At 72.6% G+C, this 56551-nt stretch carries 49 protein-coding genes and 5 tRNA genes (1 of these 54 cut by a window edge); 32 read left to right on the plus strand and 22 right to left on the minus strand.

The genetic code is table 11. The annotated features are described in order from the left end of the window. Together BF93_RS09420 and BF93_RS09425 are read right to left on the minus strand one after the other, a co-directional pair. Positions 1–251: hypothetical protein (locus BF93_RS09420; RefSeq protein WP_038372277.1), on the minus strand; the 251-nt coding region annotated here is incomplete at its 3' end. Continuing rightward, positions 248–1237 carry an L-lactate dehydrogenase gene (locus BF93_RS09425; RefSeq protein WP_038372278.1) on the minus strand — a complete coding sequence of 330 codons (990 nt, stop codon included), beginning with the start codon at positions 1235–1237 and terminating at the stop codon, positions 248–250. The genes BF93_RS09420 and BF93_RS09425, both read right to left, overlap by 4 nt. Positions 1238–1411: 174 nt before the next feature. Between BF93_RS09425 and BF93_RS09430 the strand changes: the two genes are divergently transcribed. The 6 genes from BF93_RS09430 to BF93_RS09455 all read left to right on the plus strand — a co-directional run bounded on the left by BF93_RS09430 (position 1412) and on the right by BF93_RS09455 (position 10465). After that, complete coding sequence (locus BF93_RS09430; RefSeq protein ID WP_038372279.1) at positions 1412–3025, plus strand: ABC-F family ATP-binding cassette domain-containing protein; 1614 nt, start codon at positions 1412–1414, stop codon at positions 3023–3025. 139 nt (positions 3026–3164) lie between these two features. Continuing rightward, positions 3165–4451, plus strand: coding sequence for an O-acetylhomoserine aminocarboxypropyltransferase/cysteine synthase family protein (locus tag BF93_RS09435; protein WP_038372280.1), 1287 nt, complete (start codon positions 3165–3167; stop codon positions 4449–4451). 43 nt (positions 4452–4494) lie between these two features. Further along, positions 4495–5196 carry an HAD family hydrolase gene (locus BF93_RS09440; RefSeq protein ID WP_038372281.1) on the plus strand — a complete coding sequence of 234 codons (702 nt, stop codon included), beginning with the start codon at positions 4495–4497 and terminating at the stop codon, positions 5194–5196. Beyond that, a complete protein-coding gene (locus BF93_RS09445; RefSeq protein WP_038372282.1) occupies positions 5193–5885 on the plus strand; it encodes an HAD family hydrolase in 693 nt (230 codons plus the stop codon). Before BF93_RS09440 ends, BF93_RS09445 begins: the two co-directional genes overlap by 4 nt. Before the next feature lie 97 nt (positions 5886–5982). Beyond that, positions 5983–7905 carry a thioredoxin-like domain-containing protein gene (locus tag BF93_RS09450; protein WP_038372521.1) on the plus strand — a complete coding sequence of 641 codons (1923 nt, stop codon included), beginning with the start codon at positions 5983–5985 and terminating at the stop codon, positions 7903–7905. A 10-nt stretch (positions 7906–7915) separates the two neighbouring features. After that, on the plus strand, positions 7916–10465 hold the full coding sequence (locus BF93_RS09455; RefSeq protein WP_051486795.1) for a hypothetical protein: 2550 nt from the start codon (positions 7916–7918) through the stop codon (positions 10463–10465). 112 nt (positions 10466–10577) lie between these two features. Here BF93_RS09455 and BF93_RS09460 read toward each other — a convergent pair whose 3' ends face one another. Then, positions 10578–11195 carry a TetR/AcrR family transcriptional regulator gene (locus BF93_RS09460; protein ID WP_038372525.1) on the minus strand — a complete coding sequence of 206 codons (618 nt, stop codon included), beginning with the start codon at positions 11193–11195 and terminating at the stop codon, positions 10578–10580. Between the two features lie 153 nt (positions 11196–11348). Between BF93_RS09460 and BF93_RS09465 the strand changes: the two genes are divergently transcribed. Continuing rightward, positions 11349–13715, plus strand: a complete 2367-nt coding sequence (locus BF93_RS09465) for a hypothetical protein (RefSeq protein WP_038372283.1) — start codon at positions 11349–11351, stop codon at positions 13713–13715. Positions 13716–13868: 153 nt separating this feature from the next. On the opposite strand, the gene BF93_RS09470 is transcribed toward BF93_RS09465, so the two are convergent. Then, the gene (locus BF93_RS09470) at positions 13869–14507 is read right to left on the minus strand and encodes a 2'-5' RNA ligase family protein (RefSeq protein WP_038372284.1); all 639 of its coding nucleotides are present in this window, start codon (positions 14505–14507) and stop codon (positions 13869–13871) included. Between the two features lie 99 nt (positions 14508–14606). Then, positions 14607–14680: transfer RNA gene (locus BF93_RS09475), tRNA-Gly, on the minus strand. 101 nt (positions 14681–14781) lie between these two features. On the opposite strand from BF93_RS09475, the gene dcd reads away from it, so the two are divergent. Together dcd and BF93_RS09485 are read left to right on the plus strand one after the other, a co-directional pair. After that, the gene (gene dcd / locus BF93_RS09480) at positions 14782–15375 is read left to right on the plus strand and encodes a dCTP deaminase (RefSeq protein ID WP_038372285.1); all 594 of its coding nucleotides are present in this window, start codon (positions 14782–14784) and stop codon (positions 15373–15375) included. 1 nt (position 15376) lies between these two features. Further along, the gene (locus tag BF93_RS09485) at positions 15377–16213 is read left to right on the plus strand and encodes a hypothetical protein (RefSeq protein ID WP_232226302.1); all 837 of its coding nucleotides are present in this window, start codon (positions 15377–15379) and stop codon (positions 16211–16213) included. Positions 16214–16218: 5 nt separating this feature from the next. Here the strand turns inward: BF93_RS09485 and BF93_RS09490 are convergent, their stop codons facing one another. Further along, the gene (locus tag BF93_RS09490; protein WP_051486796.1) at positions 16219–17577 is read right to left on the minus strand and encodes an MFS transporter; all 1359 of its coding nucleotides are present in this window, start codon (positions 17575–17577) and stop codon (positions 16219–16221) included. 590 nt (positions 17578–18167) lie between these two features. Here BF93_RS09490 and BF93_RS09495 point away from each other — a divergent pair. From BF93_RS09495 to mnhG, 6 genes are read left to right on the plus strand one after another with little or no spacing between them, the layout of a single operon-like run. Further along, complete coding sequence (locus BF93_RS09495) at positions 18168–21098, plus strand: Na+/H+ antiporter subunit A (RefSeq protein ID WP_038372287.1); 2931 nt, start codon at positions 18168–18170, stop codon at positions 21096–21098. Beyond that, entirely contained in the window at positions 21088–21666 is a 579-nt protein-coding gene (locus BF93_RS09500; RefSeq protein ID WP_051486798.1) for a Na(+)/H(+) antiporter subunit C, read from the plus strand. The genes BF93_RS09495 and BF93_RS09500 overlap by 11 nt, the downstream gene beginning before the upstream one ends. Continuing rightward, on the plus strand, positions 21663–23243 hold the full coding sequence (locus BF93_RS09505) for a Na+/H+ antiporter subunit D (RefSeq protein WP_038372289.1): 1581 nt from the start codon (positions 21663–21665) through the stop codon (positions 23241–23243). The genes BF93_RS09500 and BF93_RS09505 overlap by 4 nt, the downstream gene beginning before the upstream one ends. Continuing rightward, complete coding sequence (locus tag BF93_RS09510; RefSeq protein ID WP_051486799.1) at positions 23240–23776, plus strand: Na+/H+ antiporter subunit E; 537 nt, start codon at positions 23240–23242, stop codon at positions 23774–23776. The genes BF93_RS09505 and BF93_RS09510 overlap by 4 nt, the downstream gene beginning before the upstream one ends. Continuing rightward, complete coding sequence (locus tag BF93_RS18995) at positions 23773–24408, plus strand: MrpF/PhaF family protein (RefSeq protein ID WP_051486800.1); 636 nt, start codon at positions 23773–23775, stop codon at positions 24406–24408. The genes BF93_RS09510 and BF93_RS18995 overlap by 4 nt, the downstream gene beginning before the upstream one ends. Continuing rightward, on the plus strand, positions 24405–24995 hold the full coding sequence (mnhG, locus tag BF93_RS09520; RefSeq protein WP_038372290.1) for a monovalent cation/H(+) antiporter subunit G: 591 nt from the start codon (positions 24405–24407) through the stop codon (positions 24993–24995). Before BF93_RS18995 ends, mnhG begins: the two co-directional genes overlap by 4 nt. A gap of 72 nt (positions 24996–25067) precedes the next feature. Here the strand turns inward: mnhG and BF93_RS09525 are convergent, their stop codons facing one another. The 4 genes from BF93_RS09525 to BF93_RS09540 all read right to left on the minus strand — a co-directional run bounded on the left by BF93_RS09525 (position 25068) and on the right by BF93_RS09540 (position 29436). Then, positions 25068–26744, minus strand: coding sequence for a formate--tetrahydrofolate ligase (locus BF93_RS09525; protein ID WP_038372291.1), 1677 nt, complete (start codon positions 26742–26744; stop codon positions 25068–25070). Positions 26745–26887: 143 nt separating this feature from the next. Then, complete coding sequence (locus BF93_RS09530; RefSeq protein WP_038372292.1) at positions 26888–27532, minus strand: hypothetical protein; 645 nt, start codon at positions 27530–27532, stop codon at positions 26888–26890. Between the two features lie 19 nt (positions 27533–27551). After that, positions 27552–28247 (minus strand): FadR/GntR family transcriptional regulator, encoded by a 696-nt coding sequence (locus tag BF93_RS09535; protein WP_038372293.1) that lies wholly within the window; start codon positions 28245–28247, stop codon positions 27552–27554. A gap of 58 nt (positions 28248–28305) precedes the next feature. Further along, positions 28306–29436: an L-talarate/galactarate dehydratase gene (locus BF93_RS09540; RefSeq protein WP_038372294.1), complete on the minus strand. Its 1131-nt coding sequence runs from the start codon at positions 29434–29436 to the stop codon at positions 28306–28308. A gap of 209 nt (positions 29437–29645) precedes the next feature. Here BF93_RS09540 and BF93_RS09545 point away from each other — a divergent pair, with 209 nt between their 5' ends. The 5 genes from BF93_RS09545 to BF93_RS09565 all read left to right on the plus strand — a co-directional run bounded on the left by BF93_RS09545 (position 29646) and on the right by BF93_RS09565 (position 34325). Next, complete coding sequence (locus BF93_RS09545; RefSeq protein WP_051486801.1) at positions 29646–30641, plus strand: 5-dehydro-4-deoxyglucarate dehydratase; 996 nt, start codon at positions 29646–29648, stop codon at positions 30639–30641. Further along, complete coding sequence (locus BF93_RS09550) at positions 30638–31972, plus strand: enolase C-terminal domain-like protein (protein ID WP_038372295.1); 1335 nt, start codon at positions 30638–30640, stop codon at positions 31970–31972. Before BF93_RS09545 ends, BF93_RS09550 begins: the two co-directional genes overlap by 4 nt. 106 nt (positions 31973–32078) lie before the next feature. After that, positions 32079–32954: a LysR family transcriptional regulator gene (locus BF93_RS09555; RefSeq protein ID WP_038372296.1), complete on the plus strand. Its 876-nt coding sequence runs from the start codon at positions 32079–32081 to the stop codon at positions 32952–32954. Positions 32955–33673: 719 nt separating this feature from the next. Beyond that, complete coding sequence (locus BF93_RS09560; protein WP_156954114.1) at positions 33674–33937, plus strand: hypothetical protein; 264 nt, start codon at positions 33674–33676, stop codon at positions 33935–33937. 76 nt (positions 33938–34013) lie between these two features. Continuing rightward, positions 34014–34325 carry a hypothetical protein gene (locus tag BF93_RS09565; RefSeq protein ID WP_156954115.1) on the plus strand — a complete coding sequence of 104 codons (312 nt, stop codon included), beginning with the start codon at positions 34014–34016 and terminating at the stop codon, positions 34323–34325. Positions 34326–34983: 658 nt separating this feature from the next. On the opposite strand, the gene BF93_RS09570 is transcribed toward BF93_RS09565, so the two are convergent. The 3 genes from BF93_RS09570 to BF93_RS09580 all read right to left on the minus strand — a co-directional run bounded on the left by BF93_RS09570 (position 34984) and on the right by BF93_RS09580 (position 35865). Beyond that, positions 34984–35059: transfer RNA gene (locus BF93_RS09570), tRNA-Phe, on the minus strand. A 120-nt stretch (positions 35060–35179) separates the two neighbouring features. Next, positions 35180–35542 carry a metallopeptidase family protein gene (locus BF93_RS09575; protein WP_038372299.1) on the minus strand — a complete coding sequence of 121 codons (363 nt, stop codon included), beginning with the start codon at positions 35540–35542 and terminating at the stop codon, positions 35180–35182. Positions 35543–35792: 250 nt separating this feature from the next. Further along, positions 35793–35865: transfer RNA gene (locus BF93_RS09580), tRNA-Glu, on the minus strand. A 532-nt stretch (positions 35866–36397) separates the two neighbouring features. On the opposite strand from BF93_RS09580, the gene BF93_RS09585 reads away from it, so the two are divergent. Continuing rightward, positions 36398–36471, plus strand: a tRNA-Asp gene (locus BF93_RS09585). A 166-nt stretch (positions 36472–36637) separates the two neighbouring features. Here BF93_RS09585 and BF93_RS09590 read toward each other — a convergent pair. Both BF93_RS09590 and BF93_RS09595 read right to left on the minus strand, forming a co-directional pair. Further along, the gene (locus BF93_RS09590; protein WP_084148432.1) at positions 36638–37324 is read right to left on the minus strand and encodes a response regulator; all 687 of its coding nucleotides are present in this window, start codon (positions 37322–37324) and stop codon (positions 36638–36640) included. Beyond that, entirely contained in the window at positions 37303–38514 is a 1212-nt protein-coding gene (locus tag BF93_RS09595; protein WP_232226304.1) for a sensor histidine kinase, read from the minus strand. The genes BF93_RS09590 and BF93_RS09595 overlap by 22 nt, the downstream gene beginning before the upstream one ends. Positions 38515–38637: 123 nt before the next feature. Here BF93_RS09595 and BF93_RS09600 point away from each other — a divergent pair, with 123 nt between their 5' ends. Both BF93_RS09600 and BF93_RS09605 read left to right on the plus strand, forming a co-directional pair. Next, entirely contained in the window at positions 38638–40305 is a 1668-nt protein-coding gene (locus BF93_RS09600; RefSeq protein WP_038372300.1) for an alpha/beta hydrolase, read from the plus strand. Between the two features lie 134 nt (positions 40306–40439). After that, positions 40440–40515, plus strand: a tRNA-Thr gene (locus BF93_RS09605). A gap of 1215 nt (positions 40516–41730) precedes the next feature. Here BF93_RS09605 and BF93_RS09615 read toward each other — a convergent pair. Beyond that, on the minus strand, positions 41731–42549 hold the full coding sequence (locus tag BF93_RS09615) for a response regulator transcription factor (RefSeq protein WP_038372303.1): 819 nt from the start codon (positions 42547–42549) through the stop codon (positions 41731–41733). Next, the gene (locus BF93_RS09620) at positions 42531–43712 is read right to left on the minus strand and encodes a sensor histidine kinase (RefSeq protein WP_038372304.1); all 1182 of its coding nucleotides are present in this window, start codon (positions 43710–43712) and stop codon (positions 42531–42533) included. Before BF93_RS09620 ends, BF93_RS09615 begins: the two co-directional genes overlap by 19 nt. Before the next feature lie 73 nt (positions 43713–43785). On the opposite strand from BF93_RS09620, the gene BF93_RS09625 reads away from it, so the two are divergent. From BF93_RS09625 to BF93_RS09635, 3 genes are all read left to right on the plus strand, one after another. Continuing rightward, positions 43786–44004, plus strand: coding sequence for a hypothetical protein (locus BF93_RS09625; protein ID WP_038372305.1), 219 nt, complete (start codon positions 43786–43788; stop codon positions 44002–44004). 115 nt (positions 44005–44119) lie between these two features. Continuing rightward, a complete protein-coding gene (locus BF93_RS09630) occupies positions 44120–44578 on the plus strand; it encodes a Fur family transcriptional regulator (protein WP_038372307.1) in 459 nt (152 codons plus the stop codon). A gap of 121 nt (positions 44579–44699) precedes the next feature. Next, positions 44700–46157 carry a catalase gene (locus BF93_RS09635; protein ID WP_038372308.1) on the plus strand — a complete coding sequence of 486 codons (1458 nt, stop codon included), beginning with the start codon at positions 44700–44702 and terminating at the stop codon, positions 46155–46157. Between the two features lie 72 nt (positions 46158–46229). Here BF93_RS09635 and BF93_RS09640 read toward each other — a convergent pair whose 3' ends face one another. Together BF93_RS09640 and BF93_RS09645 are read right to left on the minus strand one after the other, a co-directional pair. Then, on the minus strand, positions 46230–46613 hold the full coding sequence (locus BF93_RS09640) for a universal stress protein (protein ID WP_038372309.1): 384 nt from the start codon (positions 46611–46613) through the stop codon (positions 46230–46232). A gap of 97 nt (positions 46614–46710) precedes the next feature. Continuing rightward, complete coding sequence (locus BF93_RS09645) at positions 46711–47391, minus strand: lysophospholipid acyltransferase family protein (RefSeq protein WP_038372311.1); 681 nt, start codon at positions 47389–47391, stop codon at positions 46711–46713. A 166-nt stretch (positions 47392–47557) separates the two neighbouring features. On the opposite strand from BF93_RS09645, the gene BF93_RS09650 reads away from it, so the two are divergent. The 4 genes from BF93_RS09650 to nrdE all read left to right on the plus strand — a co-directional run bounded on the left by BF93_RS09650 (position 47558) and on the right by nrdE (position 53003). Beyond that, entirely contained in the window at positions 47558–49474 is a 1917-nt protein-coding gene (locus BF93_RS09650; protein ID WP_198025400.1) for a Gfo/Idh/MocA family oxidoreductase, read from the plus strand. A gap of 611 nt (positions 49475–50085) precedes the next feature. After that, positions 50086–50349 carry a glutaredoxin-like protein NrdH gene (gene nrdH / locus BF93_RS09655; protein WP_038372312.1) on the plus strand — a complete coding sequence of 88 codons (264 nt, stop codon included), beginning with the start codon at positions 50086–50088 and terminating at the stop codon, positions 50347–50349. Positions 50350–50466: 117 nt separating this feature from the next. Continuing rightward, complete coding sequence (nrdI, locus tag BF93_RS09660; RefSeq protein ID WP_038372313.1) at positions 50467–50865, plus strand: class Ib ribonucleoside-diphosphate reductase assembly flavoprotein NrdI; 399 nt, start codon at positions 50467–50469, stop codon at positions 50863–50865. Positions 50866–50870: 5 nt separating this feature from the next. After that, positions 50871–53003, plus strand: coding sequence for a class 1b ribonucleoside-diphosphate reductase subunit alpha (nrdE, locus tag BF93_RS09665; RefSeq protein WP_038372314.1), 2133 nt, complete (start codon positions 50871–50873; stop codon positions 53001–53003). A 99-nt stretch (positions 53004–53102) separates the two neighbouring features. On the opposite strand, the gene BF93_RS09670 is transcribed toward nrdE, so the two are convergent. The 3 genes from BF93_RS09670 to BF93_RS09680 form a co-directional block, all read right to left on the minus strand. Next, complete coding sequence (locus BF93_RS09670) at positions 53103–54260, minus strand: DUF418 domain-containing protein (RefSeq protein WP_038372315.1); 1158 nt, start codon at positions 54258–54260, stop codon at positions 53103–53105. Between the two features lie 352 nt (positions 54261–54612). Then, positions 54613–55611, minus strand: coding sequence for a permease prefix domain 1-containing protein (locus BF93_RS09675; RefSeq protein WP_038372316.1), 999 nt, complete (start codon positions 55609–55611; stop codon positions 54613–54615). Next, positions 55608–55973 (minus strand): PadR family transcriptional regulator, encoded by a 366-nt coding sequence (locus tag BF93_RS09680; protein WP_051486802.1) that lies wholly within the window; start codon positions 55971–55973, stop codon positions 55608–55610. Before BF93_RS09680 ends, BF93_RS09675 begins: the two co-directional genes overlap by 4 nt. Before the next feature lie 170 nt (positions 55974–56143). Here BF93_RS09680 and BF93_RS09685 point away from each other — a divergent pair, with 170 nt between their 5' ends. Then, positions 56144–56500: a DUF485 domain-containing protein gene (locus BF93_RS09685; RefSeq protein ID WP_084148435.1), complete on the plus strand. Its 357-nt coding sequence runs from the start codon at positions 56144–56146 to the stop codon at positions 56498–56500. Next, a protein-coding gene (locus BF93_RS09690) for a solute symporter family protein (protein ID WP_038372320.1) crosses the window boundary here: on the plus strand, positions 56497–56551 show its beginning. The gene runs 1532 nt beyond the window's last position; the window shows 55 of its 1587 coding nt (coding positions 1–55); the start codon lies at positions 56497–56499; the stop codon falls past the right edge of the window. The genes BF93_RS09685 and BF93_RS09690 overlap by 4 nt, the downstream gene beginning before the upstream one ends.

Here is a 56551-nt window from a genome sequence, read left to right on the forward strand (position 1 = left end):
GCCGCCCGGCGGCGGGCGTCCTCGCGCCGGGCCGCGCGGCGGGCGGCCTCCTGGCGCCGGGCCTCGCGCTGCTCCTGGTCCCGCCGCTCCTCCTCCCGGCGCCGGAGCTCGCGCTCTTCCTGCGCCCGCTGGTCCTGCGCCCGCTGCTCCTGCTCGTGCGGCTCCTGCTCGGGCCGGCGCTCCTGCGCCGCGGCCCCGCGGGCGTCCGGCTCCGGCTCGGACCGCGGGGCGTGCGGCGGCGGCGCTGTCACAGGCCCAGGCTCCGCTGGGCGCTGCGCAGCGCTGCGGCCGATGCCTCCAGGCGCGCCTGCTCCGCATCGTCCATCGGCACCTCGAGGCGGCGCAGGACCCCGCCGCGCCCCACCACGCTCGGCACGCTCATCGCGACCCCGGAGATGCCGCGGTAGTCCGACAGCGGCGTGGACACCGGCAGCACCGCCTGCTCGTCGGACAGGATCGCCTCGACGATCCGCGCCCCGGCCACGCCGATCGCCAGGTTCGTGGCGCCCTTGCCGGCGATGACCGTGTACGCGGCGCCGGCGACCTCCCGCTCGAGATCGCCGAGCTCGGCGTCGGTCAGGGCGCGGGCGCCGTCCGGGTCCGTCCACTGCCGCAGCGGGACCTCGCCGATCGACGCGGAGGACCACAGCGCGAACTCGCTGTCCCCGTGCTCGCCGATGATCGTCGCGTGCACCGAGCGGGAGGAGACCCCCAGCCGCTCCGCCAGGCGCCAGCGCAGCCGGGAGGTGTCCAGCACCGTCCCCGAGGACATCACCCGGCCGTCGGGGAGGCCGGCGATGCGCGCCGCCGCCAGGGCGAGGACATCGGCCGGGTTGGTGACCAGCACGTACACCGCGTCCGGTGCCTGCTCGAGCAGGCGGGGCAGCAGGTCCCGGAGGATGTCGACGTTCGTCCCGGCCAGCTCCAGGCGGGTCTGCCCGGGCTTCTGGCGGGCGCCAGCGGTGATGACCACGACGTCCGCCCCGGCCACGCAGGCCACGTCGTCGCCGCCGATGATCCGGGCGGGGGAGGTGGACGGCGCGGCGAGGGAGGAGCCGTGGGCGAGGTCCAGCACCTCGGCCTCGACCTTGGCGGTCGCCACGTCGTACAGGGCGATGGTGCGGGCGCTGCCGCGCAGCATGGCGGCATAGGCGACGGAGGCGCCCACGCTCCCGGCGCCCACGACGGCGAGCGTGGAGGTCCGGGCGGGGGCGGCGGCGGGCTGGTCGATGCTCATGGCCCCAGTCTCGCGGATCCCGGCGCGCGGAGCACGCGACGCGTCCGCGGGCCCGCGTCGCGGGGAGGCCGGAAAATCGCGTGACGTCCCCGCGCGGGGCGCCCTACAGTGCGTCCATGACGATCTGATCAGCCTCCCGCTGCCCGCATCCCGCGAACCTCCAGGAGCTGATCCATGCCCCAGACCCCTCTGCATCTGCGCGCCGACGGCGTGTCCGTGTCCTTCGGCGACCGCCGCGTCCTCACCGACATCACGCTGTCGGTCCCCGCGCAGAGACCCACCGGTCTGCTCGGCGAGAACGGCAGCGGCAAGTCGACGCTGCTGCGGGTCCTCGCCGGACGGCTGCGGCCCGATGCCGGGTCCGTCGCGGTTCCCGGGCCCATCGGCCTGCTGGACCAGGAGATCCCCTTCCCGCCGGAGACCACCGTCGCGCAGGTCATCGCCGATGCCCTCGAGAGCGCCCGACGGCTCGAGCGGGAGCTGCAGGCCGCCGGCGACGCCCTCGTCGACGGGGACGCCGCCGCGGCGGCCGTCTACGACGACGTCCTGGCCCGGGCCGTCCTGGCCGACGTCTGGGGAGCGCCCGCCCGCGCCGAGCAGGTGATGACGGGCCTGGCCCTGCAGGACGTGGACCGCTCCCGCCGCCTGGACGAGGTCTCCGGCGGCCAGCGCGGACGCCTGGCCCTGGCCCGCCTGCTCATCGCCCGGCCCACCACCCTGCTGCTGGACGAGCCGACCAACCACCTCGACGACGACGGCGCCGCCTTCCTCACCGGCATGCTCGCCGAGCATCCCGGCCCCGTCCTCGTCGCCAGCCACGACCGCGCCTTCCTCGACGACGCGACCCGGGTCCAGCTGGACCTCGACCCGGCGCCCAGCCCCCTGGACGCCGAGCCCGGCGGCGTCACCGCGTACGAAGGCGGCTTCAGCGACTACCTGCTGGCCCGCTACGACGCCCGCGACCGCTGGGCCCGCCAGCACCGGGACGAGCAGGAGGAGCTGGACCGACTGCGGGTGCAGGTGCGGGAGTCCCACAGCGTCGGCCACGAGGGCCGCGGGCCCCGGACCGAGGCCCGCGCCTCCAAGAAGTTCTACGCGGACCGCAACGCCGCCGTCGTCTCCCGGCGGGTGCGCGATGCGCAGCGACGCCTCGAGGAGCTCGAGCGCACCCAGATCCGCAGGCCTCCGGCGCCGCTGGCGCTGTCCCACCTGCCCACGGCCGAGGGCCGTCGCGGCGGCGTGCTGCTGGCGGCGTCCGAGGTCGCGGTGCGAGGGCGCCTGGCTCCCACCTCGGTGGCGCTCTCCTCCGGGGAGAAGCTCCTGGTCACCGGTCCGAACGGGGGAGGGAAGTCGACCTTCCTGCACACCCTGGCCGGGCGGCTGGAGCCCACCGGCGGCAGCGTGTCCCGGCCGCGCGGCGCCCGGGTCGCGCTGCTCGAGCAGGACACCCCGGTGCCCGAGGGGACCGTCCGCCAGGTGCTCGCCCGGGCCGCCGGGGTGCCGGAGGCCGATCACGAGCCCGAGCTGTTCGGCCTGGTCCACCCGCGGGACCTGGTGCGCCCGGTCGCCGAGCTGTCCCGCGGGCAGCAGCGTCGCGTCGAGCTCGCCGCCCTGCTCGCCGACCCGCCCGAGCTGCTGATCCTCGACGAGCCCACCAACCATCTGGCCCTGGAGATCGCCACCCAGCTCGAGGACGCCATCGGCCGCTGGGACGGGACGGTGGTCATCGCCTCCCACGACCGCTGGCTGCGCCGGCGCTGGGAGGGACGCGTCCTCGAGCTGGGCTGAGCGCGGGCCGGGCGCGACGACGCCCGGCGCCGCCCCCGGAGGGGCCCGCGGTCACAGCCGTTCACAGTCGTGGACGGCCGTCACGAACCCCGCAAGACTGCACGGACGAGCACATGCCGTCCTCACCTCAGGAGCCCCGATGTCGCAGAGCACGCAGAAGTTCGAGACGCTGACGATCCACGCCGGCCAGGAGCCCGACCCCGGGACGGGCGCTCGCGCGCTGCCCATCCAGCAGACCACGAGCTTCGTCTTCCCCAGCGCGGAATCCGCCGCCGACCGCTTCGCCCTCGCCGAGGCCGGGAACATCTACACCCGCATCACCAACCCGACGCAGGGAGCCATCGAGGACCGGATCGCCGCGCTCGAGGGCGGCGCGGCCGGGCTGCTGCTGGCCTCCGGGCAGAGCGCCATCACCCTGTCGATCCTCAACGTGGCCCGCAGCGGGGACAGCGTCGTGGTCTCGCCCAGCCTCTACGGCGGCACCTTCAACCTGTTCAAGCACACCCTGTCCCGGCTCGGGATCGAGCCGCTGTGGGTGCAGGACCCGACCGATCCCGAGTCCTGGCGCGCGGCCGCGACCGAGAGCACCGTCGCCTTCTTCGCCGAGACGATCCCCAACCCCCGCCAGGACGTCCTGGACATCCGGGCGGTCGCGGACGTCGCCCACGAGGTCGGCGTGCCGCTGATCGTCGACAACACGATCGCCACCCCGTACCTGCTGCGCCCCTTCGAGCACGGCGCGGACGTCGTCGTCCACTCGGCGACGAAGTTCCTGGGCGGGCACGGCACCTCGATCGCGGGCGTGATCGTCGACGGGGCCAGCTTCGACTTCTCCGCCCACGGGGACCGCTTCGCGAACTTCGTCGAGCCCGACGAGTCCTACGGCGGCGTGGTCTACGCGGATCTGCCCGCCCCCTTCGCGATCCGCGCCCGGGTCCAGCTGCTGCGCGACATCGGCCCGGCGATCTCCCCGTTCAACGCCTTCCTCATCGGCCAGGGCCTGGAGACCCTCCCGCTGCGGATCGACCGGCACCTGGAGAACACCCACGCCGTCGCCGCCTTCCTGCGCGAGCAGCCGGCCGTGACCTCCGTGCGCTGGGCCTCCGATCCCGACTCGCCGTACAAGGAGGTCGCGGACCGCTACCTCCCGCGCGGCGCCGGGTCGGTGCTCGGCTTCGTCCTCGAGGGCGGGGCGGAGGCAGGCCGCCGCTTCGTCGACGCGCTCGAGCTGCACTCCCACGTCGCCAACATCGGGGACGTGCGCAGCCTGGTCATCCACCCGGCGACCACCACCCACGCCCAGCTCGGCGAGGAGGAGCAGCGCGCCGCCGGCGTCGAGCCCGGCTTCGTGCGCCTGAGCGTGGGCATCGAGCACATCGACGACATCCTCGAGGACCTCCGCCGGGGCTTCGCCGCCATCGCCTGATCACCGGACTCCGGGCTCCGGGCGGCGCGGATACCCTGGGGGCATGAGCGATCTCCTCGAATCCGTGCCCCTGTCCGCGTGGCCGACCGCCTGGACCCCGCAGGCCGTGGTCTTCGACCTGGACGGGACGCTCGTGAACACCGAGGCGGAGTGGGTCGCGGTGCAGGACCGGTACCTGGCCGGGCACGGCGCGCGGATCACCGAGCAGGAGCGGCGCGACATCACCGGGCGGGCCGCGGAGGTCGTGGTGCTCGCGATCGCCGCGGCCGTGGGGAAGGACCCGCACGTGGTCGGGCGCGAGCTCGTGGACGCGCACCGGGAGGGCATGCGCGGCAAGGACGGCTTCGCGACGCTGCCCGGGGCGCTGGAGACGGTGCGCGCCATCGCCGCGAAGGTGCCGGTCGCGATCGCCTCGAACTCGCCGCGGGACATGCTGGACCACAAGCTCGCGGCGACCGGGCTGGACGCCGTGGTCGACGCGCACCTGGCGATCGAGGACGTCGCCCTGCCCAAGCCGGCCCCGGACATGTACCTCCGCGCCGCGCAGCTGCTGGGCGCCGCCCCCCGGGACTGCCTGGCGGTGGAGGACTCCGAGGCCGGGGCGCAAGCCGCCATGGCCGCAGGGCTGAACCTCATCGCCGTGCCGTCGCTGCCCGGGCAGGATCCCCAGGCCCACCTCCGCCTGGACAGCCTGGAGGATCCGCAGCTGCAGACGTGGATCGCCGGCTGGGAGAGCGTGCGATGACGGACCGGTTCCGCGACGCGTTCGGGGACTGGACCCCGGAGGCCGTGGTCTTCGACTGCGACGGCCTGCTGCTGGACACCGAGTCGGTGTGGGAGCGCACGCAGTCCGTGATGCTCGCGCGCTACGGCGTCGCCGAGGAGGACACCGACCTCGACGCGCTGGTCGGCTCGACCCTCGAGGAGGCCGCGGCGGCCATCGCCCGCGCCGCCGGGAGGGAGGAGGCGGCGGTCCTCGTCGAGACCCGGGACCTGTTCCTCGAGCATCTCGGCGGGGAGATCCGGGTGATGCCGGGGGCGCGGGCGGTGCTCGAGGCGACCGCGGCGCGGGTGCCGATCGCCTGCGCCTCGAACTCGTGGCTCGAGGCGCTCGAGGACAAGCTCGAGCGCAGCGGCCTGCGCCCGCTGTTCCGCGCCGTCGAGGCGGCCGACACGGTGGCCCGCCCCAAGCCCGCCCCCGACATGTACGTGGCCGCCGCCCGGGCCCTCGGCGCCGACCCGGGACGGACCCTCGCCTTCGAGGACTCGGCGACCGGCGGCCGGGCGGCCGTGGCCGGCGGGCTGCGCCTGATCGGCGTGCCGCCGGCGGGCGTCGCCCTGCCCGGGGCCGCGCTGCACCTCGAGGACCTCGAGGATCCGCAGCTGCTGGACTGGATCGCGAGCTGGCCCGCGCGGCCCGCGCGCGAGGCCTGATGCCGTCGCCGACCGGACTCCCGCCGGGCCCCGCCGGACGTCGCACATGTCGCGACGAGTTGGCGCGTCGGCATCCCGGCGGTGTTCACTGGTGCGCATGACCTCGAACTCGGACCCCAGCGACGGCACTCTGGATGCGCGCGTGCGCGGGAGCGCCCTGCGCGGCCGCGGCTGGCTGAACACCGGCGGCGCGGAGCTCGGCCTGGAGGACCTGCGCGGCAAGATCGTGCTGCTGGACTTCTGGACCTTCTGCTGCGTCAACTGCCTGCACGTGCTGGACGAGCTGCGCCCCCTGGAGCAGAAGTGGTCCGAGGAGCTCGTCGTGATCGGCGTGCACTCGCCGAAGTTCGAGTTCGAGAAGGACCGCGACGCGCTGGTGGCGAACATCGAGCGCTACGAGGTCGAGCATCCCGTGATCGACGACCCGGAGCTGCTGACCTGGTCGGAGTACGGGGCGAAGGCCTGGCCGACCCTCATGGTCCTGGACACGCACGGGCGGATCGCCGGGAACCTCTCCGGCGAGGGGCACGCCCAGAACCTCGACCAGCTGATCGGGCGGCTCGTCGCCGAGGGCGAGGCCGACGGCTCCCTGCGCCGCGGCCCCGCACCGACGGTGCTGGCCGAGCGGACCCCGCAGACCCTGCGCTACCCCTCCAAGCTCGCCGCCCTGCCCGACGGCCGCCTCGTGGTCAGCGACGCCGGCCAGCACCGCCTGGTCGTCTTCGGGCCCGACGGCGCCACCGTCGACGAGATCATCGGCTCCGGCCTGCGCGGCCTGGTCGACGGCGAGAACGAGCATGCCCGGTTCGCCGAGCCCAACGGGGTCCTCGCGCTGCCGCCGGAGATCGCCGAGCAGGTCGGCTACGACCTCCTGGTCGCCGACAGCGCCAACCACGCCCTGCGCGGCGTCCAGCTGGGCGCGGACCGCCTGCTGCGCGGCCGCACCGCGAGCGTGGTCACCACCGTCGCCGGCACCGGGGAGCAGTGGATGCAGGGCTGGGACCTGCCGCGCGGCGAGGGGGAGGCCCGCGGCTACGCCCTGTCCACGCCGTGGGACATCACCTGGTCCCATGCGCTGCACCGCGCGGTGATCGCCATGGCCGGCATCCACCAGATCTGGACCTTCGATCCCGTCACCGGGGCGCTCGCCGTCCTCGCCGGCACCACGAACGAGGGCCTGGTCGACGGCCCCGTCGTCACCTCCTGGTGGGCGCAGCCCTCCGGCGTGACCGAGGCCGCCGACGGCGTGATCCTCGTCGCGGACTCGGAGAGCTCCGCGATCCGGGCGATCGACCCGTTCAGCATGACGGTGTCCACCATCGTCGGCGAGGGCCTGTTCGACTTCGGCCACGTCGACGGTCCGGCCGCCTCGGCCCGCCTCCAGCATCCGCTGGCCGCGACCGTGCTGCCGGACGGCCGCATCGCCGTGGCGGACACGTACAACGGCGCGATCCGCCTCATCGACCGCGAGGGCGCGACCGACGGCACGGCCACCGTCGTCACCGTCGCGACGGACCTGTCCGAGCCCTCGGGCCTCATCGTCGGCCCGCCGGTCGACGGCATCGGCCAGCTGCTGGTCGTGGAGTCCGGTGCGCACCGCGTGACCTGGGTCCCCGTCGCGAAGGCCGCCGAACGGGTGATCGACTCCGGGGCGCAGCGCTCCGAGCGTCCCGCGACGGAGGTCGGCCCCGGCCCCCTCACCGTCCGGGTGCTGTTCACCCCGCCCGAGGGCCACAAGCTCGACAACTCCCTCGGCCCCTCGACGCAGCTCAGCGTCAGCACCACCCCCAGCGCGATGATCACCGACGGCGCGGGCACCGGCACCGACCTGGAGCGCCGCATCGAGCTGGACCCCGCCTACACCGAGGGGGTGCTGCACGTGAGCGCGCGCGCCGCCTCCTGCGACGCCGATCCGGCCGTCGAGTTCCCCGCCTGCCACATGCATCAGCAGGACTGGGGCGTCCCCCTCCGCGTCGTCGACGGCGCACCGACCACCCTGGACCTGGCCCTCCTGGGCTGAAGGAGCCGCAGTGGAACTCATCACCGCGTTCGCCCTCGGCGACGACGTCGCCATCCTCCTGCTCGCCGTCGTGGCGATCGCCGTGGGGGCCCTCGTGGCCTCCGTGGTGCTGATGCGGAGGTGGTCGGCCCTCGAGGACGCCGTCGCGCCCTCGCCCTGGCTCGGCTCCCTGCTGACCTCCGGGGTGAGCCTCGCGCTGTGGGCGGGCGTGCCCGCGCTGGCGCTGTCGCTGCTGGTCGTCGACGCCATGCCGGGCCGTCTGCTGCGCGCCGCCATGATCCTGCTGGGCCTGGCGCTGGGCGGCGTCTCCGCGTGGCTCGGACAGCGCCTGCTGCTCGCGGCGCGCAGCACGATCGATCCGGCCGATGCGCCCGCCGCCTCGGTCCGCACCGGCGGCCTGCTCGCCTCCTCCGCGGTGGCCGTGGTGGCGCTGCCCGCCGCCGTGACGGTGTGGCTGCTGCGCCAGGGCGCGGGGGAGATGCTCCTGGCCCTGGCCCTCGGCGCCGCGCTCACGGCCCTCGGACTGCGCGTGGTGGCGGCCCTCGCGGAGCCCGCGGCCTCGGCCGCGACGCTGCTCGCCGGCGGCCATGAGCTCGAGCTGGCCCGCGAGGACGAGGCCAACCGCTCCGCGACCGTCCTCTCCGACGCGGAGATGCTGCGCCACGGCGCCGGCCGCAGCGCCCAGATCAGCGCGGTCACCGCGATCGCGGTCGGCGCGGGCCTGACCGTGGGCGTCCCGGTGATCGCGACCGAGGGCATCGTCGTGGCGATGCTGGGCCTGGGCGTCGCGATGGCGGCCCCGCTGCTGGCCATGGTGATCCCGCAGGTCGGGGCGCCCGGCCGGGAGGTCGCCGCCTACCGGATGGCCGGGCTGATCCCCGCCCTGATCGCGGCGGCCGGCACCGTCGCCGCGGCGGCGCTGTGGCTGCCGGGGCAGTACCGGAACCTCCGCTTCGACGGCGTGGGCATGGGCAGCTTCACCGATCCTGCGGTGACCAGCACCCCGCAGCCGCGCGCCGACATCGCCGATCAGCTCGTGACCGCCGGCGCGGATCTGGGCACCTACGTCTCCCAGACCGACGAGTCCCGCGGCGCGAGCGCCTTCCTCGACGTCCTCGCCGCCTACACCACGCACCCCAACACGCTGGTGGCGGTGTCCATCGCGCTGGGCGCGGTGGCCGCCGTGTGCGGCCAGCTGCTGATCGCCGCGCACGCCGCGCCGGGCGGTCCCGCCGCCCGCCGTGCCGCCCGCACCGCCCGGACGGGCGCGAGCATCGGCATCCTCGCCGCCCTGGGCGGCGCGGCCCTGTGGGCCGGCCTGGTGCTGAGCATCCTCGCCCTCGTGATCGCCGCCCTCGGCGTGCTCGCCGCAGGGATCCCGCTGCTGGCCCTGGCCCTGTCCGCCTTCGCCGCGCTCGGCGGGCTGCTCGCGGTGACGGCGCAGGCCGCCTCCCACGCCGCTCCCGTGCTCGTGGACCGCCCCGGGGTCGAGGAGGACTGGCGCACCCTGGTGCGCGGCCGCTCCGACGAGGGGGCGACGGGCCTCGGCATCGTCGCCGCGCTCGGGGCGATCGCCCTGATCGCCCCGATCGTCGCCGCCGTCCAGGCCGCGCCGCGCGCCGCCACCCTGTGGGAGGACCGCCTGCTGCACGCGATGACCCCCACCTCCCTCAGCGTCGTCGCCGGCGCCGGGCTGGGCGTGGTCACCGTGCTGATGATCGCGTCCTTCGTGCTGGACGGCCAGCGCCGGCTCTCGGCGGCCGCCGTCCTCGAGGCCCGCACCGCCCACCTCGAGGAGCGTCCCGACGTCTCCTTCGACGGGCTCGGCCTGGACGCCCGCCGCGCCGGCCTGGTGGTCCTCGCGGCCGCCGTGCTGATGCCGATCGTCGCAGGGTTCGCCCTCGGTCCGGCCGCGGTGCCCGCCTACCTCGCCGCGCTGATCATGGTGGGCCTGGGCCTGTCGCTGTGGGCCCACGCGGCCGCCGGTCCGCTCGCGGGCGCCGTCGACCTCATCGAGGCGGGCCGCTACGGCGGCCGCGGCTCCTGGGCGCACGGAGGGGCGCTCAACGGCGCGGTGCTCGGCGTGAGCCTGCGCGCCGCGCTCGGCGAGCTGCTCGTCCCGGCGCTGCTCGCCGCGAGCCTGACCTCCTACATCGTCATCACAATGATGGTGGGGACCGTCGCCGAGGGCGTCTCGGTGTACCTGCGGGTCGGGATCGCCCTGGTCGCGGCCCTGGTGGGCCTGTGCTGCTGGCTGTTCGCCCGCACCGCGCCCGAGCCCGATCTCGAGGACGGCGAGGCCACCCTGGCCCGCCCCCTGTTCGCCACCCAGGTGGACGAGGATCCCGAGGGCGGCCTGCTCGAGATGAGCTGGGACGACGAGGACGAGGACGACACCGCGAAGGCCCGCACGCCCCGGCGCGCCGCCGTCGCGCTGGCCGAGCCGGACGAGGACGCCGACGACGAGGACGCCACGGAGGATCCGGAGGACGCCGAGGACGTCGAGGACGGGCCGCCGCCGGCGAAGCCGAAGCGCGCGCGCCTCCGCCGGCGCCGCTGATCGGGCGGCGCCCCGACCGGACCGAGGACCCGTCCGCACGGCATCGTGCAGGCGGGTCCTCGTCCGTGCAGGGTGCGGCGGGGCGCGACCGGGGGATCGGGCCGGGCGCCGATCAGGCGCTGCGGTCCTGGGGCTCCGCGAGGCCCGCGGCCCCGGGGACGGCGCCGAGGCCCGAGAGGATGAAGTCCTCGAGCGCGCTGTCGTCGAGGCGTCGGGCGCCGGCCTGGCTCACCAGCAGGGAGTTGAGGATCCGCACGGTCGCGTCGATGTCGAGATCGCCGCGGAAGTCACCGCGGTCCATGCCGTCGCGCAGGATGGTGCGCAGCACGTTCTCGATCACCACCACGTGCTCCCGCAGCCGCTTGGCGGTGTCCGGATCCAGCGTCGCGCCCTTGCCCTGGCGGGGCATGTGGAAGGTGATGTGCAGCTCCAGCTGCCGGCGCACGTAGACGCGGATCGCCTCCGGCGGCGAGTCGATCCGGGAGAGATCGTCGCGCAGGGCGTCCACGAAACCGGCAGTCTGGTGCATGGCGTACTCCACCAGCAGCGCTTCCTTGTCGGGGAAGTGGTTGTACATGGCGGTGCGACCGACCTGCGCCGCCGTGGCGATGCGGGAGAACGTGATGCGCTCGAACGCGTCGCGCTCGAGCAGCTCCTCGAGAGCGCTGAAGATCTTCTCGCGCGTGCGCTCGCGATGCTCCTCCAGGGAGCCGCCGATGATCTTGGGCATGTCGCACATTGTTGCACCGTGTCAGCATCCGTCCAGCGGCACTCGCGGGATCGTGCCGTCCCCGCGCCCCTGAATCCCGCCCGAAAGCCGCTGTGACCTGCAGGATGTGGATGAGTCGGGGGCAGTCGTCCCCCGAGATGCTTCGATGACGTCATGCCTGCCTCGACGGTCCCGACGCCGCCTCCGCTCCTGCCCCGCCGCTCCCTCCTCGCCGCAGGGATGCTCCTGGGGCCTCTCGCGCTGACGGCGTGCGAGGAGGGAGCGGAGGAGGAGCCGCCCCCGTCCGCCGCGCCGGCCCCGCCGCCGGCCCGGCTCACGCTCGCTCCGCTGACCACCGCCGCGGAGCTGATGCCCGAGCATCCCGTCCGGGTGCGCGAGTGGCCCCTCTCCCGCACCGCCGACCGCCCGCTGGGCCTGCTGCAGCGGCGGGCGCGATCGTACGAGGCCACGCTGCGCGTCCTCACCGACCAGGACCCCGAGGGCCGGGACGTCCCGATCGACCCGGCCGCCTCCACCGTGGCCGTGGACGGCGAGGGAGCGCTCGTCCGCGTGCTCGTCGGCACGGTCCGGGACGGGGAGATGGTCCATACGATGCACCTCTCCCGTGACCTGGTGGAGTGGAGCACGGTCGAGCTCTCGGCCCCGATCGGCCGATGGGCCCTCGTCGCCGGCGGCGGCCTCGTGATGGGCGACCCTCGCGGCACCCAGGCCCACGGGTGGCGGATCGATGACGACGGCACCGTGGCGGCGCTCGCACCGGTCCCCGTCCCGGACGGCGCGACGGCGAGCATCCGGTCCGTCGCGCGGAGCGCGGAGACGATCGTCGCCGTGCTGGACATGACGACCCAGGGATCCTCGTCCCCGGCAACGGTCACCTCGCACGACGCCGGGCGGTCCTGGGGCGACCCGGTGCCGCTGCCCGTCACCGGGGAGCGCACCGGGGCACGGCACGTCCGTGCGCTGACCGGAGGGTTCGTCGTCACGGGCGTGCACCGGGTGACCCCGTCGTGGAGCACGGAGGGATTCTCCCGCCCCACGGCATGGTCCTCGCAGGACGGCACGGACTTCCGACAGGAGGAGGTGCCCCTGCCCCTGTGGCAGCGGGACGGGTGGACGCACGACGACATCGGCGAGCTGGAGCGCGGCCGTCCCATCGACTTCCGACGCATCGGCGCGGACCTCCCTGCCGTCGATGCCGACGGGGGCCGGCTCCATCAGACGATGAACGTCCTCGACGAGGCCTGGGTCGCGACGCGGGACGCGGACGGCTCCTGGCACCTGGACGGGGGGATGCTCCGGGCCCGGGGCGTCGTGCAGACGTCGATCGCCGACGGCGACGGGCGCATCCTGCTCGCCGCCGGCAGCGTCCAGGCGCGGGGGACGGACGGCAGGCCCCTGCGCGGCGGATCGCCCGTCGCCCCGCGACGGGAGACGACGGGGACGCGCGGCCGTGCCGATGCGGCGGCCGCCGGCGTCGTGGCCTGGAAGGAGGACGGCCTCGTGGACAGCGGCGACGGATGGTACGAGGAGGGCCGGTACCGCTGCCTCGCCCTGCGCATCGCGGGGGAGCGGATCGAGGCGGTGCCCGATCTGCCTGCGGAGGTCGAGGCCTGGGAGCGGCCGATGCTGCACGCCCTCGCGCCGGAGCTCTGCATGGTGACCGGTCACAGCGCCCCCGAGGACGCATCGGTGCAGGCGCGGGTCCATGCGGACGGGCAGTGGCGGGCGGTGACGGGGCTGGACGCCGATGCGGTCGGCTGGGTGGGCCCGCTCACGACGCTCGACGGCAGGCTCCATCTCGCCGTCGTCACCGGCGAGGAGCGCGAGGGCGGGTCGATCTCCTGGGCGCCGCGGATCTTCGCCTCCGAGGACGGGATCGGCTGGGCACCCGCCCTCGAGGGGCCGGTGCGCGTCGCCGAGGAGGAGCGGGCCTCACGGGGCGGGGGGATCAGCTGCGTGGCCGCCCTCGGCGACGCCGTCGTGGGGATCGGCGCCGTGGTCGACGAGGACGAGGTGAACCGTCCCATCGTCGCGATCCACGACGGGGACGGCTGGGCGGCGTCGATCCTCCCCGATGCCCCGACCGGGATGCTGGACCATCTGACCCGGGTCGGCGGGGAGGCCGTCGCCTGGAAGGCCGGGGACGACGGGGCGGTGGTCTGGGCCGTGGCCGCCGACGGTTCGGCGGCGGAGTCCTACCGGGCGACCGATCGCGCGTCGCGCGGGCCCGTCCTCGACCTCGGGGACGGCGTCCTCCTGGCCGGCGGCTGGATCGACGTGGCCGCGAGCGAGGCCGAGGACGGGCAGCAGCACGGCATCGGGGCCTGCATCTGGGCGAGCCGGGATGCGGGCGCCACCTGGGGCGCCACCCTGCTGCCGCGCCAGGCCGGCCGCTTCCCCGCGGTGCATCTGATGCAGGAGGGGGAGGAGGACGTCATCGTCTTGCTGGACGATCCCGACGGTCCGCGCGGATATCGCATCCCCGCGGCCCGCGCGGACGTCCTCGAGGGCGGCGCATGACCTCGTCGGGCCTGCCGATCCCGGCGCCCGAGGTCGCCCGCCCGGCCCTTCCGCGCGAACCTGTCCGCTCCGACCTGTCTGCTGGGACCTGTCTGCTGGGGCCTGTCCGCTGGGACCTATCTGCTCGGGACCTGTCCGTTCGGACTTGTCCGCTCAGACTGCTCCGAGCGGGACCTCGGCGACCGTCTCCCATTCGTACATGCGGCGATCACGGTGCATCCGGATCAGCGAGACGCTGCGATAGGTCGCGGGGGCCGGCTCATCGGGCTCCGCCGCCTCGCACGCGGCGCGGATCGGGGCCGCGTCCGCCGGAGCGTTGCTGTAGGCGATCGAGACGTGCGGCCGGAAGGGAGGCGCCTCGTCCTCCGGGACGCCGAGGGCCTCTGCCGTCCCGGCGCGCAGCTCCTGGACGAGGGCGGCGAAGGGGGCCGGATCCTCGGGCAGGAGCATCACCCCCTCCCGTCCGACGTAGGAGGGGCCGAACGCCGCGGAGATCGGGGCGAGTCGGCGAAGGCGCCGCGTGACCTTGTCGACCACCTGATCCCGGTCGGCCGGTTCCACGTCCTGCACGTGCCCGACCCCGTGCAGGGTCATGTGCAGCCACGGATCCGGGATCGGGTCGAGGGTGGAGAAGGCGCGCACGGCGCCCCGGAGCGTCCCGGCCAGGGAGACCAGCGCCGGCTGGTCCTCCTGGGTGAGGTGCCACGCGTAGAAGCGGGTGCCGACCTGCCAGCCGGGCCGCCACCACCAGTGGTCGGCCATGGTGGTGTGACGGGGGTACTGCGCGGTCATCGGCCGTCCTTCCTCGGGGCGTCGACGGGATGCGCCCCGTGACGACGAAGGCCCCGGATCCGGCGTCTGCCGGTCGGGGCCTTCGGTGCTGCTCGCAGCTGGAGCGGGTGACGGGAATCGAACCCGCGCTGTCAGCTTGGGAAGCTGAAGTTCTACCATTGAACTACACCCGCGAACTCGCCCACTGTAGCGCGAGCCGAGGCCGGAGTGGAAATCGGGCGGCCGCCGCGTGAGACCGATGACTCGCCCAGCGCGGTGAGGCTAGGCTGGGCGGGTGCTGTTGAGCGATCGTGACATCCGGGCCGAGATCGACGGGGACCGCGTGCGCCTCGATCCCTATGACGAGGCGATGATCCAGCCCGCCTCGGTGGACGTGCGCATCGACCGCTACTTCCGGCTCTTCGACAACCACCGGTACGCCATGATCGACCCGGCGGAGCACCAGGAGTCCCTGACCCGCGTGGTCGCCGTCGATCCCGACGAGCCGTACATGCTGCACCCGGGGGAGTTCGTCCTCGCCTCCACATACGAGCAGGTCACCCTGCCGGAGGACATCGCGGCCCGGCTCGAGGGCAAGAGCTCGCTGGGCCGCCTGGGGCTGCTGACGCACTCGACCGCCGGCTTCATCGACCCGGGGTTCAGCGGCCACATCACGCTGGAGCTGTCGAACATGGCGACCCTGCCCGTGGCCCTGTGGCCGGGCATGAAGATCGGCCAGCTGTGCTTCTTCCGCCTCTCGAGCCCGTCCGAGCGGCCGTACGGATCCGAGGGGAACCTCAACCGCTACCTGGGGCAGCGCGGCCCGACGGCCTCACGCTCCTGGCAGAACTTCCACCGCACCCGGATCCCCCTGGACGAGGAGCTCTGACATGACCTCTCTTCCGGAGAGCACCGAGACCCCGCAGCGCGAGGCCGAGCTCCGCATGACGGCCCACCGTCTGCAGCTGCCGCGCTCGACGAACCCGCAGGACATCCTCGCGATGGTGCGCAACGTGCGCCCGGAAGCCGAGCTGAGCGACGGCGTCCTCGACCTCGGCGAGGGAGCCCGCCTCGTCCAGGACACCGACCCGCGGCGCGGCGGCCGATGGAGCATCGAGGTCCCGCGGGTCCGCGAGGATCCGCTGCCGGCCGGCATGACCGACTCCCACGGGTACGCCGCCGCGTTCCCGGACGGGATGCCCTTCGGCGTGGAGCGCGAGGTGCTGGACCTGTGCTGGTCCCTGGGCCGGCGGCTGTTCGGCGCGGTCGTCACCGATTCCGGGGTGCGTCTGGAACCGCATCCCCATCAGGTGCGCGATCTGATCGTGGTGAGCCCGCACCGGGTGGACAACGTCTCCCTGGCCGAGCTGCTCGCGAACATCGAGAAGGAGATCTCCGTCGTCGGCTCGCCGGAGAAGACCGCGCCGCGCTACGCGCTCACGGTCCCGCTGGGCGACGACGAGATCCAGGTCCGGGTGGGGGAGCGGTCGCGACCGGTCGCCCTGCGCGAGCAGCGATGGATCGCGACGTCCTCGGACTACGAGATCGTGCACGTCACGGCGGATCCCGAGGAGGACGCCATCGCCGCTCCCGATGCGGCGACGCAGGCGCGGTGGGCGGAGGCCTACGCCCGGATCGGGCGCATCGCCGCGGTGCTCGTCGAGAACGTCGGCGGCTATGTGATCGACCGCGAGGGCTTCCTGGTGGCCCCCTCCGACCTGGCCTGACCCGCTCAGGCGGCCCGGGGCGCGGGCCGGCCGGCCGCGCCCAGCCGGATCGGGAGGAAGGCCAGCAGCCCCAGCGCCATCACGACGATGATCCCGAGGATCCCCAGCCGCGTCTGGCCGAGCACGGCCACGGAGAGCGAGAACGCGCCGGTGCCCAGGAATCCGAGGGCCCGCCCCGTGGTCGCGTACAGGCCGAAGTTCTCCGTCTCCCGACCGGGCAGCGACAGCCGGGTCAGCAGGTTCCGCGAGGCGGACTGCACCGGTCCCACGAACAGGCTGATCGCCAGCCCCGCGGCCCAGAACGCGGCCTTGGCGTCGAAGGCCAGGACCACCACGCCCAGCGAGATCACGCCCAGGCAGCCGGCGATGATCACGGGCCGCGGCCCGAAGCGGTCGTCGAGCTTGCCGCCGAGGTACACGCCGAACCCGGCGACGAGGTTCGCGGAGATCCCGAAGATGATCACCTCGACCGTCGAGAAGCCGTAGGCGATCGCGGCGAGCACCCCGGCGACGGAGAACACCGCCCCCAGCCCGTCGCGGTAGACGGCCGAGGCCACCAGGTACTGCAGCATCACCGGTTCGTCGCGGAACGCCCGAACCACCCGCGTGATGATGGAGGCGTAGCCCTGCCAGGGGGTCCACCGCTGACCGGCCGCCCGCGCCGGATGCCGCGGCGCCCACAGCATCAGCGGCAGCGTGCCCACCAGGATCCAGGCGGCGACGAACAGCGGGATGGCCCGCAGGTTCCAGCCGGCCTCGTCGGTGATGCCCAGCAGCCCGGTGCCCGGCATCACGAACAGCACGAGCACCAGCCCCAGGCACACGATCGACCCCCAGTAGCCGATGGCCCATGCCGTGCCCGAGACGCGCCCGCGCGTGGCGGGGGTCGAGACCTCCGGCAGCACCGAGTTCACGAACACGCCGGCGAGCTCGGAGAACACCACCGCCAGGGCGATGAGCACGGCACCGAGGGTCAGGTAGTCGGCATCCAGGGCGACCAGCGGCATCAGGGCCACGGTGACCACGGTGAGGATCGTGGTGATGCGCAGCAGGGCGTTGCGGGCGCCGCCGGCATCGGCGAGGTTGCCCAGCAGCGGGGCCAGCAGCGCCACGGCGACCGCCCCGGCGGCCTGCCAGGCCGTGAGGACCTGCGAACCGTGGTCCTGCGCGGCGGTGATCGCCTGCTCGCCCACCGCGCCCTCCGCCGCGACGGCGCTGGTCACGTACGTGGCGAAGACGAAGGTGAGGATCACCGAGCTGAACGCGGACATGCCGCCGTCCCACAGGGCGAAGGAGATCAGCGAACGGCGCAGCGAGGGCCGGGACACGTCGGGAGCGGCAGGATCGGCCGCGGACGGGGACATGCGCCCACTCTACGGAAGCCCGGGAGTCCGCCGCGCCGCCACGGCGAGGTCGTCGCCGAGTCGTCGCCGCGGGGAGTCGGCGCCCGGGTCGCCATCGCGGGGAGTCGTTGCCGAGGGGTCGTCGCTGCAAGTCGGCGCCGAGTCGTCGTCGCTGCGTGCCGGTGCCGCTGCGTTCCGGAGCTGCTTCGTGTCGGCGGCGCTGCGGGGCCGGCGCAGGGGAGGCGGGACGGCCTGCTCGGCACCGAGCCCCGGTGCAGCGTCCCTGCGCGATCCGTCGGAGTGATTCCGTCGCTACCTCGCGGGGAAGCGACGCGATCACTCCGAGCGTTTGCGTAGCGACGACTTCACTCCGATCGTTTCCGCGGATCGGGAGACGGGGCGGGTCGGGAGACTGCGCGGGGCGGGTCGGGAAACTTCACGGTCCGGGGCGCGATGCCGGTGACGCGCGGCGGGTCGCGAGACCGGGCGGGGCTGGCAGGACCGGAGGTCACGGAGATGTCGCGGCGACGGGTCCCCAGGTGGCGCGGAGGAGCGGGCCGATAAGATCGTCGTGCCCCTTCCCTTGCCCCCTGGACATGGACGGAAGACGCGTGATCCCGATCCTTCTCGCGCACCTGGTCGCGGCCCTGCTCGGCCCGTTGCTGGTGCGGAGGCTCGGCCGGAACGCCTTCTACCCCCTGGCCCTCGTGCCGGCGGGGTCGGCGGCGTGGGCCGCGACCCTCGACCCCCGCGCGCTGGCGGACGCCCCGCGCACCGTCGAGATCCCCTGGATCCCGCAGCTGGGCATGAACGTCTCCTTCACCCTCGACGTGCTGGGCTGGGTGATGCTGCTGATCGCCTCGGGGATCGGGGCGCTCGTTCTCGTCTACTGCGCGCGCTACTTCAAGGACACGGAACCGGGACTGGGACGCTTCGCGGGACTGCTGACCGCCTTCGCCGGGGCGATGGTGGGCCTGGTGCTCGCGGACGACGTCATGGTCCTCTACATCTTCTGGGAGCTGACCACGGTCTTCTCCTACCTGCTCATCGGCCATTACGCCGACAAGCAGGCCTCGCGCCGCGCCGCCATGAACGCGCTGATCTCCACCACCCTCGGCGGGCTGGCCATGCTGGTGGGCCTGCTGATGCTGGGCGCCGAGGCGGGCACGCTGAGCATCGGGGGCATCCTCGCCGACGACATGTGGGCGAGCCCCGGCCCTCTCGTGGTGACCGCCCTGCTGCTGGTGGTGGCCGGGGCGGCGTCGAAGTCGGCGCTGGTGCCGACGCATTTCTGGCTCCCCGGGGCGATGGCCGCGCCGACTCCCGTCTCGGCGTACCTCCACGCCGCGGCGATGGTGAAGGCAGGGGTGTACCTGATCCTGCGCCTGGCCCCGGCGCTCGGCCAGGTCGAGGCGGTCGGCGCGCTCGTCGCGGCGCTCGGCGCGATCACCATGGTCGTCGGCGGCTGGCGCGCCCTGCGCCAGCACGACATCAAGCTGCTGCTCGCCTACGGGACCGTCTCCCAGCTGGGCTTCCTCTGCGCCGTCGCGGCGCTGGCGACCCGTGAGGCGGTGCTGGCGGCGCTGGCCATGATGGTCGCCCACGCCGTGTTCAAGGCGCCCCTGTTCATGGTCGTGGGCATCATCGACAAGAAGTGCGGCACCCGGGACCTGCGGGTCCTGTCCGGGGTCGGGAGGGCGGCCCCCGTCGTCGCGGTGATCGGCACCGTCTCGGCCGCGTCGATGGCCGCCGTCCCGCCGCTGTTCGGGTTCGTCGCCAAGGAGGCCCTGTACACGGCGCTGTGGGAGGGCGGCACCGGTCCGCGCATGCTGCTGCTGGCCCTGGTCGCCGGCTCGATCCTCACCGTCGCGTACTCCTGGCGCTTCGTGCAGGGCGCCTTCGGCCGTGCCCCCGGGGCGCCCCCGGTCGCCCGCCCTGCCGTCCCCGTGCTGTTCTGGCTCCCGCCGGCCGTGATCGCCGTGCTCAGCATCGGCCTGACCGTCCTGGCCCATCCGCTCGAGGGGATCCTGCGCGGATTCTCGGACGCCCTGCCGGAGGCCGGGGCCGCCGTCCACCTCGCCGTCGTGCCGCACCTGGGCGTCCCGCTGCTGGCCAGCGCCGTGACCCTGGGCGCCGGAGCCCTGCTGGCCGGGCTCGCCCGCCCGGTCGAGAACCTCCAGCACGCGATCTCGCCGCAGCGCTGGGGGACGGGCCGGGCCGCCGATCTCGTCGATGCCGAGCGCGGCTTCCGGCGGCTGATGCGCGGGGTGGACGCCCTGGCCGTCGCCGTGACCCCGCTGTTCCAGCGAGGCTCCCTGCCGATGACGCTGGGCACCATGCTGCTCGTGCTCATCGCCGTCGCCGCGCCGGTCGCGATGCTGCGCGCCCCGCTGCCGGACAACCTGGTGGTGTTCCACCACCCGATCGAGGTCGGCCTGCTGGTGCTCGCCGTGGTCGCGGCCATCGGCGCGGCCCGCGCCCGCCGTCGCCTGCGGGCCGTCTTCCTCATCTCGGTCACCGGGTACGTCGCGGCCGTGTACTTCCTGCTCGCCGGCGCCCCGGACGTGGCCACCACCCAGATCCTGGTCGAGACGATCATGACGGTGGTGCTCGTGCTGGTGCTGCGCCGCCTGCCGATCCACTTCTCGCGCCGCCCGCTGCGCCTGGACCAGTGGGGCCGATGGGGCATCGCCATCGGCACCGCCGTCGTGCTGTGCGGCGTCACCCTGTACGCGGCCGATGCTCGCTACCTCGACCCGCTGGGGCCGGGCCTCATCGAGACGGCGTACACCATCGGCGGCGGGCACAACGTCGTCAACGTGACCCTCGTCGACGCCCGCGTCTGGGACACGATGGGGGAGATCTCGGTGCTCCTGGTGGTCGCCACCGGCGTCGCCTCGCTCATCTTCATCACCCGGCGCGAGCAGCGCATCACGCGCATCCGCGAGGAGGACGAGCACCTGACCATCTGGCGGCGGCGCAGCGACTCCGACCTGCCGCGCAACGTGCTGCGCTTCTACGCGGGGGAGCAGGAGGAGACCGGCAACCGGTGGCGCACGTGGCTCTCGGCCGGGCGCACCCTCGCCCCGGAGCGACGCCTGGTGGTCGTCGAGGTGATCACCCGCATCAGCTTTCCGCTGATGATGATGTTCTCCGTGTACCTGCTGATGGCCGGGCACAACCTGCCCGGCGGCGGTTTCGCCGGCGGTCTCGTCGCGGGCCTCGCGATCACGATGCGCTATCTCGCCGGCGGCCGCTACGAGCTGTCGGAGGCGGTGCCCGTCCAGGCCGGCCTGGTGCTGGGGGTCGGGATGGCGGTCGCGGTCGGGGCCGGGGTCCTGCCGCTGCTGCTGGGCGGCACCTTCTTCGCCACCGCCACCCCGGTGGTCCACGTGCCCGTGCTGGGGGAGCTGCACTTCCCCAGCGCCCTCATCTTCGACATCGGCGTGTACCTCGTCGTGCTCGGGGTCGTCCTCGACATCCTGCGCAGCCTCGGCTCGCAGATCGACCGCCAGCAGGAGGCCGAGTCCGATGCCCGTTAGCCTCATGCTCCTGCTGACCGCCGGCGTGCTCATCGCCTGCGGGGTGTACCTGATCCTCGAGCGCACGCTCACGCGGATCATCCTCGGCATCGTGCTCGCCGGCAACGGCGTGAACCTGCTGTTCATCGTCGCGGCCGGCCGCCCCGGGAAGCCGCCCTTCGAGGGCACGGCCCCGGCCGAGGACATGACCGACCCGCTGCCCTTCGCCATGGTGCTCACGGCCATCGTCATCACGCTGGGGATCACCGCCTTCGGGGTCGCCCTGTCCTACCGGGCCTGGCAGCTGTTCGGCCACGACGAGGTCCCCGACGACGTCGAGGACCGCCGGGTGCTGCGCCGCAGCCAGCGCCGCAGCGGCATGGACGAGGACCCCGAGGATCCCGGCTCGCAGGGCCTGTCGGAGGAGAGCCGGCGCGGAGCCCTGCTGCACTCCCAGGGCCACCGGGCCCGCCGCGACCCCCTCGGCACCGACCTCTCCGGCGCCGAGGACGCCCCCCAGGACTACACCGAGGCCGACGAGCGCGAGGACGTGCGCCGCGGCCGCGAGACGGAAGCAGGTGGCCGATGAGCGCGGACATGCTCCTGGCCCTGCCCGTCATGCTGCCCCTGATGGGCGCCGCGATGGCGCTCCTGCTGCGCCACCATGCGCGACTGCAGATGTGGGTCTCCATCCTCACCCTGGTCGCGATCCTCGCCTCGGCGCTGGTGATGGCGCGCAGCGTGCTCGAGGTGGGGATCCTCGTGCTGCAGATCGGCCGCTGGACGCCGCAGCTGGGCATCGTGCTGGTCGCGGACCGGCTGACGGTGATCATGCTGGTGGTCTCCAGCGTCGTCACCCTGGCGGTGCTGGTCTACTCCAGCGCGCAGACGGTCTCCGAATCCGCGGAGAAGACGCCGGTGGCCATCTACCACCCGACCTACCTGGTGCTGGTGGCCGGGGTCTGCAACGCCTTCCTGGCCGGGGACCTGTTCAACCTGTACGTCGGCTTCGAGGTGCTGCTGGCCTCGAGCTATGTGCTGCTGACCCTGGGCGGCTCCGCCTCGCGGATCCGCGCGGCGACGACCTACGTGATCGTCTCCCTGCTCAGCTCGGTGATCTTCCTGGCCGGCATCGCCGCGGTGTACGCCGCCGTGGGCACCGTGAACCTCGCCGAGCTCGCCGTGCGGCTGGACGGCCTGGCCCCCGGCACCCGCATGACGCTCGAGCTGGTGCTGCTGGTGGCCTTCGCGATCAAGGCGGCGATCTTCCCGCTGAGCGCCTGGCTGCCGGACTCCTACCCGACCGCGCCCGCCCCGGTCACCGCCGTCTTCGCGGGACTGCTCACGAAGGTCGGCATCTACGCGATCATCCGCCTGGAGACGCTGCTGTTCCCCGCCTCCCAGACCTCGACGCTGCTGCTGGTGGCGGCGGGCCTGAGCCTCGTGGTGGGGATCCTCGGCGCGGTCGCGCAGACGGACCTCAAGCGCGTGCTGTCCTTCACCCTGGTCTCGCACATGGGGTTCATGCTCTTCGGCATCGGCATGAGCACCCGCCTGTCGATGGGCACGACCATCTACTACGTCGCCCACCACATCACCGTGCAGTCCACCCTGTTCCTCGCCGCGGGGCTGATCGAGCAGCGCGGCGGCACCACCAACCTGGGGCGCCTGGGAGGCCTGGCGAAGCTCGCCCCCGTCATCGCGGTGCTGTTCTTCATCCCGGCCATGAACCTCTCCGGGATCCCTCCGCTGTCGGGGTTCATCGGCAAGGTCGGCCTGATCGAGGCGGGCATCCGCGTGGACACCCCCGCCTCCTGGACCCTGGTCGCGATCAGCGCGATCACGAGCCTGCTCACGCTGTACGCGATCGCGAAGATCTGGAACCGCGCCTTCTGGCAGGAGCCCGAGGAGGACTTCGTCCAGGGCCTCGCCCCGGTGCCGCGGGTGATGACGGGGGCGACCGCCGCCCTGGTCGGCGCCTCGCTGCTGCTGACCGTGTTCGCCGGCCCCCTCATCGACTTCGCCGACGACGCCGGCCGCGCGGTCCTCGAGCGCACCCCGTACGTGAGCGCGGTGCTCGGGGACGAGGCCGCCGCCGAGCTCGTCTACCGCATCGGCGACGAGGGCGAGAAGATCGGCGACGGCGACGAGGAGGTGCAGCGGTGAACCGGCGCCTGCGGGACCTCCCGCTGAACTGGCTGGGCCTGACCGCCTCGATCGGGTTCTGGTGCCTGCTCTGGGGCGGGGTGGATGCCAAGAACGTCCTCGGCGGGCTGGCGGTCGCCCTGCTCGTGTTCGTCCTGTTCCCGATGCCGCCGACCGGCCGCGAGATCACGGTGCGCCCGCTCGCGCTGATCATCTGCCTCGGCCGGTTCCTGGCGGACATCGTGGTCTCCTCGGTGCAGGTGGCCTGGTACGCGGTGCGCCCGGGGCCGCAGCCGCCCAGCGCGGTGATCGCCGTCCCGCTGGCCTCGCGCTCGGACCTGTTCCTCACCGGGACGGCCATGCTCGCCACCCTGATCCCCGGGTCCGTGATCGTCGAGGCGCAGCGCTCCACCGGCACCCTGTTCCTGCACGTGATCGGGGCCCGCACCGCCGAGGACGCGGAGCGGGCGCGCCGGCGCGTGCTCGCCCAGGAGCGCCGACTGCTGCGGGCCCTGGCTCGCCGCGACATCCTCGAGGAGGCGGGACTGGCATGAGCGCCGTGGACCTGACCCTGACCGTCCTGGCGGCGCTGCTGGTGCTCGCCGCCCTGCCGACCGTGCATCGCATGATCGTCGGCCCCACCATCCTGGACCGCACCGTCGCCACAGACATGCTAGTGGTGCTCGTGGTGCTGGGCCTGGCCCTGTACTCCGCGGCGACCGGCACGACCTGGGCGGTGACCTCGATGCTCGCCCTGACCGCCTTCGCCTTCGTCGCCACGGTCGCGGTCGCCCGGTTCGTCGCCCGCGAGGAGCCGCGCGGCGCCCGCGCCCGCGCCCTGCATCCCGCGGGGCGGGGCGGGACGATGACCGCGCAGCACGATGCGATCCATCCGGAGATCGCGGAGATCGCGGAGACGGCGGAGGGACGCGAGGGCTCGGCGCCCGCCGATCCGGAGGAGCCGGGCTCTCCCGGCGACGGCCGGGACACGACCCTGTGGGACCAGGACCACGCGGACTGGTCCGCTGCGCGCGCCCACCCGGCCGGGATCGACGCGGAGGACGAGTCCCCGTCGGCGGATGCGCTGGCCGATGCCCTCGACAGGGACGGCGCCGGCGGCGGCTCCTCCGGAGCGGATGGTCCCGACGCCGCCTCGGACGAGCAGCAGGGCGGTGATCGCCGATGACCGCCGGGGATCTGGTGGCGCTCGTGCTGATCGGCCTGGGCGTGGTGCTCGCGGTGATCGCCGCGATCGGCCTGCACCGCTTCGACGATCCGCTCACGCGGATGCACGCGACCTCGAAGCCGCAGACCCTCGGGCTCATGCTGGTCCTCGCCGGGGCCGCGCTGATGGGCCGGTCCTGGGCCGGGGCCGGCATGATGCTGCTGGTCCTGCTCGCCCAGATGGTGACCGTCCCCGTGGCGAGCACCATGGTCGGCCGCGCGGCCTTCCGCCGCGGGTTCGTGCGCGGCGGGCAGTACGCGATCGACGAGCTGACCCCGCGCCTGGCCACGGCCGATGACGTGGACGACGACGAGGACGGCTTCCTGGACGAGTACGTGCCCGCCGTCGAGGAGGGCTCCGCCGCCGATCAGGACCGCTTCCCGGAGAACGTCGTCGCCTCCGAGACGTCCGCCGCGGACCTCACCACGATCCGCAACTGGGCGGAGCCCGAGCCCGAGGAGCTCGCCGCCGGCGAGGACGCCCTGGACGTCGACATCGACGACGAGACGGAGCTCGAGGCCGAGCAGCTCGCCGAGCAGGACCGCTGAGCCCGGCCCGCGGCCTGTCGGGACCTGGCCGCGGCCTGCCGGGACCTGCCCGCGGCCTGTCGGGACCTGCGCTCAGAACAGGCCGACGGCCCGACCCTGCGCGTCCACGCCCATCCGCAGGGCGGCCGGCTCCCGCGGCAGCCCGGGCATGGTCATGATCGACCCGGTCAGCGCCACCACGAAGCCCGCGCCGATCTTCGGCACGAGGTCCCGCACGTGCAGGGTGTGCCCGCGCGGAGCGCCGAGCCGGGACGCATCGTCGGAGAAGGAGTACTGGGTCTTGGCGACGCAGACCGGCAGGGTGTCCCAGCCGTTGCGCTGGAGCCGCCGCAGGGCCGCCGGGGCGGCATCGACGTACTGCACCTCGGCGGCGCCGTAGATCTCGGTGGCGATGGTGCGCAGGGACGCCTCGATGCCCTCGGCCGGGTCGTACAGCGGATGGAAGTCGCGGCCGCCCCCGGCGGCGATGACCTCGAGGACCTGCTCGGCGACGGCGACGCCGCCGCTGCCGCCCTCGGCCCAGACCTCGCTGAGCGCGGCGCGCAGCCCCTGCTCGCGGGCCCAGCCGAGCATCGCGTCGAGCTCGGCCTCGGTGTCTGTGGGGAAGCGGTTCAGGGCGATCACCGGCTCGAGGCCGAAGCGGCGGATGTTCTCGGCATGGCGAGCCAGGTTCTCGGCGCCGCGCAGGGCGGCCTCGACGTCCTCGGCGGCGAGATCGCCCTGGGCGACGCCGCCGTGCATCTTCAGCGCCCGGACGGTCGCGACGAGCACCACGGCGTCGGGGCGCAGGCCCCCGGTGCGGGCCTTGATGTCCAGGAACTTCTCGGCCCCGAGGTCGGATCCGAACCCCGCCTCGGTGACCGTGACCTCGGCGAGGGAGGTCGCCAGCCGGGTGGCGACGAGGGAGTTGCAGCCGTGGGCGATGTTCGCGAACGGCCCGCCGTGGACGAGGGCCGGCGTCCCGCCGAGGGTCTGGACCAGGTTCGGACGGATCGCGTCCTTGAGCAGCATCGTGATGGCGCCGTCGACCTGCAGGTCCCGCACGGTGACCGGTTCGCGGGAGCGGGTCAGGCCCACGACCACGTCGCCGATGCGCCGCTGGAGGTCGGCGAGGTCCGTGGCCAGGCACAGGATGGCCATCACCTCGGAGGCGACGACGATGTCGAAGCCGTCCTCGCGGGGGACGCCCTGGCCGGGCCCGCCCAGGCCGATCACCACCTCCCGCAGCGCGCGGTCGTTGACGTCCAGCACCCGCTTCCATTGGATGCGGCGCGGGTCGATGTCCAGGGCGTTGCCCTGCTGGATGTGGTTGTCGACCAGGGCGGCGAGGGTGTTGTTCGCGATCTGGATGGCGTGGAAGTCGCCGGTGAAGTGGAGGTTGATGTCCTCCATCGGCACCACCTGGGCGTGGCCGCCGCCGGTGGCGCCGCCCTTGATGCCCATGATCGGGCCCAGCGACGGCTCGCGCAGGGCGACCATCGTCCGGTGCCCCAGCAGGCGGAAGGCATCGGCGAGGCCGACGGTCGTGGTGGACTTCCCCTCTCCGGCGGGGGTGGGGGACATGGCGGTCACCAGCACCAGTCGGCCGGGCCCGTCGCCGGGCGGGACGGCGGCGATGTCGATCTTGGCCTTGTCGGTGCCGTAGGGGATGAGCGCCGCCTCGGGGATCCCGGCGCGGCGGGCGATCTCGGTGATCGGCTGCAGGGTCGCTGCCTGGGCGATCCGGAGATCCGGGTTCTCTGCGGTCATCGGGGGTGTCTCCTTCGACTGCGAGCAGCGGGCGACGGTGCCCGCGCGGTCCGGACAGGATAGGGGACCGACCTGGTGCCCGACGAGCGTTCGCGCACAGCGCTGCGTGAACCGCAGGGGAGGGCGACGTCGCAGGGGTGCGGTCAGAGCAGACGCCTGCCTTCGCCTGATTCGATGAGTGCTTCGAGCCCTTCCGGTGCCGGCTCGTAATCGGGTTCGAGCTCCTGCCTCCACCGTGCGTACACCGCATATGCCGACAACGCTGTGCGCGGACCCGAGGGCGGTCTCAGAACAGCGAGAGCCTCCTCTGCGCGGGGGTCGAAGATCGTCGCGTAGCGATGATGGCTGCGACCGTGTTCTCGATCTGCACTGATCATGCTTTGCACGAGAGCTTCCCGCAGGATCCCAAGTGTCAGGTGCAGCCCGATGAGGTCGTTGCCGCGCCCGAAACGTACGGCCGCGAGCGCGGCGTCGAACCTGATGGCGTTGTCGATCGGTGCTCGGGGGAGTTCCGCTGATGCTCCCTGGACCGTGAGGTCGACGCGCCGACCATCGGCGAGCACCGCCCGCACGATCTGCGTCGCTCCCTCTGACGTCTCCTGGAAAGCCCAGAGAGGCGTATCGATCAGAGCCTCGAGCTCGATGGAGTCGTGGAGCGACATCGCGACATCGAGATCGCTCCATCGATCCAGAAGCTTCGGATCCGTGGCCGACCCGTACGCGGTGACCTCGGCATCGGGGAGCCGGGCCCTGAGGTGCTCGAGCAGGTCGATCTGCCAGGTGCTCATGGTCGAAGAATACGGTCCCTCAGCCGTGCCGGCCGGAGGCATCGGGCCCGGGCAGCCGGCGCCGCGAGGCGCTCAGGTGCGCGCGCATCGCGGCCGCCGCCGCGACGGGGTCCTCCTCGCGGATCGCGGCGAGGATCGCGGCGTGCTCGGCGTCCACCCGTGCGGCGTGCTCCCGGCCGCCGGCGATGCGGGCCGGGGGCATGGGCACCATGGTCGGACCCAGGTCCCGCAGCGCCGCATACAGGTAGGGGTTGCGGGAGGCGCGGGCGATGAGACCGTGGAAGGCGACGTCGGCCTGCAGGGAGTCGGCGGCCGTGGTGCCCGCGGCGCCGACGAGCGCGCGGGCGGCCTCGAGCTCCTCGAGATCCTCCGCGGTGCGGCGCCGGGCGGCGAGGGCCGCCGTCTCCGCCTCGAGCGCGCCGCGGAACTCCAGCAGCGCCGCCTGGTCCGCCGGGGCGGACTGCCCGGACCTGACCGATGCGGCCGATGCGCCCGGGTCCCGGGGCGCCGTGAGCACGTAGCTGCCGCTGCCGCGCACCGAGCGCACCAGCCCTTCGGCCCGCAGCCGCTCAAGGGCCTCGCGGACCACCGCCCGGCTCACCGCGTGCTCGCGGATCAGATGCGCCTCGCTCGGCAACCGGGACCCGGGCGCGAGCTCCCCGGTGAGGATCCTGCCGCGCAGCGCATCGGCCACCCGAGCGGACAGCGCGGTCATGATCGCCGCCCGGTCCGCCGGTCCCGCCGGACCGGGGTCCGGCGACGTCCGTCCGCGGTCATCGGGTCCCGATCGTCACGGTGTCGGTGGTCCAGGCACGGGCCTGCTCGCTGAGGGTGATGCCCAGGCCGGGACGGTCGGGCACGATCATGCGGCCGTCGCGGGTCTCCAGGCGCTCCTCGAACAGCGGGTCCAGCCAGTCGAAGTGCTCGACCCAGGTCTCTCGCGGGTAGCAGGCGGCCAGGTGCAGGTGGATCTCCATCGCGAAGTGCGGGGCGAGGTCCAGCCCCGCCTCGTCGGCCAGGGCCATCAGGCGCAGGAAGGCGGTGATCCCGCCGATGCGCGGGGCATCGGGCTGGATGATGTCGCAGGCCCGGTGGCGGATCAGCTCCGTGTGCTCGGCGACGGAGGCCAGCATCTCGCCGGTGGCGATGGGGGTGTCCAGGGCGGAGGTCAGCCGCGCGTGGCCGGCGTGGTCGTAAGCGTCCAGCGGCTCCTCGATCCACACCAGGTCCAGCTCGGACAGGATGCGGCCCATGCGCAGCGCCGTGGACCGGTCCCATTGCTGGTTGGCGTCGACCATCAGCGGCGCATCGCCGATGTGCTCGCGCACCGCGCTCGCGCGGCGGATGTCCTCCCGGTCGTCGGGCAGGCCCACCTTGATCTTGATCCCGCCGATGCCCGCGGCGAGGGAGCGCTGCGCGGCCTCGGTGACCGCCCCGATGTCGGCGTTCAGGAACCCGCCGGAGGTGTTGTAGGTGCGCACGGCGTCGCGGTGGGAGCCCAGCAGCTTCGCCAGGGGCAGGCCGGCGCGGCGGGCCTTGAGGTCGTACAGCGCCACGTCGATCGCCGCGAGCGCCTGCGGCGCGAGGCCGGAGCGGCCGACCGACGCCCCCGCCCACAGCAGCTTCGTGATCAGCTTGCCGATGTCGCTGGGATCCTCGCCGAGGGCGAGGCCGGCGACCTCCTTCGCGTGGGCGTACTGGGCGGGGCCGCCGGCCCGCTTGGAGTAGCTGAAGCCGATTCCCTCGAAGCCCTGCGCGGTGGTGATCTCCGCGAACAGCAGGACGACCTCGGTCATCGGCCTCTGCCGGCCGGTGAAGACCTTCGCATCGGAGATCGGGACCGCCAGCGGCAGGGTCACGGAGGACAGGGTGATCGCGGTGATCGCATCGGCTGCGCGGGTCATGTCGGCGCCTCTCGGCCGCGGGGCGGCAGGCTGTGTCGGACAACTCTCGGAAGCAGTCTGACAGCTCTGCGGGGCCGTCTGTCCAATGCCGGGCGGGTATCGCGTGAGTCCGAAAGGGGCTTGGACAGGCATCAGCGGCCGTTCCTAGGGTCGGGGACGCCCTCGGGAGGCCCGGCGCCTCCCCCTGACCGCACAGGAGCAGCCTCCCCATGAACCAGCTCGCGCCCCGGGACCTCGCCGCGCACCTCGCGCAGGGCCTGCTCTCCTTCCCCGTCACCGCCTTCCGGCCCGATCTCTCGGTGGACGAGGACGCCTGCCGCGAGCACATCGCCTGGCAGTCGAGCTACGACGTGGCCGGCCTGTTCGCCGCCGGCGGGACGGGGGAGGGCTTCTCCCTCGCCCCCGAGGAGACGGCCCGCGTGGTCCGCATGGCCGTGGAATCGGCACGGCCCGGGGTGCCCGTGCTCGCCTCCGCCGGCGGCGCGACCTGGCAGGCGATCCGGAACGCCGCCGATGCCCGGGCCGCCGGCGCCGCCGGGGTGCTGGTGCTGCCGCCGTATCTCACTGCCTGCGATCAGGACGGGCTGTTCGCGCACGTCTCCGCGATCTGCTCCGCGACGGACATCGGCGTGATCGTCTACAACCGCGGCACCGCGGTCTACGCCCCGGAGACCCTCGCCCGCCTCGCCGAGGCCCACGAGAACCTCATCGGCTTCAAGGACGGGATCGGCGACATCGAGCAGCTCGCCCGGGTGCACGCGCTGATGGGGGAGCGCCTGTTCCTGCTGGGCGGCCTGCCCACCGCCGAGACCTTCGCCCTGCCGCTGCTGCAGCTGGGCATGAGCACGTACTCCTCGGCGATGTTCAACTTCGCGCCCGAGTTCGCGCTGGCCTTCTACGCCGATGTGCGCGCCCAGGACCGCGCCGCGGTGACCGAGAAGCTCACCCGCTTCGTGCTGCCGTACATCACCATCCGCGACCGGGCGAAGGGCTACGGCGTCTCCATCATCAAGGCCGGGCTGCGCGCCGTCGGCCGGGACTGCGGGCCCGTCCGTCCGCCCCTGCAGGATCTGAGCGCCCGGGACCAGGCCGATCTCGCCGCCCTGATCGAGTCCGCCGGGCTCGTCCCGGGCGTCGCGGCCGATGCCTCGCCCTCGGCCGCCCCCGCATCGGTGCTCCCGGGCCCGGCGGAGGGCCGCGCATGAGCGCGCCGGCCGCCGGACCCCGGATCGCGGCGATCGAGGTGGTGCCCGTGGCCGGGCACGACTCGATGCTCCTGAACCTCTCCGGCGCCCACGCCCCCGTCTTCACCCGCACCATCGCGATCCTCACCGACAGCGACGGCCGCACGGGCCTCGGGGAGGTGCCCGGCGGCGAGGCCATCCGGGCCACCCTCGAGGACGCCGCGCCCCTGCTGCTGGGGAAGCCGGTCGCCCGCTTCCGCTCCCTGCTGCGGGAGGTCCACGCGCGCTTCGCCGCGCGCGATGCGGGCGGGCGCGGGGACCAGACCTTCGACCAGCGGATCGCGATCCACGCCGTCACCGCCCTCGAATCCGCCCTGCTGGACCTGCACGGCCAGCACCTCGGCGTCAGCGTCGCGGAGCTGCTGGGGCAGGGCCAGCAGCGCGAGAGCGTGCCGATGCTCGGCTACCTCTTCTACGTCGGGAACCCCGACCTGACGGACCTGCCCTATCGGCGCGAGGGGGAGGCCGGCGGCTGGTGGTCGCGGCGGCGCGAGGAGGCGATGACCCCGGAGTCCGTCGTCGCGCTCGCCGAGGCCGCCCAGGAGCAGTACGGCTTCCGCGACTTCAAGCTCAAGGGCGGCGTGCTGCCGGGCGAGGTCGAGGTCGAGACGGTCATCCTGCTGAAACGGCGCTTCCCGCAGGCCCGGATCACCCTGGACCCCAACGGCGGCTGGCTGCTGGCGGACGCGATCCGCCGCGGCCGGGCCATGTCGGGAGCGATCGCCTACGCCGAGGATCCCTGCGGGGCCGAGGGCCGTTTCTCCGGGCGCGAGGTGATGGCGGAGTTCCGCCGCGCCACCGGCCTGCGCACCGCCACCAACATGGTCGCGACCGACTGGCGGGAGATGGCGCACGCGGTGCGCGAGGCCTCCGTCGACATCCCGCTGGCCGATCCGCACTTCTGGACGATGGCCGGCTCCGTCCGCGTCGCCCAGCTGTGCCACGAGTTCGGCCTCACCTGGGGCTCGCACTCCAACAACCACCTCGACGTGTCGCTGGCGATGTTCACCCACGTCGGCGCGGCCGCGCCGGGGGAGATCACCGCCCTGGACACCCACTGGATCTGGCAGGACGGGCAGGGGATCACGACCGCGCCGCTGCAGATCGTCGACTCCGAGATCGCCGTGCCGACCGCGCCCGGCCTCGGCATCGAGCTGGACCGGGACCGGCTGGCCGCCGCCCATGCGCTCTACCTCGAGCACGGGCTGGGCCGTCGCGACGACGCGATCGCCATGCAGTACCTCATCGAGGGCTGGAGCTTCGACCCCAAGCGCCCCGCGATGGTCCGCTGAGCGGCCCGAGGGGTCGCCGCGGCCCGCCACGGGGGCGCTCCGCAGCCGGTGATAGTCTCACGGCACTCACCGGACAGCATCGATACTCCGACTGCATGGAGCCGCCGTGTACACCCTCGACCAGGTGCGGTGCTTCGTCGCCGTCGCCGAGCACCTGCACTTCGGTCGCGCCGCCGCGGAGCTGAACATGACCCAGCCGCCGCTGAGCCGCCAGATCCAGAAGCTCGAGCGCGCGGTCGGGGCCGAGCTCCTCGCCCGCGACAACCGGCGGGTCCGTCTCACCCCGGCGGGGCAGCAGTTCCTGGGGGAGTCGCGCAAGCTCCTGGCCCTGGCCGAGCGCGCGCCCGAGGGGGCCCGGCAGGCGGCCGCGGGCACCCGCGGCACGGTCACGATCGGCTTCACCGCGGCCAGCGGGTTGTCCCTGCTGGGCCCCCTGCTGTCGCGGATCCGCGACGCAGAGCCCGAGATCTCGATCGAGCTCGTCGAGATGGTGACCTCCCAGCAGCTGCAGGCGCTCGAGGAGGAGCGCATCGACCTCGGACTGGGGCGGACGCGGACGGCTCCCGAGGGGATCGCCCGGCGTCTCCTCCTCAGCGAGCGGCTGGTGCTGGCCCTGCCGTCCACGCACCCGCTGGCCGATCCGGAGCACCGCCCGGTCCGTGCGGACATCGCCGGGCAGAAGCTGATCCTGCACTCGGCGACCACCGCGCAGTACTTCTACGACGTCGTCGTCAAGCACTTCGACATCGACCACCAGCTCGTCCAGCACTCGCTGAGCCAGATCATGACGATGATCCACCTCGTCGCGGCCGGTCACGGCATCGCCTTCGTCCCGGAGTCCGCACGGTCCATCGCCGTGCCCGGCGTGGTGTTCCGCCCCGTCGAGGATCTCCAGGAGGAGGTCGTCGAGCTCCAGGCCCTGTGGCGTCGCGACGCGTCGCACCCCGCGCTGCACCGGGTGCTGGCCGTGATCGCGCCGTGAGCCGCCGGGGCTCCCGGGCCGAGCACCGGAGCGGCCCGGTCCGATCCTGAACGGTCACCGGATCGATGCCGATCGGAGCCACCACAGGACGTCCGCAGCAGCGGGCGCGGTGTCTGCCTGGCGCGCAACATTCTCCGCCGACTCTGCGGCGAGTTCCGAGGGGAATGGCGGCGTGCACGTTGCGGTCTGCGCAGCCCTCTCTCTGGTTCCCTGCGATGCAAGGATTTCCGTCAGCATTCTATTCTACAATAACACACTTGCGAGTGGAAAACAAATGGATGCAGTCGGCTCAGGGCTTTACAAGTGTCGCGCAGTGGCATATCTTGAGAAAGGTCGGTGGCGTCGATGTCGCCGAAAGAAGGAAGGTTTACGGAGATGGCACCCAGGCTCGCAACGAACGTCGATCCCGACATATGCAAGGTCGTCCCGAGCATCGCGAAGGGTGACGGCGTCGACCCTGAAGTTCCCCGGAAGGCGACCGCTGGGGGCGCGCCTCAGCGGACTGGTGATCTGATCCATGAGGGCCCCGTCGGTCAGTGCGGGCTGAACTCGGCGACGGTCCCTGCAGGCGCCGTTCCGGATATCGCGGGGCCGGCTGGCCTCAAGGATCTGACCCTCGCGTCGTGGAGGAGCCGTGACCGCGCCGCTCGGGGGCGATTTCTCCGGCACGTCGAGAGCATCACTCCCGCCGCGCCTGTTCGTGGGGAGTCCTGGTGTTGATGCGGGAGTCGCTGGACATCCTGTCTGCCCTGCGGGAGGGGATCGGTGCGGGCGAGAGCGCGCACGTGCTCGGACTCCGAGCCGAGCTGCTGGATGCAGTGATCCGTCGTGAGGCCGCACGTGCTCGCAGCGAGGGCGTGTGGCAGGGGCGGGCCGAAACGCCCGGCGAACTGCGGATCCGGGAGCGGGACGAGTCTCTCGCCGCCGTTCACGAAGCCAGGATCGCGCAACGAATCGACGCCGCCCTCGACCAGGATGGGTGACCGGTGCTCGGTGGTCATGGCCACCCACCGGCCTCGCGCCCTTCGAGCGATTTCCTCTCTGCTGCCAGGGGCGGGCTTGACCGGACTCCACGATGGCGGCCGCGCCGTCGTCGACTCCCGCGGCATCATTCCCTGTCGATATGCCGAACACCTCGGCTTCTCGAATTCTGCATGGAGGCTCGCAATGTTGAATCTCATCCACCGTCTGCTCGGTATCGACGTGCTCAAGGCCGAGAACGAACGCCTGCGCGTCGATCTCGACACCGCGCTGCACGACGTCACGGTGCTTCGTCTCTGGCGCGTCGCCGTTCAGTCGAAGAACCCCGGTCTCGGGAACCTCCTGCCCGAGCAAGAACACCTCGACTACGCCGAGCGTCGCGACCACTGAAGAAGAGCGACCTGACGGGGGAGGGACCGTTCCTGGGCGCGCGACCTCGACCGGTCTCTCGGCTCCGAACGCGTCGCCGCTCTCCATCGGTCTCGAGGTCTGCTGACGCGGAATGGCTGGGCTGGGTCCGAGTCCACCAGGACCGACACCCGTGCCTCGCTCGACCGGATCATGCACCTCCGCGTCGACGTCGGGCTCGTCCTGGTCGACCCCGCCCACGTGCCTGATGGGCCGTGCCGGTCGACCTGCCAGGCGTTGGCCTGCACCGGGCGCCATCTCGGATGAGCTGCCCCTCTCACGCCCCTCGACATCATCCTGAACGAAAGGGTGATCGACGTGGCCCGGTCTCCCAGTCCCACAGGAATGGACGCCTCGTGGCGGAGGTGACGAAGCCGGGCGATGCACCGAAGAGCAGGCACCGAACCGATCTCCATCGATCCAGGCGGGGGAGCCCTCGATGCCTCGGACCTCGCCCGACCCATCGGCCTGTCCGAGAGGCGTGACGACGTGACGGCGTACCGGCCAGGTGAGGGCCGCGGCAGCAGCACCACCTGGGCGACGGGCGTTCGCGATCATGGCGAGAGAAGCCATGTATCCGGCAGGTGGCGTGCACCATGTCCGAGTACGCAAAAACCCCCGCGTCAGCAGGGGTTTCGCTTGGTGGCTCCGACCGGCGTCGATCCGGTGACCTTTCGATTTTCAGTCGAACGCTCTACCAACTGAGCTACAGAGCCGTGGTCACCGCGGTGACCGGAGATCAGATTAGCAGGGCCTGCGCTCCGGCATCCAATCGGCGCGGGCCGATGAGAGGCACGACACGCGAACGCCCGCGGAGCCGCCGGTCGCGCGGGGGTTCACCCCCACCCGAGCTCGTGCAGCCGGGCGTCGTCGATGCCGAAGAGGTGTCCGAGCTCGTGCAGCACGGTCACCGCGATCTCCTCCACGAGCTGCTCTCGGCTGGCGGACATGCGCTGTAGCGGGCCGCGGAAGATCCAGATCCGATCCGGCTCCCGGAACCCGTCGAAGGTGCTGCGCTGGTCCAGCGGGATCCCCTCGTACAGACCCAGCAGCTCCTCGCCGCCGCCGCGATGCCGCGGCTCCTCCTCGACCAGGATGGCGACGTTGGCCTGGGCGATCGCGCGGGCGACCTCGTCGGGAAGGGAGTCGAGGGCGTCATCGACGGCCTCCTCGAACTCTGCGCGGCTGATCTCCACCATGGGTCCAGCCAACCAGGCCCGGCAGGGAACAGCAGGGATCGGCGCGCGGCGGCTGCGAGGACCATGCGCCTCCGGCCCTGACCTGCACGCGCAGGGGGCCCGGGGGAGTCGTCCCGAGGGAAAGGGGTGCTGGGTGCGACGGCGATCTGCGCAGCTGCGGGGCGGAGCGCCTGGTCGCGGGTGGACCTGCGGGGCGCCGATCGGAGGCGGGGCGACCCGGCCCTCGATCAGCGCCCCCGCAGGTCAGCGGTACCCCCAACGGGATTCGAACCCGTGTCGCCGGCGTGAAAGGCCAGTGTCCTAGGCCGCTAGACGATGGGGGCGCACGGCAATGGTACAGGTCACCGGGCAGCGCCCGCGGCAGCGCCGGGCTCCCTGAGGTGCACGCGACATTCCGTGCCGGCACGACCCGGCCCACGGGGCAGTGCCTGCCGCACGATGCCCGCCGGACCGTGCCTGCCGCACGATGCCCGCCGCACGATGCCCGCCGCACGATGCCCGCCGGACCGTGCGCGCCGTACTGCGCCTGCCGGAGGGGGCGGCCCGCTGCTGCGGAGGGCGGTCGCCTCGCGGAGCGTCCCGGGAGCCGCCGCGCCGAGCTCGGGGAGTCTGCGTGCCGTCTCCCGGGAGCGCCGGACCCACCGGTGCGGGGGAGCGGGCCCCATGGGCCGAGTCCTGCCGGGGCGGCAACGGCGCCGGCGGGCAGAGGGCCCGTCGGATGCCCGGATCCGGGGGTGCAGGGCGGTGGCCTCGCGCGATGCGAGGCGGCTCACAGTAAAAGTGGCACGAGCGGCCCCGAACGTCCGGTAGAGTTTTCTCTGTCAGCGGCACGGAAGTGCGGATGACGAAGAGAATGGCCCTGTAGCTCAGTTGGTTAGAGTGCCGCCCTGTCACGGCGGAGGTCGCCGGTTCAAGCCCGGTCAGGGTCGCCCAGTGCGAAGGCCCCGGAACACACGTTCCGGGGCCTTCGTCGTTCCCGGGTGCGCGACGCGGCGGCCCGTCGAGGCCGCAGCCCCGCGAGGCCGCCCCACCCCGCCGGATCTCCCGCCGCGACGATCGCCGCGCGCCCTGCCCGGGCGCGCGCCCGCCGACGGATCAGACGGGATGCTCGTCGATGTCCGAGAGCCCCGCCTCATGGGCGATGATCGCGATCTGCACCCGGTTGGTGCAGTCCAGCTTCGCGAAGATCTTCGAGACGTGCGCCTTCACCGTCGCCTCGCTCATGTAGAGCCGCGCCCCGATCTGGGCGTTGGACAGCCCCGCCCCGACGGCGCCGAGGACCTCCGTCTCCCGCTCGGTGAGCAGCTCCAGCCCCGGGTGCCGCTCGGGGCGGGCGCCCGGGTTCGCGTGCGAGAAGTGGGAGAGCATGCGGCGCGTCACCCCGGGGGACAGCATCGCGTCCCCGCCGGCCACGACCCGCACCGCACGGATCAGGTCCTGCGGCGGGGTGTCCTTGAGCAGGAAGCCGCTGGCCCCCGCCTCGAGCGCCTGGAACACGTACTCGTCCAGGTCGAAGGTGGTGAGCATGATGATCTTCGGCGCCCCGGGCAGGGCCGTGACCGCCTGCGTGGCGGTCAGGCCGTCCATCGTCGGCATGCGCACGTCCATCAGCAGCACATCGGGCCGATGCTTCTGCACCAGCGGCACCGCATCGCTGCCGTCGGATCCCTCCCCGACGACCTCGATCTGCGGATCGGCGCCGAGGATCATCGCCAGGCCCGCCCGGACCAGGGAGTCGTCGTCGATCAGGCCGATCCGTGTCACGGAGTCTGCGCTGGCCATGGAATAACCGCCTTCACTTCGAATCGACCATCGGAGGTGGGGCCTGCGGTGATGGTCCCTCCCGCATGGCTGACCCGGGTCTCGATCCCGGACAGCCCCATCCGCGCCCCGGGCAGGTCGGTGGTGAACCCCCTGGGAAGCAGGTTACTCACCTCGACGATCAGCTCGTCACCGGGCTCGCCGATCAGGGCCACGCGGGCCTTGGTGTGCCGGGCGTGCTTGTGGATGTTCGTCAGCCCCTCCTGCACCACCCGGTAGGCGGTGCGCGCCAGCGGATCCGGCACGGGGGCGTCGATGAAGTCGTACAGCTCCACCCGGATCCCGGCCTCCTGGCTGGTGGTGACCAGGCGCCGCACGTCCTCCCAGGTGGGCTGCGGCGCCAGCGGCGCGGATTCCTCCGTGCCGCGCAGCACGCCGAGGACCTGGCGCAGCTCGGTGAGGGCATCGGCCGCCGAACGCCGCATCAGCCCTGCCGCGGCGGCGACCTGCGCCTGGTCCAGGTTCTGGTTGACCTCGAGCGCCCCCGCCTGGAGGGCGATCAGCGAGATCTTGTGGGCGACGATGTCGTGCATCTCCCGGGCGATGCGGGTGCGCTCGGCGCGACGGGCCTGCTCCTCGGCCACGGCGCGGCCGTGCTCGGCCTGCTCGGCACGGGCGCGCAGCTGGTCCAGCAGCTCCCGTCGCGCCGAGGTGTACATGCCCAGCACCGCCGAGGTGAGCGTCATCAGCACCAGCAGGATGACGAAGACGACCGTCCCCGGCTCGCGGCTGAGCACCAGCGGCGGCAGCGCCGTGGCGACCGCGCCCAACAGCGTGACCAGCGCGATGAGCACGCGGGACGAGCTGCGGGTGGCGAATCCGTAGACGGCCACCACCATCACGGTGAACGAGGTCGCCAGGGCGTTCAGGGCCAGCAGCAGCGGCAGCAGCCAGCGCCAGCGCCGATGCCGCAGCAGCAGGGTCGCGACCAGCGCCATCCCCAGGGCCGCGCCCACCCACCGCCAGGGCTCGCTCGTGAGCAGCAGCCCGAAGACGCCCTCCGCGGCGCCGCACACGAGCATCAGCGCCTCGATCCACCAGCGGCGCGCGGGCATCACCCCGCCACGGGGGACCAGGGCCGCCGTCGCCCCCTCCCCGGCCGCGCGCGGACGCTGGGCCGGGGACGAGGAGGGTTCGCGTTCGCCGTGCACCGGCCCAGCCTAAGACCTGGCCGCACGCGCGCACCCCCTCCCTGGGGCGAGCATCTGCCGTCCTCTCGGCGAGGGGTCCACCCCGTACGATGAGTCGAGCCGAGGGACGACGAGAGGGCAGGAATGCACGACGTGCGACACGGACGGGCGCCCCGCGCGATGCGATACCTGGCGACGGCGGCGGCGGTGCTGCTCGTGGTCGCCGGCTGCGGGCCGCTGGATCGGATCGGGATCGGCGGGGGAGGGGACGAGCAGACCACTGCACCCGCCGCCGGCGACGGCACGAATGCCGAGGGCGAGGCCACGCCTCCGCTGGCCGAGACCGGGACGTCCGCCGCGGCGGAGCTCCCGCAGGACCCGGCCGGCGACGCCGCCTACGCGGCCTACTACTCCCAGCAGGTCGCCTGGGGGCCGTGCGACGACTCCGTCGACGGCCCGGCCTCCCTCGAATGCGGCACGGTCACGGTGCCGAAGGTCTGGAACGACCCGAGCGCCGGTGACCTGCAGATCGCCGTGACCCGGCTGCCGGCGACCGGACAGAAGCAGGGCTCGCTGCTGACCAACCCGGGCGGCCCGGGCGGTTCCGGCGTCGACTTCGTGGCCGGATCCGCGCAGACCCTGTTCAGCGAGGAGGTCCGCGGCGCCTACGACATCGTCGGCTTCGACCCCCGGGGCGTCTCCCGCTCGGCCGGCATCACCTGCCTGGACGATGCCGAGACCGACGCCTACCGCGCCGAGACCTTCGACCTGGCCGATCCCGAAGGGCTCCAGGCCGCCGAGGACGCGTTCACCGAGCTCAGCGCCGCCTGCGAGAAGAACTCCGGGGATCTCCTGCCCTACCTCGACACCTACTCCGCCGCGCGCGACCTCGACGTGCTGCGCAGCGCCGTCGGCTCGGAGAAGCTCGACTACGTGGGCTACTCCTACGGCACCTACCTCGGCGCGACCTATGCGGAGATGTACCCCGAGCGCACCGGGCGCTTCGTGCTCGACGGCGCGCTCGACCCGCGCCTGACGGCCGATGACATCACCCGCGGTCAGGCCGAGGGGTTCGAGGAGGCGACCAGCGCCTTCGTCGAGAGCTGCCTGTCCCAGGGCTCCGACGGCTGTCCGCTGACCGGATCGGTCGAGGACGGCAAGGAGCAGCTGCGGGCCTTCTTCGACTCCGTCGACGCCCAGCCGCTGCAGACCGACGATCCGAACCGCCCCTTGACCGGGGCCCTCGCGCGCAGCGGCCTGCTGGTCGTGCTGTACAACGACGAGAACTGGCCGCTCGGCGTGCAGGCCCTGAACGCGGCGATGACCGGTGACGGCTCCACCCTGCTGTTCCTCGCCGATCTCAGCGCGGACCGCGAGGACGACGGCACGTACAGCGGCAACGGCACCTTCGCGATCACCGCCGTGAACTGCCTGGACCATGTGGGCGTGGCCGATCAGCAGTGGCAGATCGACGAGGCCGCGGCGGTCGCCGAGGAGTTCCCGACGTGGGGCCCCGGCTTCGGCTTCAGCCAGACCATGTGCGACCTGTGGCCGGCGAAGCCGGTGCGCGAGCCCGCGCCGATCTCCGCCGCGGGCAGCGACCTGATCGTCGTGATCGGCACGAGGGGCGACCCTGCGACGCCCTACGACTGGGCCGTGGGCCTGGACGAGCAGCTGGAGAACTCGACCCTCATCACCTACGAGGGCGAGGGGCACACCGCCTACGGCCGCTCCGGCGGCTGCGTGGAGGCCGCCGTGGACGCCTACCTGCTCAGCGGCACCGCCCCGGAGGAGGGCCTGACCTGCTCCTGAGGTGCGCCCCGTCCGGCCCCGGGTCCGCCCCGGGGGCCGGGGGAGGCGGGGTGACCTACTCCTCACGCCCCGGTTTTGCGCCTGACATGCAGGTCTCGTAGAGTGGTCCGGTCCGGTGCACAGCGTCCGGGCAGGCCGCCTTAGCTCAGTCGGCAGAGCGATTCACTCGTAATGAATAGGTCGGGGGTTCGATTCCCCCAGGCGGCTCCAGAAAACGGGTCCTGACCAGTGCTTACGCCCCCTTGGGGACGAGGCGCAGGTCGGGGCCTGTTCCCGTTATGGCGACTTTCCTGGCGACTTAGCGTCCGGCGCGCACCTCCGAGAGCACGTTGCCCGCCTCCGTGGGCGTCGTCCTTGTATCCCCGTACTTCGCCCGGGTGAACGCCGCGTTGGTGTGCCCCACGTGCGCAGTCACGCGAGGACCGGCGAGACCTCCGTCCAGCAGTATTCCGCCCGTCGGCGCCCGCGCAGGGCGCTGTGCCCGTCTTCGATATGCGATCGTTGCGCGGCCGTGCAGGTGCGTCGCCAGCAGCGCTGAATCCGGGATGAGCCGCGCCCGCAGTGGGGCACCTCGCACTGCGTGTTACAGCTCCATCACGGACATCTGTCTTCGACCGGCAGGTCGGTTCGGGGCGCCGTAGCGTGCCGGTATGACGGAATCCGGGGATGGGGGAACCTTGCGCTGCGGGACGTGCCGACAGGTGTACGTCCCCGATCCGTCGGTCCCTGACGGCCATGACTGCGACCCGGACATCTACGAGACCATCGCTCTGGACGACGGCCCTCTGGCGGACGTCGAGCCTGCTCGGCAGGCCCGCGGGGAGGAGGCCTCCGGTCGCGCCGGTAGCGCGGGGGACCGTACCGGGGCACAGCCGGGCATCGCGGGGCAGGTGGCTCTGGGCATCTAGGCCGCGGCGCCTGCGGCCGCGCGGCTGCTCACGCAAGAACAGGCCGGACCCTCTCGGGCCCGGCCTGTTCTTCGGGGATCTTGCTCGGATCGGTGCTGCGCCCCCGCGACGCCGCGCCCGGGCCTCGAGGGCCCGGCGCGGTGAGGATCGTAGGCCGGACCCGGTGCTCAGTTCAGGGGGGTGGGGGAGAACCGAGCACCAGGTCCAGCAGACGAACGAGCCCGGAGGCTCGACCCCTGCTGCGGGAGGAGAACGGCTGGGGACCAGACCAGCTCGACGGAGACCGCCTGCAGGGGAGCTCTACGACGACAAACTTACGGGCGCCGGATCATCGGCGGAACGACCCCAGGTCCCGTTCTCGGCGGCCGCTCGGGCCTGTCTCTGGTACCTGGGTACACCCCTGCCCCGTTCCCGAAGTGCCAAGGCCTCGGCCGTGGGCCCCTCGTCCCGCCGTCCCGCCGTCCCGCCGTCCCGCCGATGCCGGGACGTGGAGGCAGGGGGTCGCGCAGGGGCGGGCTCAGCTGCGCGGCACCGGCGGCTCGGCGAGCCCCAGCTCGAAGGCGCGGACCGCGATCTGCAGCCGGGAGGTGCACCCCAGCTTCGCCATCAACGAGGTGACGTGCTTCTTCACGGTGGACTCGGAGAGCACCAGCTGGTTCGCGATCTGGGTGTTCGTATCGGCCCGGCACAGCAGGTGCAGCACCTCCAGCTCGCGGTCGGTCAGACCCAGGGAGAGCGCCGCGGCCTCGCCCGGCCCGGAGCCGGCGTCGACCGGCGAGGTGGGGGCCGATGCCGCGTCCGTCGGAGCGGCGGGCATCCCCGCCCGGTCCTCCTGTGCGTCCTCCGCATCCCCGGCGGCCCCGTGCTCGCCGGTCCCCGGCCGCTCGCCGGTGTGCACGCTCGAGGCCGGGGCCGGTCGGCGCCCTCCGGCCAGCGCCGCCGCCACCTCGGGGGTGATGACGACCCCGGCGCCGGCGGCGGCGGCCTGCACGGCCGCGACGAGCGACGCGGCGGAGGCGGACTTCAGCAGGAAGCCCGCGGCGCCCGCCGCGAGCGCCTCGCGCACCTGATCATCGGTCCCGAAGGTGGTCAGCAGGAGGACTGCCACCTGGGGATATGCGGCGCGGATCTCGAGGGCGCCCGCGATGCCGCCCATGCCGGGCATCGCCAGATCCATCAGCACGACGTCGGGGACCTGCTCGGCGAGGGCCGCGAGAGCCTCCTCGGCGGTGCCGGCGCGCGCATCGACCTCCATCTCCGGGGCCGCGCGCAGGTAGCCGGCCAGCGCGTCGCGGACGATCGGGTCGTCGTCGCAGATCAGGACCTGGATGCCCATCGGCCCCCCTGGGTGCTCGACTGGATCGGATGAGGCGCGGTCATGCGCGCCATGAAGGAGCCGCCGTCGGTGCGGGTCTCGACCGTGCCGCCGACGCCCGCGAGCCTCTCGCGCGCCCCGATCAGCCCGCTGCCGCCCGAGGGGACGTTCGGCGCCGTCGTGGCGCGCCGGTTCACGACGACGACGTCGACACCGGTGGCCGAGGTCTCGAGCATGAGGGCGACCGGGTGCTGCGGGTCGCCGTGCCGGACCACGTTCGCCGCCAGCTCGCCCAGGCACAGGGACAGCACCGGCACCAGCGGCCCGGGGACGTCGCGCTCGCCCTCGACGTCGGTGTTGACGGTGAAGCCGGCCTGGGTCAGGCGCTTCTGGGCGGACTCCAGCAGCGTGGCGCCGGGGACGTCGCCGGCGACCTCGCCCGCGTCCTCGCCCTCCTCGCTGCGACGCAGAGCCTCCATGGCGGCGCGCAGATCCTCGGTGGCGGCGCGGGCCGCGGCGCTGATGCGTCCCAGGTCGAGATCGGTGGCCGGGTCCGGCTGGTCCCGCAGGCGGGCCTGCTCGGCGATCATGACGACCTCGGTCGTCGCCCGGATCGCGGTGTCGTGCAGCTCGCGCGAGAGCGCGCGGCGCTGCGCGGCGAGGTCCTGCACCCGGGCGCGGCGGGATTCGCCCAGCCGCAGGCCGAGGGTCCGGATCACCACCCCGATGGTCGCGGCCGCGAGCAGGAGGATCACCCAGATGCTCGCGCCGACGGCGACGTCGGCGGCGCTCTGGGCCAGGGAGACGGTCGCCGCGATGAGGATCGCGGCGTACCAGAGGCCGATGAGGATGCTGGTCAGCGGGCGGCAGCGGGCCACGCAGGAGGTGAAGGCCACGATGGAGGCGAACACTCCCAGCCCGATGTACACCGTCGGCACGGACACCGCCAGGGTGAGCACGCCGCCCAGGGCCAGGGCCGCCGGCAGGGGGTGGAGCAGCGCGAGGCCGCCGGCGGTGCTCATGAGCACCCACAGGACCATCGAGCCCGGATCGGGGTGACGCCAGGCGCCCGGGGCGGTGAGGAGCAGCAGCAGGAGGGCGACCGATATGGCGGGAAGGGCGCGCCGCGCCTCCCGGACTCCTGTGTCCAGGCGATCGAGCAGCGACGACTTCCGGAAGGGCACGGGCCAAGAGTACCGGTGCGGACGTACGCTGTGGCTCCGGGCACACCCACCACTCACCACTCAGGAGACTGCCATGACTCGGACCGCAGTACGCACCATCACCCCGTCCCTCCGGCGGGTCGTCGGCCGCGGCTTCGCGGCGGCCGCGGTCCTCGGCCTCGCGATGCTCCCGGTCGGCGCTGTCGCCGACACCGGGCTCGGAGGGTCGGGGGACGTCGAGACCCAGCGGATCGAGGGCTGGTGCCAGATCGCTCCGCGCCTGCCCTTCATCTGCGTGGACAACCGCCGGTGATCCACCGGTGACCGCGCCTGCGCCGCCGGGGAGGGATGTCGGCGGCGCAGCGCGCCCGTGATTTGACTGGATCCTTTTCTGGAACTTCTCCAGAACACGAGGTAGGGTGAGTCCCGTGAGCCACCACGACCACCCCTCGCTCGACCCCGTCGCCGCGCTGCGCGACGCGGGTCTGCGCGTGACCGCCCCGCGGGTCGCGACGCTCGCGGTGGTCGCCGAGCACCAGCACGCGGACGCGGACGTCATCTCCTCCGCCGTCCGCGAGCGCCTCGGCTCCGTGTCCCACCAGGCCGTCTACGACGTGCTGCGCGCTCTGACCGAGGTCGAGCTGCTGCGCCGCGTGGACGCCGACGGCCGTCGCGCCGTCTACGAGCTGCATCGCCACGACAACCACCACCACCTCATCTGCCGCGTCTGCGGCCGGCTCGAGGACGTCCCCTGCGCGGTGGGCGAGGCTCCCTGCCTCCACCCGCACTCGCAGCACGGCTTCGAGCTCGAGGTGGCGGAGGTGCTGTACCGGGGCGTGTGCCCCGAGTGCCGCGCGGCGCAGGCCCATGTCCCCGCCGGGACATGACCCCCATCCGTACGCCCCGACCCGGGCCGTCCCCTCGGCCCGCACCCCGCCGCCCGGCGGTCCCCTCGGCCGGCCGGCGGCCCCCAGGTTCTCCACCCCCCGTTCGCATCCAGGAGGAAGCATGACCACGTTCGACCCCTCGATCCCGTCCACCACGGAGAGCGGCGCTCCGCGCGAGTCCGACGCGCATTCGCTGAGCGTCGGGGCCGACGGCCCCCTGATGCTGCATGACGTCGCCCTCGTCGAGAAGCTCGCCCGCTTCGACCGCGAGCGGATCCCGGAGCGCAGCCCGCACGCGAAGGGCTCCGGCGCCTTCGGCGAGCTCGAGGTCACCGAGGACGTCTCGCAGTACACCAAGGCGAAGCTGTTCCAGAAGGGCGCGAAGACCCCGCTGCTGCTGCGCTTCTCCACCGTCGCCGGCGAGCTGGGCTCGCCCGACACCTGGCGCGACGTGCGCGGCTTCGCGCTGAAGTTCTACACCGAGGACGGCAACTTCGACATCGTCGGCAACAACACGCCGATCTTCTTCCTGCGCGACCCGATGAAGTTCCCCGACTTCATCCACTCCCAGAAGCGGACCCCGGACTCGGGCCTGCGCGACGCGAACATGCAGTGGGACTTCTGGACCCTCTCGCCGGAGTCGGCCCACCAGGTCTCCTACCTCATGGGCGACCGCGGCCTGCCCAAGACCTGGCGCCACATGAACGGCTACTCCTCGCACACCTACATGTGGGTGAACGAGGACGGCGAGAAGTTCTTCGTGAAGTACCACTTCCTCACCGAGCAGGGCATGGAGTTCCTCAGCAACGAGGAGGCCACCGAGCTGGCGGGCACCGACGCCGAGTACCACCGTCGCGATCTGTTCGAGGCGATCCGGCGCGGCGAGTTCCCGGCCTGGCGCGTCGAGGTCCAGGTCATGCCGTACGAGGAGGCGAAGGCGTACCGCTTCAACCCCTTCGATCTCACGAAGACCTGGTCCAAGAAGGACTACCCGCGCATCCCCGTGGGCCGCTTCGTGCTGAACCAGAACCCGGTGAACCACTTCGCGCAGATCGAGCAGGCCGCGTTCAGCCCGTCCAACACCGTGCCCGGCACCGGGGTCTCCCCGGACAAGATGCTGCTGGCCCGCGTGTTCTCCTACCCGGACGCGCAGCGCAACCGCCTGGGCACGAACTTCAACCAGCTGCCGGTGAACCGTCCGGTCGTGGCGACGAACTCCTACGGCAAGGAGGGGTCGATGGAGTTCTCCCACAGCGGCGACGCGCCGGTGTACGCCCCGAACTCCTTCGGTCGCGCCTACCAGGACACCCAGGGCCCGGTCGACAACGGCTGGGAGGCCGATGGCGCGCTGGTCCGCGCGGCCTACACCCTCCACGCCGAGGACGACGACTTCGGCCAGGCGCACACCCTGGTGCGCGAGGTGATGGGTGAGGACGAGCGCGCCCGCCTCGTCCAGACGGTCGTCGGCAGCCTTGGCGGCGTCGTCGAGCCCGTGCTCTCCCGTGTCTTCGAGTACTGGAAGAACATCGACCAGGAGACCGGCGAGAACATCGAGAAGGCGTACCGCGCGCAGGCCTGACGCCCCGCGCACGAGACAGCGCCCCGGTCACGATCGTGACCGGGGCGCTGCGTCGTGAGGGCTCGTGCGGGATCAGACGACGAGGACGTCGCTGGGGGAGGAGGTCAGCAGCTTCTGCACGGTGACGCCCAGCAGGTGGCTGGCCATGTCCCGCTCGCGGCGGATGCCCAGCACCAGCAGCTCCGCCTTCTCCTCCTCGACGACCTGGAGCAGGACGTCGGAGATGTCGTCGTCGGTGTGCTCCTGGCGCACGGCGATGCGCACGGAGGCGCGGCGCACCATGTCCTGGGCGCGTTCGAGCTGGCCCTGGTCCGCGTGGCGGGGGTCCCCCTGCATGCCGTCGCGCACGACGTTGACGATGATGAGCGGTCCGCCGCGGCGCTCCGCCTCCCGCTGGGCGGCCTCCAGGGCCGCGAAGCCCACGGGGGTGGGGATGAATCCGACCACGACGGCCATGGCGACCTCCTCCTGATGCGCTGCTGTGCCCCGATCCTACGGTCTGCGCGGGGATGCTCGTCCACCCGGGCACGGGGCGGGAGGGCGAGCCCGCGCCCTAGATGTCGCGGGAGGAGTGCTTGTTCAGCTCATCGGCCCGTTCCTGGCCGCTGAGCTCGGCGATTTCGTCCATGATCCGGTCGTTGAGCATGCGCCGGCGCACGCCTCCGGGCAGCGAGGGGTCGATGTCCGCCGGGCGGATCGGCGTGCCGAAGCGCAGCGTGAGGGTGCGGCGGGCGGGCAGCAGGCGGCCCTTCTGCATGACGGTGTCGGTGCCCTTGAGCCCCACGGGGATGACGGGGCAGTCCGCCTCCATCGCCAGCCATGCCGCCCCCTGGCGCCCCTTGTACAGGCGGCCGTCCCGCGACCTCGTGCCCTCGGGGTAGATGGCGAAGCCGTCGCCCCCCTGCAGGATCTCCAGCGCCGCCTTGAGCGCGCCCTGCTTGGAGACGAGGGTGTCGCGGTCCACCGGGACCGTGCCGATCGCCTGGAAGAAGCTCTTCTGGATCCAGCCGATGGGGCCCCTGCGATGCCAGTACTCGTCCTTGGCGATGAAGCGCATGCCGCGCGGGCACACCACCGGGATGATGAAGCTGTCCAGCAGCGCCAGATGGTTCGAGGCGATGAGGAAGGCGCCGTCCTCCGGGACGTTCTCCAGCCCGGTGACCCGAGGTCGCAGGTAGAGCTTGGTCGCCGGGGCGACGAAGCCCCGCACCAGGTGGTAGAAGGACGTGGCCAAGGAGAACCTCCGAGGACGGGCGCTGAGCGTCGCGGGACGGATGGACGGACGGTCGAGGATACCGCGGCGGGACGGTCCGCGCCGGGTCGTGCCAGGGCCGTATGGTAGAACAGCGCCGCAGCCAGGATCGGCCGGCCGCACCCCGTTCTGCCGAAGGAGTGGACACATGCCCAAGGTCCTCCGCGTCGCCGTGATCGGTGCCGGGACGATGGCTCAGGCGGTGCACCTGCCCGTGCTGCGCCGCCGCTGGGACCGGTTCTCGGTCGAGGCGCTCGTGGACCATTCCCCGCGACGCCGTCGCGAGGCGTCCGAGGCCTGGGGCATCCCCGAGGAGACGCGCTACGAGAGCGTGGGCGATCTGATCGCCGCGGTGCGCGCCAAGACGGTCGGGATCGACATGGTCGTCCTGGCCACGGACGGCCTGCACGTCGAGGACGTGCTCACGATCGTGCGCCGCGGCATCCCCGTCCTCGTCGAGCCGCCGGTGGCGTTCTCCGAGGCGGAGCTGCGCACCCTGGCCGACTTCGAGCGGATGACCGGCCGCCGCCTGGTGGTGCTGGCCTATCCGCAGCAGCACGACGACGCGGTCGCCGCGATGTCCGGGCACATCGCCCGCAAGGACCTGCGGATGATCGATTACGAAGTGCTGATGCCGGCGAGCCAGCCGCTCTATTCCCATGCCCACGTGACGACCTCCGCCTACGACCTGCCCAGCGAGGTGCGCGCCCAGCGCCGCACCGCGCTGCAGGAGGCGGTCGTGGCCGGCACCGGCGAGGGCGCCACCCAGCGCGACCGCGATCTGTACGTCAAGGGTCTGCTCACGGGCGTGGCCCACCAGATGGCCGTCCTCCAGAAGGCCTACGGGCCGATGACCGAGATCCTCGCGGTGCGCCACTGGCCCCGCGGCGTGATCCCCGGCTCGATCGAGATCCTCGGCGAGCTGGAGTCCGGTGCCCCGGTCCGCCTGGTCTGGCACTACCTGCCCTTCGCCCCGGAGTACTCCGAGCGGGTGCGCCTGCTCTCGGCGCGGCGCCGCGTCGAGGTCGATCTGGCACCGCCCTCCTTCGCGGACCGCCGCTCCACCGTGACCCTGCGGGAGAAGAACGCCGGGAGCGTCACCGCGACGACCGTGGTCTCCGACCTCGGCTCGGCCGAGGCGATGTGGGAGGACTTCTACGCCTTCGTCACCAAGGGCGAGGACCCCGGGTCCGGCATCCCCGAGGCTCTTGCGGAGCTCGCGCTGATGCACGAGATCCTCGACCGGATCGTCACGGCCGATGGGCGATCCCTCGAGCCCGAGGAGGTCGAGGCCGAGGAGAACGAGGCCGACGAGAACGAGGCCGACGAGAATGAGGCCGGGGAGGCGGCGTCCGAGGACGCGACGTCCGACGATGCTGCGCCCGCGGCCGCTGCGTCCGACGGGGCCGGGGCGGAGCAGCCCGCCGCTGCGGGCATCGAGCCCGCCGAGAGCGAGCACGACGGATCCGCGGCGGCCGTGCCCGCGGCCGCCGAGGCCGGACCGCGCGATGCCGAGACCGCCGAGCCGTCCGGCGTCGACGGATCCTCTGCTGATGCTGATGCTGATGTCGCGGCCGATGCCGATGCCGCGGCCGATGCAGCCCCCGTCGCGGGGGCGGCGGGGGAGCAGGAGCCCGACGCCAACACGGTCGAGAACCCGGTCGCCGAGCCGCCGGTGCGCGATCAGGTCACCGAGGTCCTCCCGGACCTGCGGGAGTCGAGCACGCCGACCGCGTCGCTGCCGACGGCCGCGCCGCCGGCCGGCCGCTGGATCGCCGCCGCCGATCCGCAGCCGTCCGAACCGGCGTCCTCCGGGCCCGACCCCGTGGATCCCGCACGGGCCGTCGACGACGTGGACGCCTGGAACGGCGGGCGCCAGGACGGCGGCCCTGCCCCCGATCCTGTCGACCCCTCCGATCCCGCCGGCCCCGTCGAGCCGACCGAGCCGCCCGCGGGATCGTCCCGGTCCGCGCAGGAGGGTGCGCCGGACGGACGCACCGAGCAGGATCAGGCCGCCGAGCAGGAGCACGCCCGCCCGCAGGAGAGCGACCCCGGGCGAGCTTGACCCCGCCGCTGCGGCGGCGCTCTCGCCGAGACCGACCGGACCCCGCCCCCCTCACCGGGGAGCGGGGTCCTTCGCGTGCCGGCGGCGGCCCGCCCCGGCCCCCTGTCGGCGGCGGCCCGCCCCGGCCCCCGTGCCCCGGCTCCTGTCCCGCGGTGGCGACACGCCGACGACACGCGGCGGATCCGAGATTTTCTGTGCCGTGTCCGACGCTTCCGGACGGCGTCCCGCGCCCGCCCGTCCACCATCGGCCCGACCCTCGCGGACGCTGTGCACACCGCTGTCCACCGCGTTCGCGCGGACGGGGCGCGACTGTCCCCAACGGGGCCGAGTTCTCCACAGCCGTCCCCAGCCCGACTGTGGATAACATTCGTGTAGTTCAGTACATCTTGTGGTGCCCCCACCCGTCGACCCCTAGGTGTAGTGTTGGAGACGTCGCGGTGATCGCACCGAGATCCTGGATCCGCCCCAGGCCCCACGCCCGCCGGAGCACCGGTGGCACGGCCACGGACCAGGGGAGACGCAGCGATCGCCCACCACGACAGAGCCCCAGAACGTCCCGCATCACCGTTCGTCCCGCTCCCCGAGAGCAGCACTTCCGAGAGAGGTCCCCGATGGATATCACCGTGTACTCGAAGCCCCTGTGCGTCCAGTGCGATGCCACCAAGCGCGCCCTGAACAAGGCCGGGATCGCGTACGACGTCGTGGACATCACCGAGGACGCCGAGGCCCTGGCCCGCGTGAAGTCGCTGGGCTACGTCCAGGCGCCCGTCGTCATCACCGGCACCGACCACTGGTCCGGGTTCCGCCCGGACAAGATCAAGGCGCTGGCGACCTCCGCCACGGCCTCCGCGGGCCGCAGCGCCGCCGCGATCTGACCACCGTGCCGGGCCGTGCGGGAGACCGTCCGGCCCGGCGCACCGCACCAGGCAGGGACCCGCACGACGGCCCGGCATGACGCCGCCGTACGGACGCAGCACGCAGGAAGGGTGGCCATGGGCACTCTGGTCTACTTCTCCTCCGTGTCCGAGAACACCAAGCGCTTCGTCGAGAAGCTCGGTGTCCCGGCGCATCGGATCCCGCTCCGGCCCACGGAGGAGCCCCTCGTCATGGACGAGGAGTTCATCCTCATGACCCCCACCTACGGCGGGGGAGACGGGCGCGGCGCGGTCCCCAAGCAGGTCATCAAGTTCCTCAACGACGAACGCAACCGTCGCCTGATCCGGGGCGTGATCAGCGGCGGGAACACGAACTTCGGCGACTCCTACTGCATCGCCGGGGACATCGTCGCCGCGAAGTGCCACGTCCCACACATGTACAGATTCGAGCTGCTGGGCACGCGACGCGACGTCCAGCAGGTCACACGAGGATTGGAAGAGTTTTGGCGACACTGACGGAGATGCCTTCCGTGGAGCACCACAAGGCCCAGGACTACCACGCGCTCAACGCGATGCTGAACCTGTACGGGACGGACGGGAAGATCCAGTTCGAGAAGGATCGCCTCGCCGCGCGGGAGTACTTCCTGCAGCACGTGAACCCCAACACCGTCTTCTTCCACTCCCTGCGGGAGAAGCTCGACTACCTCGTCGAGAACGACTACTACGAGGCCGAGGTCCTGGAGCAGTACGACTTCGAGTTCGTGAAGTCGCTGTCGGAGCAGGCCTTCGCCAAGAAGTTCCGCTTCCCGACCTTCCTGGGCGCCTTCAAGTACTACACCTCGTACACGCTCAAGACGTTCGACGGCAAGCGCTACCTCGAGCGCTTCGAGGACCGCGTCGTGATGGTCGCCCTGACCCTGGCCCGTGGGGACGAGACCCTCGCCCGCAACCTCGTGGACGAGATCCTCGACGGCCGCTTCCAGCCGGCCACCCCCACCTTCCTCAACGCCGGCAAGGCCCAGCGCGGCGAGCTCGTCTCGTGCTTCCTGCTGCGCATCGAGGACGACATGGAGTCGATCGGCCGCGGCATCAACTCGGCCCTGCAGCTGTCCAAGCGCGGCGGCGGCGTCGCCCTGCTGCTGAGCAACCTGCGCGAGTACGGCGCGCCGATCAAGCAGATCGAGAACCAGTCCAGCGGCGTCATCCCCGTGATGAAGCTGCTCGAGGACTCCTTCTCCTACGCCAACCAGCTGGGCGCGCGCCAGGGCGCCGGCGCGGTGTACCTCAACGCGCACCACCCCGACATCCTGCGGTTCCTGGACACCAAGCGCGAGAACGCGGACGAGAAGATCCGCATCAAGACCCTCTCGCTCGGCGTCGTGATCCCGGACATCACCTTCGAGCTCGCCAAGAACAACGAGCCGATGTACCTGTTCTCCCCGTACGACGTCGAGCGCGAGTACGGCAAGCCCTTCGCGGACGTGAACGTCTCCGAGGTCTACCGGGAGATGGTCGACAACCCGCGCATCGCCAAGAAGAAGATCAAGGCGCGCGAGTTCTTCCAGACCCTCGCCGAGATCCAGTTCGAGTCCGGCTACCCGTACATCATGTTCGAGGACACGGTGAACCGGGCCAACAACATCCCCGGCAAGGTCACCCACTCGAACCTGTGCTCCGAGATCCTGCAGGTCGCGACCCCGTCGACGATGAACGCGGACCTCAGCTACGACACGCTGGGCCGTGACATCTCCTGCAACCTGGGCTCGCTGAACATCGCCCTGGCCATGGACTCGCCGGACTTCGCGCAGACCATCGAGACCTCGATCCGTGCGCTGACGGCCGTCTCGGACACCTCGGACATCTCCTCGGTGCCCACCATCGCCGAGGGCAACCGCAAGTCCCACGCCATCGGCCTGGGGCAGATGAACCTGCACGGCTACCTCGCCCGCGAGCGGGTCCACTACGGCTCCGACGAGGGCCTGGACTTCACGAACATCTACTTCTATGCGGTGACGTACCACGCCATCAAGGCGTCGATGCACATCGCCCGGGAGCGCGGCGAGTCCTTCTACGACTTCGAGAACTCCAAGTACGGCACCGGCGAGTTCTTCGACAAGTACACCGACCGCGTCTGGGAGCCGCGCACCGAGAAGGTCCGCGAGCTGTTCGCGAAGTCCTCCGTGCACGTCCCGACCCAGCAGGACTGGGCGCAGCTGCGCGAGGACGTCAAGACGTACGGCATGTACAATGCGTACCTCCAGGCGGTGCCGCCGACCGGCTCGATCAGCTACATCAACAACTCCACCTCCTCGATCCACCCGATCGTCTCCAAGATCGAGATCCGCAAGGAGGGGAAGATCGGCCGCGTCTACTACCCGGCGCCGTTCATGGACAACGACAACCTGGAGTACTACCAGGACGCGTACGAGATCGGCTACGAGAAGATCATCGACACCTACGCCGAGGCCACCCAGCACGTGGACCAGGGCCTGTCGCTGACGCTGTTCTTCCCGGACACCGCGACCACCCGCGACGTCAACAAGGCGCAGATCTACGCCTGGCGCAAGGGCATCAAGACCCTCTACTACATCCGCCTGCGGCAGATGGCGATCGAGGGCACCGAGGTCGAGGGCTGCGTGAGCTGCATGCTCTGACCGGTCCGCCGGAACGACGCACGGCCCGTCCCGAGGGATTCCTCGGGACGGGCCGTGCGTCGTTCCGGGCGATGCCGGCGCCCGTGCGGGACCCGGACGCTACCGGGCGGCGCGGTCGTCCCGTCCGTAGGTCAGGCGGCGCAGCACCCGCTCGGCCGGTCCGCGGGCGCCGCGGGAGGCGAGCAGCGCCGCCATCGGGATCGACGCCGCCCAGGTGAGCGCGGCGATGAGCAGGGCGAGAGAGGTGCCGGCCCAGCCGCCGACCCCGAAGCCCCAGTTCGACAGGACGATCGCGAAGACCACGGACTGCCAGAGGTAGAAGGTCAGGGAGCGCTCGCCCACGGCGGCGATTGCCCGCACCAGCGGGGGACGGGACTGCTGCAGGCGGGCGGCGATCAGCGCGAACACGGCGGCGTAGCCGATCCCGGCCGCGATGCCGGTGGCCGAGGAGAGCGCCGAGAACATCCAGCTCGCCTGCTGCGGGATGTCGAGGATCCCCAGGGTGTACAGCGCTGAGGGGAGGCCGCCCGCCCAGCCGATCGGGATCCCGATCACCGCGATGCGGCGCAGGGCCGCGCGATGGCTGCCCGGGTCGTCCAGCAGGCGGCGGCGCGCCGCGACCCAGCCCAGCAGGATCGCGATGGGGATCGCCAGGCCCGCGACCTGGGCGACGGTGAGGACGGCCCAGATCCCGAGCCGGGGGAGGACCGAGGCGAGGAAGCCGGGCGCACCCGAGGTGAGGTCCTGCATGCCCGACGGCCCGGCGAACTGGGCGGAGGCGCTCTCCTCCGGGAAGAGGATCGTCATGATGCCGCCGAACAGGGCGAGTGCGGCGACCAGCGCCAGCACGGCCCACATCACCCCGGCCCACACCAGCAGCGTGCGGTCCCGGCGTCGGAAGAAGATCCACACCAGCAGCAGGCCGGCCAGGCCGTAGGCGCCCAGCACGTCGCCCATGAACAGCAGCGCGGCGTGGACGAGCCCGAACAGGAGCATCGCCCAGTGCCGGCGGCGCAGCATGCGCCGCACCGTCCGCTCGGGCAGGCCCCGGTCGGTGCGGGAGCGGAAGAACTGCACCATCCCGTAGCCGAAGAGGAAGGCGAACAGCGGGTAGCTGCGACCGTCCACGACGATCATCATCAGCGCCTGCAGGATCTTGTCCAGGGCGCTGCCCTCGACCAGATGGGCGTGGGTGATGCCGGTCTCGCGGCCCCACAGATGCCAGGACACGTTGGCCAGGGCGATCAGCAGGAGCATGAGGCCGCGGGCGAGATCGGGGGCGAGGGACCGTGACCCGGCGGCACCTCGGGCGCCCGGGCCGGAGCCTGCGCCCGGGCTGGAGCCTGCGCCCGGGCTGGAGCCTCTGCCCGGGTGGGGGCCTGCGCCCGGCGGCGGGGCCGAGTCCGGGCCGGGGGCCGCGGAGGGGCCGGAGGCGGGGGTGGGCGAGGGCTGCGGTTCCATGTCGGCTCCCGGCGTGACGGAGGGGGTCGAGGGGGTGTCGAGGCGGTCTGGCCCGCTCAGCCTAGGGAGCCGCCGCGCACCGGGACGAGCGACGATGGTCTACGGGCTCGAACCGGTGGTCGGGGCATGCGGGGTCGGTACGGGGCTCTCAGCGGGCCTGGTTGCGAGGCTGCGAGCCGTGCAGGGCGCTGTTGACCGCCCAGAGCGCGCCGTACAGGACGCCGGCTACGGGCCAGACGATCCAGGTCGAGCCCCAGTCCCCGGAGATGAAGCTCCAGGCGAGGTAGATCGCGGTGCACACCGGCCAGTAGACGGCGGCGATCGTGCGGATCACCGGGTTGCTGCTGGACTCGGGCATCTCGTCGCACTCGTTCTCGAGGGTCTCCGCCGTGGACGGGCCCCAGGCGCCGCGGATCATCACCCACAGTCCCGCCGCGACCATGATCAGGGTCAGGCAGACGCCGTACAGCGGCATCGTGTCGTCCTCCCCGGTGGACAGGAGCGCGGTGACCAGGATCGGCACGGCGCACAGGATCCACAGCGAGATCGCGATCCCCTGCGCGACGGCGGCACGGGAGCGGTGCTCGCGACGCAGCTCCGCGGCGAAATCGCGGATCTCCTGCGTCGGGGTGAAGCGGCCCTCCTCGATGTCCTCGAAGTCGCCCAGCCGGGACCCGCGCAGCACGAGCACGAGCACCCCGGCGGTGACCATCACCAGCAGCGCGATGAGGCCGACGAGCACGGCGAGGTGGGAGGGGTCTGTCGTGGAGCTGCTGGCCAGGGCCAGCAGCCCCAGCAGCGGGACCGGGCACAGCACGAACAGGCTGACGCCGAGGGCCTGGAGGTGGCGGGTCGCCCGGACCGCGGAGACGTAGTCCTCGGCCCGCGACCGGGACAGCAGCGGCGGGCCCTGCGGTGCGGCCCCGGAGAGCTCGGGGCCGATGCCGAGCTCCGGCGCGACCTCCTCGAGGCTGCCGAACTCGGCGATCACGCGCCCCACGGCCTGGGACTCCGAGAGCCCCTGGCCGAGCAGGGCCTGCTGCTTGTCCTCCATCATGGCGCGCAGCTCGGCGCGGGCCTCTCGCATGCGGGTGCTGCGCGGGTAGGGATCGAACAGGGTGTCGAGGTAGGAGTCGATGACGTTCATGGCTGGGACTGTCCTGTCCTTCCGAAGGGGATCTCGGGGTCGGGGAGGGCGAAGTGGTCGACGAGGGCGCGCGTGCTGATCCACTCCGCCCGCTTCTGCTCGAGCTGGGCGGTGCCGCTCGCGGTGATGCGGTAGTAGGTGCGCGGCTTCCCGGTGGGGGAGAGGTCCTCGAAGCTGTCCAGGAGCCCCTGGGACTCCAGGCGCTTGACCGCGGTGTAGAGGGTGGTCTGCTTGACGACGTACTCGCCGCCGGAGCGGTCCGTGATGGTCTGGGAGAGCTCGTACGCGTAGGAGGGGCGGGTCTCGAGGATCGCGAGCAGGATCAGGTCGATGTGCCCGCGGATCGCATCGGCACCGATCATGGGTCCTCCTCTCGCCGGGCCGATCATGCTCCGCACACCGTACTACGGCTGGCGTAGTACGACAAGGGCAGTACGCCGGGCGACGCCGCTCGCGCTGTGACCTGCGCTACAGTGGCCGACGCCGAGATCCCCGCTCGGCCCCTCCTCGAATCCCGGCAAAGGAGCCAGCCTTGACCGACCCCGGAACCGTGGGCGCGCGCAGCGTCGCCGTCCAGCGATCGGAGGACTTCCAGCGACTGCGGCGGTCCTTCCTCTCGTTCATCGTCCCCATGACCGCCCTGTTCCTGCTGTGGTACCTGCTCTACGTGATCCTCGCGGGCTTCGCCCCCGGCCTCTACGCGATCCCCGTCCTCGGGAGCATCAACGTCGGCCTGCTGATGGGGCTGGGGCAGGTGGTCACCACGTTCGTGATCACGATGCTGTACCGCTCCTGGGCGGACAAGCGCTACGACCCGCACGCCGAGGCCATCCGCCACGAGATGGAGACCGGCGAGATCCTCGACGAGACGCAGGAGGGCCGGCGATGATCGACCAGATCAACCCCGTCATCAACATGATCGTGTTCGCGCTGTTCGTCG

Origin of the sequence: Brachybacterium phenoliresistens, from assembly GCF_000576425.1 — a bacterium.
GTDB classification, from domain to species: Bacteria; Actinomycetota; Actinomycetes; order Actinomycetales; family Dermabacteraceae; genus Brachybacterium; species Brachybacterium phenoliresistens.

What these genes read in the sequence shown, in the direction of transcription:
- BF93_RS09425 (WP_038372278.1), bottom strand. Translation starts at nt 1,237, where the DNA reads ATGAGCATCGACCAGCCCGCCGCCGCCCCCGCCCGGACCTCCACGCTC.
- BF93_RS09430 (WP_038372279.1), top strand. Translation starts at nt 1,412, where the DNA reads ATGCCCCAGACCCCTCTGCATCTGCGCGCCGACGGCGTGTCCGTGTCC.
- BF93_RS09435 (WP_038372280.1), top strand. Translation starts at nt 3,165, where the DNA reads ATGTCGCAGAGCACGCAGAAGTTCGAGACGCTGACGATCCACGCCGGC.
- BF93_RS09440 (WP_038372281.1), top strand. Translation starts at nt 4,495, where the DNA reads ATGAGCGATCTCCTCGAATCCGTGCCCCTGTCCGCGTGGCCGACCGCC.
- BF93_RS09445 (WP_038372282.1), top strand. Translation starts at nt 5,193, where the DNA reads ATGACGGACCGGTTCCGCGACGCGTTCGGGGACTGGACCCCGGAGGCC.
- BF93_RS09450 (WP_038372521.1), top strand. Translation starts at nt 5,983, where the DNA reads ATGACCTCGAACTCGGACCCCAGCGACGGCACTCTGGATGCGCGCGTG.
- BF93_RS09460 (WP_038372525.1), bottom strand. Translation starts at nt 11,195, where the DNA reads ATGCCCAAGATCATCGGCGGCTCCCTGGAGGAGCATCGCGAGCGCACG.
- BF93_RS09465 (WP_038372283.1), top strand. Translation starts at nt 11,349, where the DNA reads ATGCCTGCCTCGACGGTCCCGACGCCGCCTCCGCTCCTGCCCCGCCGC.
- BF93_RS09470 (WP_038372284.1), bottom strand. Translation starts at nt 14,507, where the DNA reads ATGACCGCGCAGTACCCCCGTCACACCACCATGGCCGACCACTGGTGG.
- BF93_RS09485 (WP_232226302.1), top strand. Translation starts at nt 15,377, where the DNA reads ATGACCTCTCTTCCGGAGAGCACCGAGACCCCGCAGCGCGAGGCCGAG.
- BF93_RS09490 (WP_051486796.1), bottom strand. Translation starts at nt 17,577, where the DNA reads ATGTCCCCGTCCGCGGCCGATCCTGCCGCTCCCGACGTGTCCCGGCCC.
- BF93_RS09500 (WP_051486798.1), top strand. Translation starts at nt 21,088, where the DNA reads ATGCCCGTTAGCCTCATGCTCCTGCTGACCGCCGGCGTGCTCATCGCC.
- BF93_RS09505 (WP_038372289.1), top strand. Translation starts at nt 21,663, where the DNA reads ATGAGCGCGGACATGCTCCTGGCCCTGCCCGTCATGCTGCCCCTGATG.
- BF93_RS18995 (WP_051486800.1), top strand. Translation starts at nt 23,773, where the DNA reads ATGAGCGCCGTGGACCTGACCCTGACCGTCCTGGCGGCGCTGCTGGTG.
- mnhG (WP_038372290.1), top strand. Translation starts at nt 24,405, where the DNA reads ATGACCGCCGGGGATCTGGTGGCGCTCGTGCTGATCGGCCTGGGCGTG.
- BF93_RS09525 (WP_038372291.1), bottom strand. Translation starts at nt 26,744, where the DNA reads ATGACCGCAGAGAACCCGGATCTCCGGATCGCCCAGGCAGCGACCCTG.
- BF93_RS09530 (WP_038372292.1), bottom strand. Translation starts at nt 27,532, where the DNA reads ATGAGCACCTGGCAGATCGACCTGCTCGAGCACCTCAGGGCCCGGCTC.
- BF93_RS09535 (WP_038372293.1), bottom strand. Translation starts at nt 28,247, where the DNA reads ATGACCGCGCTGTCCGCTCGGGTGGCCGATGCGCTGCGCGGCAGGATC.
- BF93_RS09540 (WP_038372294.1), bottom strand. Translation starts at nt 29,436, where the DNA reads ATGACCCGCGCAGCCGATGCGATCACCGCGATCACCCTGTCCTCCGTG.
- BF93_RS09545 (WP_051486801.1), top strand. Translation starts at nt 29,646, where the DNA reads ATGAACCAGCTCGCGCCCCGGGACCTCGCCGCGCACCTCGCGCAGGGC.
- BF93_RS09550 (WP_038372295.1), top strand. Translation starts at nt 30,638, where the DNA reads ATGAGCGCGCCGGCCGCCGGACCCCGGATCGCGGCGATCGAGGTGGTG.
- BF93_RS09560 (WP_156954114.1), top strand. Translation starts at nt 33,674, where the DNA reads ATGCGGGAGTCGCTGGACATCCTGTCTGCCCTGCGGGAGGGGATCGGT.
- BF93_RS09575 (WP_038372299.1), bottom strand. Translation starts at nt 35,542, where the DNA reads ATGGTGGAGATCAGCCGCGCAGAGTTCGAGGAGGCCGTCGATGACGCC.
- BF93_RS09590 (WP_084148432.1), bottom strand. Translation starts at nt 37,324, where the DNA reads ATGGCCAGCGCAGACTCCGTGACACGGATCGGCCTGATCGACGACGAC.
- BF93_RS09600 (WP_038372300.1), top strand. Translation starts at nt 38,638, where the DNA reads ATGCACGACGTGCGACACGGACGGGCGCCCCGCGCGATGCGATACCTG.
- BF93_RS09615 (WP_038372303.1), bottom strand. Translation starts at nt 42,549, where the DNA reads ATGGGCATCCAGGTCCTGATCTGCGACGACGACCCGATCGTCCGCGAC.
- BF93_RS09625 (WP_038372305.1), top strand. Translation starts at nt 43,786, where the DNA reads ATGACTCGGACCGCAGTACGCACCATCACCCCGTCCCTCCGGCGGGTC.
- BF93_RS09635 (WP_038372308.1), top strand. Translation starts at nt 44,700, where the DNA reads ATGACCACGTTCGACCCCTCGATCCCGTCCACCACGGAGAGCGGCGCT.
- BF93_RS09640 (WP_038372309.1), bottom strand. Translation starts at nt 46,613, where the DNA reads ATGGCCGTCGTGGTCGGATTCATCCCCACCCCCGTGGGCTTCGCGGCC.
- BF93_RS09650 (WP_198025400.1), top strand. Translation starts at nt 47,558, where the DNA reads ATGCCCAAGGTCCTCCGCGTCGCCGTGATCGGTGCCGGGACGATGGCT.
- nrdH (WP_038372312.1), top strand. Translation starts at nt 50,086, where the DNA reads ATGGATATCACCGTGTACTCGAAGCCCCTGTGCGTCCAGTGCGATGCC.
- nrdI (WP_038372313.1), top strand. Translation starts at nt 50,467, where the DNA reads ATGGGCACTCTGGTCTACTTCTCCTCCGTGTCCGAGAACACCAAGCGC.
- nrdE (WP_038372314.1), top strand. Translation starts at nt 50,871, where the DNA reads ATGCCTTCCGTGGAGCACCACAAGGCCCAGGACTACCACGCGCTCAAC.
- BF93_RS09670 (WP_038372315.1), bottom strand. Translation starts at nt 54,260, where the DNA reads ATGCTCCTGCTGATCGCCCTGGCCAACGTGTCCTGGCATCTGTGGGGC.
- BF93_RS09675 (WP_038372316.1), bottom strand. Translation starts at nt 55,611, where the DNA reads ATGAACGTCATCGACTCCTACCTCGACACCCTGTTCGATCCCTACCCG.
- BF93_RS09680 (WP_051486802.1), bottom strand. Translation starts at nt 55,973, where the DNA reads ATGATCGGTGCCGATGCGATCCGCGGGCACATCGACCTGATCCTGCTC.